We start from the raw sequence: 57,671 nt of genomic DNA, 5'->3' as shown, positions 1-57,671 counted from the left end.
AAGCTGCCAGAGCAACCGGCGGTGTAATATCGGCAACAATGCCGAAGTAGAATACGAACATATGCGCTGCCAGTACAGGCACATCCATCTGGATAAGAGCCGGTGCAGCAATGGTGGAAGTAATTACGTAGTTAGCGGTTGTAGGCACGCCCATGCCGAGGATAAGGGAAGTAAGCATGGTAAATACCATTGCCGGCATAAGGTGGCCGCCTGCAAGGTCGAGCAGTGCGGTTGCCATTTTAAGGCCAACGCCGGTTTTGGTTACAACGCCGATAATAATACCGGCGGTTGCGCAGGCAATAAGTACGCCCAAAATGCCTTTGGAACCGTTAATCATGCCGTTTACAAAATCTTTAAAGGTAATGCGGGTTGATTTGCGCAGGCAGGAGCTTACAATTGCAAGCACAATGCCTACCAGAGCCGCACGCATCGGAGTATAACCGTTGGTAAGGAAGTAAATGATAGCGATAAGAGGAATTACCAGATGGCCTCTTTCGATGAAAATAGATTTGTAGCTCGGCATTTCATCGCGGCTCATGCCTTTAAGGCCGAGCTTTTTGGCTTCAAAATGTACGCCAAGCCAAATGCCGGTAAAGTACAAAATAGCCGGAATAACGCCTGCTTTTACAACTTCCATGTAAGGAACGCCTACGAATTCAGCCATTAAAAAGGCTGCCGCGCCCATTACAGGAGGCATTAACTGGCCGCCGGTAGAAGCCGCAGCTTCAACGGCACCGGCAAAGTCTTTGCCGTAGCCTAATTTTTTCATCATCGGAATGGTGAACGAGCCGCTGCCTACTACGTTAGCAACAGAGCTGCCGGATACGGTTCCTTCCAAAGCACTGGAGATAACCGCTACTTTTGCCGGGCCGCCGGATGCCCAACCTGCAATGGCATTGGAAATATCAATAAAGAATTTGCCAAGACCGGTAGCTTCCAGATAAGCGCCGAACAAAATAAACAGATAAATAAAGGTTGAAGATACGCCCATCGGGGTACCGAAAATACCTTCTGTTGTGTAATACAGGTAGTTTACAAGTTCATGCAGGCCAAGGCCGCGGTGAGCAATAATGCCCGGCAGCATGCGCCCGAACAAACCGTACAGCACAAACAAAATGGCAATGGTAATCATCGGCCAGCCAACTACGCGGCGTGCGCCTTCAATTACAAGCAGCGTGCCAATCAGCGCTATAATATAGTCCGTTTCGTTGTTCATACCTGCACGCAGTACCAGATCGTGGTAAAACACAACTATGTACATCGAAACAGCAACGCCAACAACGGCAAAGCCAACGTCAATCCAGTTCATTTCCTTGCGCGACCAGGACTGGCGCATCGGGTAAAGCAAAAATACCAGTGCAAAACCAAAGGCCAGATGAATGGCTCTTTGCAGCTGCGCGTCTAAAATACCAAACGCCGCAGTATAAACCTGAAAAATACAGAAAATAATGCAGATTGCATTAATAATCGTATTCCAAACGCCCGTAAGTTCCCTCTTATCCGATTCTTTATCATATTTTCTTAAAATTTCTTCTGCGGAAAGCTGGGCCTTTTCAATATCGTCCATAATTTCTTTCTTTAAATCCATTACATCCACCTCTCACAAACAAATTTTATAAAAACAAACTCATTCCAGCCAGTAACGGTAACGCGGTTCTGCTTTTATGGTAAGCAGCGTGCCGTGCCCGAACATCTTACATAAATCATATACAGTTTCATTATGCAGTATTTTGGGGCTCGCCTGCACTGCGGGCCGCATTTTTATAATTTTATAAGGCCGGTTTAATGTAAGTTTAAAATGCCCGTCAGGCAGCGCTTCAAATTTCCCTTCAGAGGCCGAAAACGGAAAGCCGCACCCCTGCGACTGGTAAATGGTATGCGTTAAAACCATATCATCCGCGCCGTTAACGGTAAAATTATCGCGCCACAGCGTAAGCTCATAAGAATGCTTGAATTCCATCTGCCAGGTTTCTCCCGGTTCAACCGCAAAACATGCTTTTGCACCGCGCTCCGGCAGCATGGCAACTACAAGCTGCGAAGCATACCAGTAAAACAAACCTGCGGCGGCAATAACGCTGCATATAAAAACCGTATATAATTTAGATACACCCCGGTTACCGAGCACAAACGGTGACCGGGGCGTCTCTTTAAACCACATTGTTATTTTTCTTTAAAGAATTTTTCAGCGCCTGCATTTACAGGAATGGACATACCATCCATAGCGCTTTCTTTAGTGATTACATTTGCTGCGGAATGAGCTGCTTTAAGACGGTCGAGGTTGGTGTAGATAGCCTTGGTTACAGCATAACCGGTATCAGCATCCATCTTATCGGTTACAGCAAGCATGCAGCGTACTGCTACTGCGGAGCAGTCGGCAGCCTGTTTATTATAGGTGTTAGCCGGAATGTTAACTTTGGTGTAGAACGGATATTCTTTAATCAAAGCGTCAGCTTTATCAGTTGCAACCGGAAGCAGAACTACATTGTTCTGGGTAGCGATATCCTGAATTGCTGCGGTCGGATGGCCTGCGGTTACGAAAGCAACATCAACATTGCCGTCTTTCAGTGCGCTGGAAGCTTCAGCAAAGGAAAGGTACTGAACGTTAATATCATCGTAAGTAACACCATATGCTGCAAGAATCTGGCGTGCGTTTGCTTCGGTGCCGGAACCCGGTGCGCCTACTGCTACGCGTTTGCCCTTAACCTGGGAAAGGTCTGTAATGCCGGTTTCGGCAAGGGTTACAATCTGAATGGTTTCCGGATACAGAGTTGCCAGGCCATAAAGGTTGGTAACTTTTTTGTCTTTAAACATTTCAGTGCCGTTTACGGCATAATAAGCGTTATCGTTCTGAATGAAGGCGATATCAACCTGCCCCTGCTGCAGCATGTTAATGTTGGCAATGGATGCGCCGGTTGCCTGTGCAGAAGCGTTGCAGCCCGGAATATTCTTGTTAAGGATATCCGCAATTGCGCCGCCGAGCGGATAATAAGTACCGGCAGTGCCGCCTGTTGCGATATTAATGAATTTCTGCGTTGCGGCTTTACCGCCTGCCTGGTCTTCACCGCCGCCGCAGCCTGCGGCAAGTACAGCAAAGAGCATCATGGACATTAAAAAAGCCAATAGTTTTTTCATAGTTTTCCCCCCTGTAAATAGTGAACGAATATCCTTCTTGAATGTAAACAGGTATTACGCCACATTATTATGCTGTTAAATTCGCTTTTTTTTCACAAATTCCTGCAAAGCTGTTTTTATTTTTGGCATTTTATTGTTTGTATACAATATTCTTTTTAAATACATTTTAAAATTGCCTGTTTTATGTAAACTTTTGCAAAAAAACTGTAACTATGTTATCATTAATAAGTAAAAATATGTAAGCATTACAAACTTATAATAAAAGGATGTGTTATAAATGCAAAACAACAATGCTTATAATCTTCAGCTTGCCAAAACCCTTTTTGAAAACACTTATGCGGCAAGAGTATTAAACGACAACAAAGACGTTATCGGCAAGCTGCGTATTGTGCCCTGCCTGCCGCTTGACAGAAGCCTGCTTCCTGCCGACGCACCGCAGGTAAGCCCTTTTCTTCTGGTTATTGTAGACGACGCCGATATCAACAAAGACAACCTTATCGACTTTGAAGAACGTGTATCACTGGCACTTTTAAAACGCTTCTCCACCGAAACCGTTGCTTTCCAGCACTGCCAGTTCTACTATCCTTCCCCGGCCTTTATTTTTGAACAGCCCGGTGCAACCGACACTCCGCTGCCGCCGACCCCTGTAATGTAAACACAAACTTAACAAACAAAAAATTAAGCATCTGCTTTGGAGTTTTTCTTCCAAAACAGATGCTTTTTATTTTACATGTTTTAATTTTCGTATTTATTGCAGTACACACGCGGTATGCGCGGGCTTAACTGGCAGGAAATTTCATCAGGATGTGTATTGGCAAGTTTTGCAATGTCAATTACTGTAATTTCATCGTTGCCCTGCCTGCCGATAAGCACCACCTCGTCGCCAACCTTAACATCGGTTTCGCTGCCAAGGTCAATCATCAGCTGGTCCATGCACACGCGCCCTGCCACTTTATAACGCCTGCCGCCGATTAAAACTTCGCCGGTATTGGAAAGGCAGCGCGGATAACCGTCCGCATAGCCAATGGGAACAGTGCCAATCCAGGTATCTTCATTGCATTTATAAGTTGCGCCGTAGCCAACGGTATCGCCGGCCTTAATCTTGTGAATATGCACTACGCGGCTGAACAGCCCCAGCGCGCTTTCAAACCTGGGCAGCTTTGCCGCACGTTCCTGCGTTTCGGCGTGCCCTTCCGGCATATAGCCGTAAATAATCTGCCCCGGGCGCACAGCGTCGTAATAAGATTCCGGAAAATACAGCGTCGTTGAGCTGTTGGCGGCGGTAAAAACATATTTTTCAGGCTGCGGTATGCGCCTTACCATGCTTTCAAAGCGCTGCATCTGGCGTTTTACGTGCTCGTGGCTCTCGCCGTCAGCGCAGGCATAATGTGTAAAAAAGCCGTGCACGGTAATGTTGGCGTATTTTTTTATGCCCTCTAAAAATTCGGGCACTTCTTCCGCCTGCACGCCGATACGGTTCATGCCGCTGTCTACCGCTACCATTACGCTGGCGTTTTTGCCAAAACGTACCGCCGTTTCGTCAAGCTGCTGCAAATCTGTCGATTCGCACACCGGAATGATGGAATCCGTATTAAAGGCATCTTCGTATTCTTCAGGCATTAAAAGCCCCAAAAGGTAAATCGGGCACTTAAAGCCTGCCTCACGCAGCTGTTTTGCTTCGCTTGTTACGGCAACGGCAAGCGCCTCGTAACCTTCTTCCATGGCCATTGCTGCCACCTGCACAGCACCGTAGCCGTACGAATTTGCCTTAACAACAGCGACGGTTTCGGTATGTTTAGGCACCAAAGCGCGTATGGCACGCAGGTTATGGCGCAAAGCATCCAAATATATTTTTAAATACGTTGTTCTCATCAGCAGTAAAACCTTCCTGACTTTTCAGCCTGCAAAAAGGCCGTTTTTTTACTAAACTTATAATATTATAATACATTTTTAACAAAATTGCTGTATACAAATAAAAAAATTTTAAGGTTTTACACAAAATAAAAACTGCCCTGCAAAAATTGCAGGAACAGTTTAAAAACAAAAATTAAATATTTAACGCTTCGCCGCGGTGCCTGTTATAAATAAATGCCGCAATAAGTATCAAAATACAGCCGCCGATAACAAACAAGCTGTTCATCGGCAAAAAAGACGCAATCAGCCCGCCGATTAAGGGGCCAACCATAGAGCCGAACTGCTGAGCTGAAAACAGCATGCCAAATACGCGCCCGCGCTGCGTGCGTTCCGTTTTGTTTGCCAGAATTGCACTTATGGATGGCTGAATACCGGCAAAAAACAGCCCCACCGTAAAATTAAGCGCCGCAAACAAAAGTAAGGAAGAAGGCACCGACTGCATAATCATTACCACGCCCGCACAAACGGAAGAAAGTGCCAGCGACAGGTAAAAGCCCCTGTTCTGCCCGAAGCGTCCCCAAAACGGCGCCGTCATGGCACTGGCAATGCCCACCAGAGAAAATACCAGCCCGGCAACAAAAATAATATTATCCGTGCCGTGGTAAAGTTTTTCCACATACAGGCTGATAATCGGCTGAATTAAAAGTATTACCATCTGCACAATGCCGGAGCAGATAAGCGCTTCGCGGATAGGCGCATTTTTTAACAGCGCCGTTGCAGGTTCGTTGGCAGCTTCCTCTTTGGAAGCCTTGCTTCCCGGCGGTTCGGGAATATAGAACCAGAACACCAGCGTTATCATAAACAGCACCGCACCGCCCAGATAAAACGAAGTGCGCATGCCGAACATGGAAGCCAGCACGCCGCCTATCAACGGGCCGATTACATTGCCTGCCGTTAAGCCGGACTGCAGTATGCCAAGGCTCATACCTAATTTACCGACAGGTACCGAAGAAGTGGCAATGGCAAGGCACACCGACCACAGCCCGGCAGCAAAGCCCTGCAAAACGCGCACGCCAACCATTTGTTCCGGGCTTGTAACCATACCACCCAACAAGTATGATAACGCGAGCCCCAGGCCGCTGCGTATCGCCATGGGCTTTTTGCCGTGAGTATCGGCCATTTTACCCCATACCGGCGCCATAATGCCGCCGATTAAAAAGGTAACCGAAAATACCACGCCCGACCACATGGTAACCTCGCTCTGGCTTACGCCAAGCTCGCGCACCAGATACATCGGTAAAAACGGTATCAGCATTGTATAACTTGCCGACATAAAAACAACATTGGCAGTTAAAATTGCCAATATAATTTTCCAGTTTTTCAATATATAACCCCCTGCAAAAAGAAAAAGCCGCCGTTAAATACAAGCGGCGGCCTGCCAAACTTATTATTATTTATTGCCTACTTCGGCCTCTACCCTTGCCAGAATGAAGCACAAATCGGATAAACGGTTCAGTGCAATCAAAGCCTGCTGGTTAACCGGTTCTTCCTCAGCAAGGCGCAGTGCGCAGCGTTCTGCACGACGGGTAGTAGTACGTGCTATATCAAGCGCAGCCGCTCCCAAAGTATCGCCGGGAATTATAAAATGCCCCAGCGGCTCAAGCATTGCATCGTATTTATCAATGGTGCTTTCCAGCATTTTTACGTGTTCCTCTTTAATATAGGGCTCCGGCAGATTCATGCTTGCAATATCGGCCATCAGCGACATTAAAAGCTGCTGAACTTTTAATATAGTGCCTTTTACATCCTGCCTTGTTACCGTAGCACGGGCCAGGCCCAGTGCCGAAGTAATTTCATCTACCGTACCGTATGCTTCCACGCGCAAGCTGTGCTTGGAAACACGTTCACCGGTATAAAGGCCGGTAGTGCCTTTATCGCCAGTTCTTGTATAAACCGCTGCTTTAGTCATGCTGCCACCATCCTTCCGGAACAATCTCTCTTTTAATCTTAGTAAATTTCTTCGGGTTTGAAGAAGTTGTTAATTTCGCGTGCTGCGGATTCTTCGCTGTCGCTGCCATGAACAATGTTTTCACCGATAGACAGTGCGAAATCGCCGCGGATGGAACCGGGTACGGATTCCAGCGGGTTGGTAGCGCCCATCAGGCCGCGTACTGCTTTAATAGCGTTTTCGCCGGAAATTACCATAGCGGCAACCGGGCCGGAGGTGATGAAGTCAACCAGTTCGCCGAAGAAGGGTTTGCCTTCATGTTCAGCATAATGGAATTTAGCCTGAGCTTCGGTCATTTTAACAAGTTTCAAAGCGGAAACTTTGAGGCCGCGGCGTTCAAAACGGGAAATGATTTCACCGATAAGATTTTTTCTTACTCCATCAGGTTTTACAAGTACGAGAGTTTGCTGCATTAAAAATCGCTCCTATTCTTCTTAATTATAATTTTATACTAAATCGTTAAACGATTTTAGCCTTTTAAAAGTTCCTGGTATTTTTTACTGTCCAGTTTTTCAATCATTGCGGTAATAAGTTCCACTGCACCTTCATAATCGTCCAGATGAATAATGGACTGATGGCTGTGAATATAGCGCGTCGGTATGCTGAAGGTTAAGGTTAAAACACCGTCCCCGTGCAGATGAATACGTCCGCCGTCGGTAGCGCCGCCTTCGGAAATACTGATTTGCGTTGGTATTTTTAAATCTTTGGCAACCTTTGCCGCAAAATCACGCAGGGCAGTGTTCGGAATCATACCTGCATCAAAAATCGTAATGGCAATGCCTTCGCCTATTTTGGCAGGCGCAACATCATCTGCAACGCCCGGCGTGCCGCCTGCAACGCAGGTATCAATAACAAAGGCAACGTCCGGTTTTAAAAGGTTAACGCTGGTCTGCGCGCCGCGCAGGCCAACTTCTTCCTGCACGGTTGCCACGCCGTAAACAGTGTTGCCGTGTTTTTTGCCGGCCAGTTTATCCATAACGTCAGCCATTACAGCGCAGCCGATACGGTTATCCCAGGCTTTGCCAAGCAGTGTTTTACCGTCGGCCATAACTGCCATTTCGGCATACGGCGTAACCGGGCAGCCTTCAAAAACGCCAAATTTGCGTGCTTCTTTTTCATCCTTAACGCCGATATCAATATACATATCGCGTTTCTGCACTACTTTGGTGCGTTCCTCCGGCGTTAAAATGTGGGGCGGCTTGCTGCCGATAACACCCACCAAATCGCCTTTGCTGCCGTGTACGGTAACACGCTGGCCAAGCATAACCTGCTCCCACCAGCCGCCGAGGCAGACGAATTTTAAAAAGCCTTCTTTGGTAATATGCTTAACCATAAAACCAATTTCATCCATATGGCTTGCCAGCATAATTTTCGGCGCGTTTTCATCTGCCGAAGCATTGGTAAATACTACGCTTCCAAGTTTATCATAACTTACTTCCGCTTTGCCTGCAAGGCGTTCCTGCAAAAGTTCTTTCATTGGCGCTTCAAAGCCGGAAACGGCGTTTGTTTCCGAATATCTTTTAAGCCACGCCAGTTTGGTTTTTTTATCCATTTTAACGGCCTCCGTGTTTTCTCATTTCGGCAGCCTGTTCGCGCAGACGCGCTACACGTTCTTCAGTGCTGGGGTGAGTGCTGAACATTTGCTGCATGGTTTTTCTGCTGAACGGGCAAACTATAAACATATGCGCCGTAACTTCGGTTGCGCCCGGCATGGTGCGGCGCTGTGCATAAGCGTCAATTTTTAAAAGCGCGTCAGCCAGTGCGTCCGGGTCGCCGCTGAGTTCGCCGCCGCCTTCGTCAGCCATGTATTCACGGGAGCGGGATACAGCCATTTGAATTAAGGCCGCAGCAATAGGCGCCAGAATCATAATCAGCAGAGTAACGATAAAGTTGCCGCCGTTGTTGCCCTCGTCGTCGCTGTGGCCGCCGCCAAGGAACATGCCCCACTGGGCAATGGTTGTAATAATACCGGCCATGGTAGCCGCAATGGTGCTTATTAAAATATCGTTGTGCTTAACGTGGCTCAGTTCGTGGCCGAGCACACCGGCAATTTCGCGTTTGTCAAGCACGTCATACAGCGCTGTTGTTACTGCAACCGCAGCGTGTTCCGGGTTGCGGCCGGTAGCAAAAGCGTTAGGCACCGGGCTGTCGATAATATAAACCTTCGGCATCGGCAGGTTGCCGCGGCGGGCAAGCTCCTGCACCATTTTATATAATGCCGGCGCAGACTGTGCGTCAACTTCGCGCGCATTGTAATGCCTCAGCACCATTTTGTCGCTGTTCCAGTAAGCATAAAAGTTCATGATTACCGAAAAGCTGAGCATCACAATCATGCCCTGCAAACCGCCGAAATAATCGCCGATAAGCACTAAAAGCACGGTCAGTGCTGTCATTAAAAAAGCTGTTTTCATAATAATTTGTGTCCTCCTTCATTTCATAAAACAAAACACTGCAAAACATTTAAGGCAAAGCCCTATTAAATATTATAACAATTTTAAGATTAACTTTCAAATACCATATAAGCCATTAATGTAAAACTTCTGTGACAGGCACCAGTTTCAGCCCCGAAGCCTTAACCTCGTCTATAACCTGCTCCCAGGCGTTAACGGTATGCGGGCGCGCATGGCAAATGGCAATAGCGCTGCCGTATTTATCGGCAATGGCCGCAGCCTGCCAGATTTTTTTAATTATTTCGTCCTCGTTGGTGCTGTTGTCAAGGAAAATATTGTTGCGCCCTGTCGGTACGCCCATGCCTGCCGCCAGTTTATCGCCCAGCGATTTGGCATAGGTGTTGCTGTCTACAAAGAACAGCCCCTGGCGTTTAATTTCTTTTAAAACTGCGCGCATGGTGCGTTCATCGCTCGTTGCCTTACTGCCCTGATGGTTATTTACGCCGCTGATGCCCGGCAGGCTGTTAATCAGTTCGCCGGTAAGCTGCATAATGCGCTTGTCATCCATGCTGGTAAGCACCGTGCTTTTACCCTCGCTCATAGCCGAAGCGTTCATCGGCTCCATTGGCAGATGCAGCATAGCAACCTGGCCGCCGCCGTTAATTACATGCAGCGAATCGCTGCTGAAATCGCGGTACGGAATAATGGCAAAACTGAACGGCGCGCGCAAATTTACAAGGCGCTGCACCAGGTCTACATCATAGCCGCAGTCGTCAATTATTACGGCAAGCCTGCCGTGGTGGCTGCGTGTTGTGGTTTGCTCCTTTTTAATATCCTTATCAGGTTTATCCAAATTAAGGTTATGGTAAAAATAAACCGTATCCGTAACAAATTCTTTGGTGCCTTCACCGGCTTTAGTGCTGATGGCAATATCAAGCCTTACGGAATCCCAGTCGTTATAGGTTGTTTCTTCCATACGGACGGTTTTTAATTTGCTGCCTTCCAGCTTGCCAGCAAGCCAGTTTGCAGCGTCACGCAGCTGGGTATCGCGCGGAACGCCTATAGCCAGTTCACGCTTGTTCCAGATTACTTCTGCCCCGGAACGCTGTTTTTCCTTCTGGCTGCTGCGTCCGTTATCGGTAAGCTGCCAGTTGTCACGGGTCAGCAGAATATCGTCAACGGCCTTCTGCGCCGATTTTGATTCCTCCAGCAATTCTATCTGCGACGGACCTGTAATGCCCGTGTTTTCAACATCCTTTTCGGAACGTGAGGAAGCATAATAAATTCCCGCCGCTATGGCAGCGAGCAAAACCACTGCCAGCAAAAGAACGGTAAACCAGTTGGAAGATTTTTTGCTCCTGCCTCTTTTAGCCATAATGTCCTCCTTTAATCAGGCCCGCGGATGGGCTTTTGCGTAAATATCACGCAAGCGTTTATTTGTTAAATGCGTATAAATCTGCGTTGTGGAAATATCCGAATGCCCTAAAAGCTCCTGCACGCTGCGCAGGTCGGCACCGTTATCCAAAAGATGCGTGGCAAACGAATGGCGCAGAATATGCGGGGTAAGCGCTTTGTTGATGTTTGCTTTTCTGCCGTAGGCGCGGATAATCTGCCAGAAGCGCTGGCGCGTAAGTTCGTGCCCGCCGAAAGCCAGAAAAACTATGTTGGTGTTTCTGTCCTCATGCGTAAGTTTTGGGCGCACTTTTTCAAGGTACTGCTGCAAAAATTCCGCCGCAACAGAACCAAGCGGCACAATACGCTCTTTGCTGCCCTTGCCGAATGCAATGATATACTTCATGTTTAAATCAACGCGCTCCAGCGTAAGGTTAATAAGTTCGGAAACGCGCATGCCGGTAGCGTACAGCACTTCAAGCATCGTGCGGTCACGAAAACCCTCCGCTGTTGTTATATCGGGCTGGTTTAATAGGCGCACAACCTCGTCCTCGCTTAAAACGCGCGGCAGCTTAATGCCTTTGGTGCCTGCTTCAACAACTTCTGCCGGGTTAGCATCCATATAGCCTTCGGCAGTCATAAAGCGGTAAAACGCCTTAATGGCTGCCAGCTTGCGTGCAATGGTTGCCGCGGCAAGGCCTTTTTCCTTCAGCTGCGTCATATACCCGGTTATCTGCTCACGGCTTACATTAACCAGCGCATCGCTGTTTTTAAAGCCAAGCGTTTTGCAAAACAGGCGCAAATCACGCTCGTACGCCTGCCTGGTATTTGCCGAAAGGCCAAGCTCCACTGTTAAATATTCCAAAAAAAGCTGCATCCTGCCTGTCATAAAAATACCCTATATAAAGAAAAACAACGCCACAGCGCCGTTTTTCTTAGCTTTTTATTGTTGCTCACGTCTTTCCGGCTGCATAATTGTAATGTTTGCCGCCGGGGAAATTGTAGAAATGGCATGCTTATAAACAAGCTGCTGCTTGCCTTCGTTTTCTATAATAACGGTAAAATTATCAAACCCGCGTACCAGCCCCCTGATTTGGAAACCGTTCACAAGGTAAATAATTACGCCAAGGTTTTCCTTTCTGACATGGTTTAAAAAGCTGTCCTGCAAATTCATAGCCGGTTTTGCATTGTTCATGGTCATTTACAGCCCCTCCATAATTTTATTATTGTTATAATTTTAACCTATCTTAAACTTTTCTACAACTGTTTTAATCATTTCTGCCGTAACATTTTCGTAATTGGGTTCTGCGTCAAGGTTAAACCATTTTACATACGGCATTTTTTTATACCAGGTAAACTGCCTTTTGGCAAAATTGCGCGTTGCCTGCTTAATTTTGTCAACGGCGGTAGCCTTATCCCATTCGCCCTTTAAATACAGCACCGTCTGCCGGTAGCCGATAGCCTGCATGGACTGCGCCGTTTCCGGCACGCCTTCTTCAAGCAGGCGGCGCGTTTCTTCTATCAGCCCCTGCTCCAGCATAATATCCACGCGGCGGTTAATGCGCTCATACAGCACGCTGCGCTCCATGCGCAGGCCAAAAACAGCGGCGTCATAAACAAGTTCTTCGCTTTTGCTGTGCGAAAGGTCATCCCCGCTTTCGGCGGCTTCAATGGCGCGTATCACTCGGCGCGTGTTGTTAATATCTATTTTTCCGGCTTCTGCCGGTGCAGATTTTTCAAGCCTTGCATAAAGCGCGTCTTTGCCCTGCTCAGCCAAAAGCGCTTCAAGCTCCGCGCGCAGTGCGGAATCTTCACCTTTGGAGCTGAACTTGTAATCTTCAAGCAGCGCTTTAATATAAAGCCCCGTACCGCCAACTATAATGGGCAGTTTGCCGCGCGAGGTAATTTCATCAATCAAACGCTCTGCGCGTTCTTTAAAATCAACCACATTAAACGAGGCTTCCGGAGGCAGAATATCCACCATATGGTGCGGCACAAGCGCCAGTTCCTCCGTCGTTGGTTTGGCAGTGCCGATATCCATGCCGCGGTATACGAGCATTGAGTCGCCCGATATAATTTCGCCGTCCAGCGCCTGGGCGAGGGCTATGCCGCAGTGGCTTTTGCCCGTTGCCGTAGGGCCGAGAATAACGGCTATTTGCTTTTTCATAACTATCTCCTGATAATTCCGTATTTTACGCGGCTGTACCTGCCGCCCTGAATTTCCGTGCAGCCCAGGCTGCGCAGAAAACTTTCGCTGCGCTCTTTAATAACAACGCGCGGTGCAGCTTTCAGCGCCAGCTCTATTATCTCTGCGTTAACTTCCTTTTCGTAAGCCAGCGGCCGCAGCGGCTTCATGTTAGCCGAAGTTTTTACGCCGAAGCGGAACATCGGGTCAAAATAAACCGCGTCAAAACTGTCCGGCGACACATTCATCAAATAATCATCTGCCCTGGCATGTACAGCTTTTATTCTGCGCATGGCTGCGTCAACGTCTTGCCTGCCGGTTTCATAGCAGGCAAGCCCGCGCGCAACAACAAAAGCAAGCAGCGGCGATGCTTCCACGCCAACCACTTTGCCTGCTGCACCCACCGCGTAACTTGCCACAATGGCATCGCTGGCAAGCCCCAAAGTGCAGTCCAGCACCTTCATGCCCGGTTTTAAGGCCAACGCTTCTATTAAGTGGTCGCTTTCTCCCGCGGCAACGTGTTTTAAGCGCAAATCGGCCATGCTGGGGTGAAAAAAGAACCTGCCTTCTTCCGTAAACACCTGCGGGCCAAGCTTTGTTGCCACCAAAAGCGCGCTTACGTTATGTTTTTGGCACAGTTCTTCCAAACTGCCGCTGCGCCCGCGGCGCAGGTACGGCACGCCAAACCCCTGTGCCCAGACGCGCGCCTGCCACTGGAGCCCGCTGTTGCGCCCTGCCGTTACGGCAAATTTCTGCTGCATCATGTGCGTTTAAACATTTTATAAAGCTCTGCCGAGCTTATTTCTATCATACACGGGCGTCCGTGCGGGCAGGTAAACGGATGCTCCGTATTGCACAAATCAATAATCAGCTGGCGCATCTGGCGCATATTAAGCACCTCGCCTGCTTTTATCGCCGCCTTGCATGCCATCATGTGCAGCATGTTCTGGCGCAAATCGCTCGGGCTGATGTTTTTCATCTCGCTCAGCATTTTGGTTATCTCGCGGATAAAATCCTCCGCACCGTCCGCCTTTATATCGGCAGGCAGGCTGGAAACCCTTAAAAGCGCTTCACCGGCCGGTTCTATATCCACGCCGAGGCGCGAAAAATCTTCACGGTGCTTTTCGATAATTTCCGTATCGTGCGCGGTAACATCAATGTACAGCGGCATCAGCATGGTCTGCGCCGGTATGTTGTTGTGCGCGTTAACAAATTTATCGTACAAAATGCGCTCGTGCGCAGCATGCTGGTCAATTAAATACAGCGTGTCTTCGCTTTGGGCAATAATAAAGGTTTTGTCAACCTGCCCAATCGGCCAGATGCTTTCCGTTTCGTTATTAGTATCGGTAAAACCTATAACGTTAGCGCTAACTTCGTCCTGCTTTTTAAACTCCTCGCGCACTTCGTTAATGGTATAAACAGGCTCCTTTTTAGGCGGAGTGTATGTATATTCCACCTGTTTCCATACTTCGCTCTGCACGGGTTCAGGCTGCGGCTCATGTGCCGGAGCTGTTTTAAAAATATCTGCGTAAGCAGGCTTTGGCTGCTGCACCGGTGCCGGTTTCGGCACGCTCTGCTGTTTCGGCAGCGGCATACCGTCCGTAATAATGCCCTGCCCCACCGGCTTAAACACGGCAAGTTCGCTGTCCGGCAAAAGGTCAAGCGCCTGCTGAGGCTTGGCGCTCATTGGTTTTGTAAGTGCGTCTGTCAGCGCCTTATACATTGCTTTATAAATTACGCTGTCGTCGCTGAATTTTATTTCGCTTTTCTGCGGATGCACGTTAACGTCAATGGTGTGAGTATCAACCTCCACCATCAGCACAGCAAAGGGAAAACCGCTTTTCGGCACCTGCGACTGGTAAGCGTGGTCAATCGCCTTGCTTATCATGCGGTTGTTGATAATGCGGCCGTTAACCATAAAGGTCTGCCACTGGCGCGTGCCTTTTAACAAAGTAGGCTTACCGATATAGCCAGTAATTTTTACATCAGTGCCGGTAAAATCCACTTTTAAAAGTTCGTCACTAACTTTTTTGCCGTACAGGGCAGTAATGGCGTCAAACAAACTGCCGTTGCCGGGCGTGCTTAGCACCTCTTTATCGTTGCTTACAAGCTTAAAGCGCACATCCGGGCGCGAAAGCGCAAGCCGAGTTAAAAGTTCGTTAATATAGCGGCCTTCCGTTGCGTTGGTGCGCAAAAACTTACGGCGTGCCGGCACGTTAAAAAACAGGTTTTCCACAATAACCGTTGTGCCCGCCTGCCCGCCGGTCTGCTGGCATTCGCTCTGTTCGCCGCCGTCAATACGGATGCTCGTTGCAAATTCTTCGTCCGCCGGGCGCGTCAAAAGCTGAAAATTGCTTACGGACGCAATACTCGGCAAAGCCTCGCCGCGGAAGCCCAGTGTGTGCAGGCTCATTAAATCTTCCGCCGCGCGGATTTTGCTTGTTGCGTGGCGCAGCACCGCAAGTTTTGCATTGGCTTCCGTCATGCCGCTGCCGTCGTCCGCCACGCGGATATACTGCGTGCCGCCTTCAAAAATTGTAACATCTATCTTTCCGGCACCGGCGTCAAGGGCGTTTTCTACAAGTTCCTTAACTACCGAAGCCGGTTTTTCAACAACTTCACCGGCCGCAATCTGGTTGGCCGTGTTCTGGTCTAAAAGTTTTACTTCTGCGCTTACGGTCATAAAGCACCTCCTTCGCGCTTAGCCTCCTCCTGCAGTTTATATAATGTGTTCATAGCCTCAATGGGCGTCATGCTCATAACATCCATATTGGCAAGGCGCTGTTGCAAAGCGCTGCCAAACAGCGAGCCCATCATGCCGCTGTCCTGCGTCTGTGCCGGCTGCGCCTGTTTCGGCCCTTCGCTGTCGTATTCCTTTAAAAATTCGTTGGCGCGTTCAAGAACCTTCTTTGGCAGCCCCGCCAAGCGTGCAACATGTACGCCGTAGCTTTTATCGCTGCCGCCGCGCACAATGCGGCGCAAAAATACAATATCGTTGCCGCGTTCCTTAACCGCAACGCTGTAATTTTTTACGCCCTCCATAATGTTTTCCAGTTCAATAAGCTGATGGTAATGCGTGGCAAACAGCGTTTTGGCTTTAATTTTTTCGTGAATGTATTCCATAACGGCGCGGGCAATGCTCATACCGTCAAAAGTACTGGTGCCGCGGCCTACTTCGTCCAGAATAATAAGGCTGTTTCTGGTAGCGTATTTTAAAATCTGTGCCACCTCGTTCATTTCCACCATAAAGGTGCTTTGCCCCGTGGCAAGGTCGTCGCTTGCGCCTACGCGGGTAAAAATCTTATCTACCGGGCAAATGCTGGCTTGCCGCGCAGGAATAAAGCTGCCCATCTGCGTCATCAGCGTTAAAAGCGCAACCTGGCGCATATAGGTTGATTTGCCTGCCATGTTCGGCCCGGTAATAATAATCATGCGCTCGTCCGTACTGTTTAAGTTGGTATCGTTGGGCACAAAAATATCGCGCTCCAAAAGGCGCTCCACAACCGGGTGGCGCCCGTCAAGGATACGTATTTCACTGCGGTTGTTCAGTTCCGGCTTAATATAGTTGTATTTAAACGCCGCTTCTGCCAGCGAAGCCAGCACGTCGATATTGGCCAGCGCACGCGCGGTTTCCTGTATCTCCGGTATTTTGGCGCGTATCTGCTCGCGCAGATTGTTAAAAATATAATATTCAAGCTGTTCTATTTTTTCTTTGGCGCTTAAAATTTTGTTCTCAAAATCCTTCAGTTCCGGCACAATGTAGCGCTCGGCGTTAACAAGGGTCTGCTTGCGCACAAAATAATCCGGCACGGAAGCCGACTGACCCTTGCTGACTTCGATATAATAGCCGAAAACCTTGTTGTAACCTACTTTTAAAGTTTTAATGCCTGTTTCTTCTTTAATGCGCTGCTCAAAATTCTGCATCCATGTTTTGTTATCGCTGGCAATGCTGTGCAGCTCGTCCAGTTCCAAATCAAAGCCGGTGCGTATCATGCCGCCTTCACGGACGGAAAACGGCGGTTCATCCACAATCGCCGCTGCCAGAGTATCGTAAATTTCCTGATGCAAGTGGATGCCGGAGGCAAGATGCGCAAGCAGGCGGCTTGACGCATTGTTTAAAATCTCTTTTATGCCCGGCAGCACGGCAAGCGAGCTTCGCAGGGCTACCAAATCGCGGGCATTGGCGCTGCCTACTTCAATGCGGGAAATAATGCGTTCCAAATCGAAAACTTTTTTCATTTCTTCCGCAAGACCGGTACGCAGCTGCAAATTTTCCAAAAGCTCTTTCACTGCCTGCTGGCGTGCGTTTATCTGCGCCAAATCCAAAAGCGGGCACTCAATCCAGCTGCGGAGCTTGCGCGCGCCCATGCTGGTTACAGTAAAATCAAGCACATCCAGAAGCGTGCCGCGCTTAGTGCCGTCACGCATGTTTTTAACAAGCTCCAGATTACGTATAGCAGTGGCGTCAAGGTTCATAAATTTTTCCACTGCAATGCGCGTTAAGCGGTTTATATGCGTTAAATCCGCCTTAACAGTGCTGTGCAGATAGCGCAGCATATGCTCCGCCGCACTGTGTACAAGAGCGTCGCCACCGTATTCGCTATCAGCAAAATGCTGTTCAAAATAACCGGCATTTTCGTTTTCTTCCTGGTAAAAGGATATTGCACATTCCGGCAGCTTTGCCTTCAGCCATGCTTCCAGTTTTTCCCAGCCTTCAATGCCGCTGTATACCACAGCTTCCGCCGGCTGAATGCGGAACAGCTGCTCCTGTACCGCGCTCAGCATTTCGCTGCCTTCGCCGGTAAACCACTGGCACTCGCCGGTAGAAATATCTGCCGCTACAAGGCACAAACGCGCGCCGTCTTGCTGCAAAAACACCAGAAAACGGTTATGCTTGTCGTCCAAAAGCTGCTCGTTTAAAGCCGTGCCCGGCGTAATAATTTTTATAACCTTGCGTTCTACAATGCCTTTGGCAAGTTTGGGGTCTTCCACCTGCTCGCAAATGGCAATGCGGTAGCCTTTTTTTATCAGCTTGGCAATGTAGCCGTCAACACTGTGGTAAGGCACGCCGCACATGGGTATGCGTTCTTCAAGCCCTGCGGCACGCCCGGTTAAAGTAATATTCAGTTCGCGCGACGCCGTTAAGGCATCGTCAAAAAACATTTCGTAAAAATCGCCCAAACGGAAAAACAGCAGTTCATCCTGATGCTGGCGTTTAACCTCCAGATACTGCTGCACCATAGGCGTATAGTTTGCAGCCATTTTATTCTGCCTGTCCTTTCACAAGCCAAGTCTGCGCATTGCAGATTTTTACGTTAACCTTCTGCCCTGCTGTAAAAGTGCGCCCTTCCGTGGGCCACAGCACGAGTTTATTGGTGCGCGTCCTGCCGCTCCATACATTGGGGTTATTGGCGCTTGGCCCTTCGGCAAGCACCTCGTAGGTTTTGCCAACCATTTCTTCGTTGCGCTTCAGGCTGTTTTCGTTCTGCACGGCCATTAAACGGTTAAGGCGTGCTTTTTTAACGTCCAGCGGCACCTGACCTTCCATTTTGGCGGCAGGCGTACCGCTGCGCTTACTGTAAATAAAGGTGTAGGCAGCGTCAAAGCCAACCTCTTTTACAAGAGAAAGCGTTTCTTCAAAATCTTCTTCCGTTTCACCCGGGAAGCCCACAATTATATCGGTTGTAACAGCGGCGTCCGGCACATAGCGGCGAATCATTTTCACAAGTTCAAGGTACTGTTCGCGCGTGTAGCCGCGGTTCATCATTTTTAAAATGCGGCTGGAACCTGCCTGAAACGGCACATGGAAGTTTTCGCAGATGTGTTCACATTCCGCAACCGCCTGAATAACGTCCTCACCCATGTCGCGCGGATGGCTTGTCATATAGCGGATGCGCTCAACACCTGGCACATCGTTTACACGGCGCAGAAGTTTGGCAAACATGCCCTTTTCGCCAAAATCCTTGCCGTAGGAATTTACGTTCTGCCCAAGCAGGGTAAACTCTTTGTAGCCGTTAGCCACTGCCTGTTCAACTTCTTCCACAATGTTTTCAATGCTGCGGCTGCGCTCGCGCCCGCGCACATAAGGCACTATGCAGTAAGTGCAGAAATTGTTGCATCCGTACATAATTGGTATCCACGCCGAAAAACCGCTCTGGCGCACGCGGTTGCCTTCAAACTCGCTGTCAGCAATTATCATATCGTCATAAATGCGTCCGCCTTTGTCCGCCAGAAAATCTGTAAGAATTTTCTTAAAGCTGTTTACATGCGCAGTGCCTATTAATAAATCAATCTGCGGATGCTTTTTAATAAGCTTTTCGCCGTCTTTCTGCGCCATGCAGCCTGCCACGCAGATAACCTGCCCCGGATGGTTTTCCTTAACGCGCTTCAGTTCCCCGATTTTGCCCAAAATGCGTTTTTCCGCGCTTTCGCGCACGCAGCAGGTATTAACAACGATAATATCCGCATTATGGAAATCGTCCGCTTTGGCATAGCCCATTTCCTCCAGCTGCCCCGCATAGTGCTCGGCGTCGCTTTCGTTCATCTGGCACCCGTAATTGAGGATAAAATAAGTTTTTCCCTCAGCGGCATCAACAAAATTTTTATCTGAAATCATACTTACCTCCAAAAATCTCTAATAATAAATTATACCATAATTTAAACCTTTTCAGCAATTTTTGCAGTAAGCAACGGCTAATTTTACGCTGATTTTTATTTTAATTATAGCATACTTTGACTTTTGCGTTATGTTTGATATAATAATTATAGAAAAACAAACGGCTGCCGATAGACGGTCAGCCGCAAATAATGAAAAGTTGTTATAAGTAACGACCGTCAAAGTTTGCGAGGCTAATGGCGGCCGTTACTGTTTTTTAGCGTAGTCTTTTCCGAGGGCATAGCCAAGGGAAAATACTGTTATTGTATAACCTATAATGGTTAAAATATCAATAACTTCCACACTATCCCCTCCTGCATAGTATTTCCGTTTTACGGATTTCTATGTCAACGGAGGGTCACAGTCCCTCCGGGGAGGGCTAACCGCCTACCGTTATGGCAGCACATTTGCTTAGATAGTTTAACAGAAAAATATAATCCTGTAAAGATACTTTAAGCGCACCCGTTAACAGCGGATGCGCTTGTTGTTTTTATTATAAAATTTACCTGCCGTGCAGCCTGCGTTCTGCCTTTTCCGCATCATACGCAGCTTTCTGTTCAAAATAAAATTCGGGCGTCCAGCCTTTTTCCAGCATTCTTACAAGCAGTTTGCCGGTGTTGGCAGCATCGTCATAAGCAGTATGCCACAGACCTGCCGTGTCAACTTCCTGCTCCTCTGTTGCGCGTTTCAGCCCGGTTGTAAGCTCGTCGCCCTTCCACAGCTTGTATGCTTCGGCAAGGTCAAGGTAATCTTCATACTGAACCGGGTTTTCTATTTTATGGCGTTCGCAGCCGGTGTTTAAAACTTTGTAATCTTCCGTACCCCAGGCAACAAAATAAGTCTGCCCGGCTTCGTAAATTTCCGCCAGCTTCGCCACCATTTCCGGGTATTCAATGCCTTTTTTCATGTCTTTTTCGGTAATCATGCAAAAATCCATGCTGTCTTTTGCCTGTTTGGGGTAAAAATGCGGCTTTACAAAATTCTGTATTTTGCCGTCCTCTTTTAATTCAGCGCCAGTCAGCTTAACCGCACCAATTTCAATAATTTCCGAAAAAAATCCACGCGGCCGCCCAACCGGCTTGGTATATGTTGTAAACTCAAAATCCACCAGTAAAAAATCCTTCATTGTTACGCCTCTTTCATCAATTTATGTTAAAACGCTTAGTGCCTGTGCAGCAGCGCGCGTTCCACGCTCCAGTAAACCGCGTCCTGTCCAATCATATCGTATACGCCGCCGCGTTTAAGCATTTCCATTGCTTCATCCTGCAAACTGCAAAGGTAAATCTTTTTGCCGGCGTCCTTCATTTCCTGCACAATTTTGGCAAATTCCTGCACGCCGCTTATGTCAATATCCGGCACACCGCGCATTGAAAAATATACATAGCCGTAACGCTTTGCCTTTTTGGGTATCTCTTCAAGGCGTTCCGTATTGGCAAATACAATCGGCCCGTTAATGTAGCAAACCAGCCCGTCATCCGGCAAATCCTCAATTTCTTCGTGCAGGCGCTGCGGGTCAATTTCGTCGTAAGTAATACGCAGGTGCGAAAAACGCACAGCCTGCAAAACAAGCCCGATAATAACACCTATCATAATGGCGGTCGTCAGGTCAACAATAATCGTTGTCAGCATGGTAACAACAAATTTTAAAATAGCGCCTTTAAATTTGCCTTTTAAAATAAAATTAATCGTTACCCATTCGTTCATACGCCACGAAACCACCATCAAAACACCGGCCAGCGCCGCCAGCGGAATCTGGCTCATTACCGGCGCCAGCACAAACATGGCCAGCAAAATGCCAAGCGCGTGGAAAATGCCCGTCAGGCGCGTAACCGCACCGGATTTTATCGCCACGCTGGTACGCGCAATAGCCGCCGTTGCCGGAATGCCGCCAAAAAACGGCACTATGATGTTGCCAATGCCCTGCGCCAGAAGTTCACGGTTGCTGTCGAGCCTTGCGCCGGTCATACGCGAAGCAGTTGCGCCGCACAACAGGCTTTCAATCATCGCCAGCACCGCAATACTCACGGCAGGCGCCAAAAGCCCGATAACAGTACGGAAATCAAGCAGCGAAGCAAGCTCCAAGCGGTCATCCAAAATAAGCGTTGCCGGTATGTTGCCTACCACCGCCACATCAAGGTTCAGCGCAATATTGGCCGCCGTCGCCACAATAATGGCAAACAGCGAAGAAGGTATATACTTGCTGTACCGCATCGGAAACAGCAGCATCATCAGCATTACAAACAGGCCAATGCTCACCGCCGTCATATTCGGCTCAAAGCCAAGCTGCCAGTAACTTAAAAACTTCTCCGTTACGCTGCTGCCTTCGGAGGTAACGCCAAAAAAATTATCAATCTGCCCCATGGCAATAATAACGGCAATGCCGGAAGTAAAGCCGCTGATAACTGGCATCGGGATAAACGAAATAAGCTTGCCCAGATGCAGCACTCCTGCTATAACGAGGATAATGCCCGCAAGCACCGTAGCCACAAACACGCCCTGCAAACCGTACTGCGCAATAATGGACATCAATATCGCCGCCATAGCGCCCGTCGGCCCGGAAATTTGAAAATACGCCCCGCCCAGCGCGCTGATGATAACACCGGCAATAATTGCCGTTACAAGGCCCGATGCCGCCGTTGCGCCACTGCCAACACCAAAAGCCAGCGCCAGCGGAATAGCCACCGCCGTAACGGTAAGCCCGGCCATTAAATCCTGCATCAGCATCATTCTATCGTAATTGCGGAACTCTTTAATCAGGTCACGCTTAAACCTTTCCACCATCATTTTTACAGCAACCCCTTTGTTGTTAAATTAAAAACGCAATTTCATAAACAGCTTATGGCAATATTTTACCATAGCCGGAGCCGCCAAAACAGATGCCCAAAAAGAAAATTTACACGGTTTTGTTTTTACAGGCATTATTGCCCCTCAGCCATATAAACGCCTTTAAGCATTAAAAAATTTACCGGCAGCCAAAAATTTTTTAAATATTTTTTCGCCGCAGGTAAATTTTCGGTGTTAAAAATCCGTTTATGTGGGTGAGAATTTCTTTTCTTGTTCTCTTTTTTGTCTGTTTTTTCTCTTGTTCTTTTCTTTGCCGTATTACGTTCTTACCTTGTTCAGTATAAGTTAAAAGATTAGTATATATAATCTACCTTGTTCCCAATACTACTAACGTACGTAAGCAATAAAACCTAATGGGCTTGTTAAAAAGTAAGGAAGCAGAAAAAGCAGCAGTACGTTAGCAGCGTTTCTTGACAGTTTTATGCAAACAGGCACTATCTCCAAACTGAGATAGTGCCGTAAGCAGGGTTTTGCGCTAAACTTCATTTGCAGAATCATCCTGCAATAACTATGTAAAAGCACACAAAAACTCCCGTTAGTTTTGCGTGCCAACGGGAGTTTTGATAAAACAAAGCAAAAAAGCTTAAATTATAATTTTACTTACAGCACCAGCAGGCTCAAATCGCCAACGGCGTTAACTATGCCGCGTACTTCTTCAAGCATTGCCAGGCGGTTATTTTTAACGTTTTCGTCTTCGTCCATAACCATTACATTGTCAAAGAAGGTGTTAACAGGTTCAATAACCTTTTCACCTGCTTTTAAAACGGCAGCATAATCGTACAGTACAATTTCCGGAATAATTTCCTTGCTTACTGCTGCAACAACTTCATGCAGTTTGTTTTCGGATTCATCTTTAAACAGCGCGCCGCTGATTGCAACTTCTTTTTCGATTTTTTTGCACAGATTGCTTACGCGCACGGAAACCTGTACCAGAGGCTCAGCGTTGCCTGCTTCAACATAAGCAGCCAAAGCTTTGCAGCGTACTGCCAAATCTACCATATCGTCGTTGCGTTTATCGGCAAATACTGCATCGATAACGTCGTAACGGATACCCTGGTCCATCAAAAGGTTACGCAGGCGCTGTTTGAAGAATTCCATAATCTGCGGCACCAGTTTGCCGGTTTCTTCCGGTTTGATGTCCAACAGATACAAAGTACCGGCGATAATTTTAGCCAGTGAAATATGATAGTTTGCATCAAGCAGGATATTGATAACGCCAAGAGCCTGACGGCGCAGCGCATACGGGTCCTGAGAACCGGTAGGAGCAAGCCCGCGGCTGAAAGTAGCGCAGATGTTGTCGAGTTTGTCGCCGATGCCGACAATGCGGCCGATGGTTGTTGCCGGCAGTGCATCGCCTGCAAAACGCGGCAGATAGTGTTCAAAAATGCCGGTGGCAACTTCCGGTTTTTCGCCGTCCAGCAGCGCATATTCGCGGCCCATTACGCCCTGCAGTTCGGTAAATTCAATTACCATGCCGGTAACAAGGTCGGTTTTGCACAAAAGTGCGCAGCGGCGCAGTTCTTCTTCATCAACGGGGGTGTTAATGGCAAAGCGCAGCATTTCCGCCATTTTAACAAGGCGTTCGCTCTTGTCGTACATATTGCCCAGACCTTCCTGGAAGGAAACAGTTTTAAGTTTTTCCAGACGGTCTTCCAGTTTGATTGCACGGTCTTCGTTAAAGAAGAACTCGGCATCGCTCAAACGTGCGCGCAGTACGCGTTCATTGCCGTGGGTTACAATATCAAGGTGTTCGCTGCCGCCGTTGCGTACGGTAATAAATTTATTCAGCAGATTGCCGTCTTCGTCAAGCACAGGGAAATATCTCTGGTGCTCACGCATCGGGGTAATAATGCATTCTTTCGGCAGGCTCAGGAATTTTTCCTCAAACTTGCCGCACAAAGCGGTCGGCCACTCAACAAGGTAGTTTACTTCTTCAAGCAAATCTTCGTTAATCTCGGCTTCGCCGCCGTTCTGCGCAGCCAAATCCTTAATCTGCTGCAAAATCAGCGCACGGCGTTCATCCTGGTCAACCATTACAAAATTGTCGTACATAACTTTTTTGTAATCGCCGGCCGAAGGAATTTCCACAGCGCCTTTAACTCCTGCCAGAGCAGAATAAACTTTGTTGCCAACTTTGCTGAGCGCTGCGCTGAGTAAGCCCTGGCTTTCTGCCGCAGCTTTAAGCGACTGCTGCATAAAGCGGTGACCCATGCTGAATTTACCGCTTTTTACGCCGCAGATTTCAACAGGGATAATCTGGTCGCCAAAGAGTGCAACCATCCAGCGGATAGGACGTACAAAACGGAATTCGTAATCTGCCCAGCGCATGGTTTTCGGGAAACTTAAAGAAGTTAAAATGTCCATTAAAAGGCCCGGCAAAAGTTCAATAACGGGCTGACCTGCCAGATGTTTAACGGCATAAACGTAGTTGTCGCGTACAACAAGGTCTTTTACGTCAACGCCCTGGCCGCGCGCAAAACCCTGTGCAGCTTTGCTGGGTGCGCCGCTTACATAGGCAATTTTAACGGAAGGGCCTTTGGCTTCAACAACAACGTCAGCCTGTGTTTCGGCAACGCCGCCGGCAATAAAAGCCATACGGCGGGGAGTGCCGTAAACGGTAATATCTTCACAAGGAATACGCAGCTCCTGCATTTTAGCAGCTGCAAGTTCTTTTAACTGTTTTAAAATGCCGGGCATAAATTTAGCCGGTATTTCTTCGGTGCCAATTTCAAACAATAATTTTTCCATTATAAATTCTCCCCTTTCAGCATCGGGAAGCCGAGCTTCTCCCTTTGTTCAACATAAGCAGCGGCACACAGCCTTGCCATGGCGCGCACGCGGGCAATAAAGGCCGTTCTTTCGCTTACGCTGATTGCCCCGCGGGAATCGAGCAGGTTAAAGGTATGCGAGCATTTCAAAACATAGTCGTAAGCCGGGCGGATATAGCCTGCTTCGATTACGCGTTTCGCTTCTGCTTCGTACTTGTCAAACAAATCGAACAGTAAATCGGTATCGGCAATCTGGAAGTTGTAGTAGGACTGCTCAACTTCGTTGGTATGGAAAACATCACCGTAGGTAACGCCGTCAACCCACTGAATGTCGAATACGTTTTCCACGCCCTGAATGTACATGGCAAGGCGTTCCAAACCATAGGTAATTTCTACGCTGACGGGTTTAACGTCAATGCTGCCAACCTGCTGGAAATAGGTAAACTGGGTAATTTCCATGCCGTCCAGCCATACTTCCCAGCCAAGGCCCCAGGCGCCCAAAGTCGGGGATTCCCAGTTGTCCTCTACAAAGCGGATGTCGTGCTCATCCTGATGAATGCCGAGCTCGGCAAGGCTTTGCAGGTACAGCTCCTGAATATTATCCGGCGAAGGTTTAATAATAACCTGGAATTGATGATGCTGGAAAAGGCGGTTCGGGTTATCGCCGTAGCGTCCGTCCGCTGGGCGGCGGGAAGGCTCTACATAGGCCACGCGCCAGGGTTCAGGCCCAAGCACTCTTAAAAACGTGCGCGGGTTCATGGTACCTGCGCCTTTTTCAATATCGTAGGGCTGCGTTAAAATACATTTCTGTTCGCCCCAGAATTTTTGCAGCTTCAAAATAATTGTCTGAAAATCCATAATATCCCTCCTGTATTTGCGTTACAAAAACGAAAGCCCCCGTCTCTGTAACAATATTAGTTACAGGGACGGAGGCACAAATGCTTCCGCGGTTCCACCCTGCTTGGCTGCAATTTGCAGCCCGCCTCGATGTTTATATAATTTGGCTCCAAGACGCCTTCGCCGCTGTTGCCGGCTTACACCGCCCCGGCTCGCTGAATGTGCGGTTACTACTTCTTATCATTGCTTAACAGAAAATATACCAAATAACTGCTGTTTTGTCAATGCTTAAAAACCGGTCTGACTTAAAAAGCCGAGGCTTTTTAAAGGTTTGTCGGTCTGGAAAACGATAAAGCGCTGCAAAATTTTTTCAAGCTCCATCAAGGCGCCGCCGCGCACTTTAAAAGGCTGCGGGTTGTTAAAATCAAGCGTTAAAAGCTGCGCCATAAACTCCTGCGCTTCCGTACCGAACGGCAACTCTTCGCCACCGTGACAGTCATTGCACACAAGCCCGCCCTGCACCACGCTGAAATACGCATCGCCTTCTGCCGGTTTGCCGCAGTTTACGCAGCTCTGGCAATTTGGCAGAATGCCTGTTAAAAACAGCAGCTTTACTATGTAAGAAAGCGCCACCAGGCGCGGATTATGCTTTGTAAGCACGCTGCGCACAGCCAAAAGCAGTTCGTATATTTCTTCCTGCGGCTGATGTTCTTCAGTTAAGTTTTCCGTTACTTCCGCAATTAAAGCGGCATAAGCCATCTGCTTTAAATCAAACTGCAACGGGTAACTTATAAGTTCGCAGCTTTTTAAAGTGTCCAGCTTCTTGCCGGCAAAAAAGTTCATGTCAAGCACAGCAAACGGCTGCACCAGCCTGCCGCCGTTGGTACGTGCATACCGCGCTCCGTACGCCAGAAAACTTATTTTGCCGTGCCCGCGCGAAAAGCAGACTGCGTACTTATCCGCAGTCTGCCAGTTTTTAACCTTTAAAATTAGTGCTTCGTCGTTAAAACCTTTATCAGTCATTGCTATTCATCCGCATAAACAGGCATTTCCGGCTGCTTTGCCGCACGCACGCGCGTTACGCGGAAGCCTTCGGCACGCAGTACCTCAAAGCTCCAGCCGTCTACCTCAATTTTATCGCCGGGTTCAGGCTTGCGTTCCAGTAAGCCGAACACCAGCCCGCCGATGGTATCTTCTTCCGGCTCTTCAAATTTAATATGCAAAAGGTCGGTAATATCGTCAAGCAGCACCATGCCGTCAAACTCATAAGTGCCGTCGGCGCGGTGTACAACTTCTTCCTCCTTATCGGCGTCATGCTCGTCCTGAATGTCACCGACAATTTCCTCAAGCAAATCTTCCATGGTTACAAGCCCTGCCGTGCCGCCGTATTCATCGGCCACAACAACAAGCTGCACGCGTTTTTGCTGCATGGTCTGCAAAACCTTGCTTATATCCATGCTCTCCGGCACTACCATAATCGGGCTCATGCGCGAACGCATGTCAAAATTTTCCTTTTCGCTGTCTTTAATGTTAATAAGGCTGCGTACATGCACAACGCCTAGCACATGGTCCTTATCCTCATGCACCAGCGGGTAGCGTGTATGCCTTGTAGCCATCACTTTGGCAATGTTTTTTTCAAAACTGTCTTCAACGTACAGGCACACCATATCCTGACGCGGCACCATAACTTCACGCGCCACGCGGTCGGCAAAGTCAAAAACATTATCAAGCAGGCGGCTTTCCATATGGTCAAGCTTGCCGCCCTGTTCACTGGCGCTTACAATCATACGCAGTTCTTCCTCACTGCGCGAAATATCTTCCGTCGGTACCTTATCCATTTTTAATGCTTTAAGCACCGCCTTGGCTGCTTTATTAAAAAACACAACCAGCGGGTACATTAAATAATGGAAAAATATCAGCGGATAAGCTATTGCCATTGCCGCATGCTCCACATGCGCAAGGCTGATAACCCTCGGCACAAGCTCACCAAACACAACATGCACAAACACAATCAGCAAAAATGCGCATAAAACAACTACGCCATCGTCATACCAGTGCTCACCGATTAAGTCAAAGCCGTCAGCAATAATGCCTGCCAGAAGCGGGCCGCAGAACCAGCCCAAAATCAGCGATGACGCCGTTATGCCAAGCTGAACGGCGCTGATATAAGTATCACGCTTCTGCGTCATTTTAAGCACCAGCTCCGCACGGCTGTTGCCCTGTGCAATAAGTTCTTCAAGCCTTGCCGGGCGTATGCTTACCAAAGCGTATTCAGATACAACAAAAAATGCGTTTAAGCCTGTAATTAAAAGAGCGGCCAAAATTTTTAATAAATCCGCCACGTGACTGTCAATAAGTCATCTCTCCCCACATAAATAAATTAGCTGCTGTAGCCAAACTGTTTTAAGGCTTTGTCCTTGTTGCGCCAGTCGGGCTTAACTTTAACCCACAAATCCAAAAATACCTTGTCGCCCAAAAGCGCTTCAATGTCGCTGCGGGCTTCCAGGCCTATCTTTTTAAGCAGGCTGCCCTTGGCGCCTATAACAATGCCCTTCTGCGATTCGCGCTCCACAAAAATGGTAGCGCGGATATAAATATCGTTGTTGGTACGCACTTTAAATTCTTCAACCTCAACAGCAACGGAATGAGGAATTTCGTCGCGCGTATTTGTCAAAACTTTTTCGCGTATCATTTCAGCTGCAATTACGCGTTCCGGCTGGTCGGTTATCATGTCCTCATCATAATATGCAGGGCCTTCCGGCAGATGTTTGGTAATTTCATCAACCAGCGCTTTAAAATCAGTGTCCTGCAAGGCAGATACCGGCACCACGGCGGCAAAATTATAATCGTTTACGTAATTGGCAATAATTCCGAAAAGCTTTGATTTATCTTCAAGTTTATCAACTTTGTTGGCAACAAGTATTACCGTGGTTTTTACTTTTTTAAGCTGCTCGATAATGTAATCTTCGCCTGAGCCGCGTTTTTCGCTCACATCCACAACAAAAAGAATTACGTCTACCTCTTTTAACGTGCTTTCTGCCGCGCGCACCATGTACTGCCCAAGTTTGTGATGCGGTTTGTGAATGCCCGGCGTGTCGAGAAACATAATCTGCGCGTTATCAGTATTTAAAATGCACATAATTTTGTTGCGCGTTGTTTGCGGACGGTCGCTCATAATGGCAATTTTTTCGCCGATAAGCGCGTTTGTTAATGTGCTTTTGCCAACGTTAGGCCTTCCAACCATAGCGGCAAAGCCTGTGTAATGTTTGTTCTTTTCTATTTTATTTCTCTCCTTTGTTATTCATGCTTTCCTGCCCAAAACCGTAAGGCAGCAATTCTTCTGCCGACATGGTTTTGATTGCTTCCTTTAAATTGCCCATAACAACAATCGGTATGCCAAACTCGGCAATTACCTGCCGGCATGCTCCGCAGGGCGCTACCGGTTCGGGGCTGTCTGCCGCCACTGCCAGCATTTTAAACCTGCGCTCACCGGCGCCAACTGCCGCAAATATGGCGTTGCGCTCCGCGCAGCAGGTTAAGCCGTAACTGGCGTTTTCTATATTGCAGCCTGTATAAACCCTGCCGCTTTCGGCAAGCAGCGCTGCGCCTACGGCAAAGTGCGAATAAGGTGCATAGGCATTTTGGCGCGCTTTGCGCGCTATTTTCATCAGTTCTTTTGCGTCCATTATCTGCCGCCTTCTAAAAATTCCTCGCTCAGTTCAATCTCGCGCAGGGCTTCTTCTTCTTTGGCACGCATAATTACCTTGTCTTCTTCCGTCATGTGGTCATAACCGAGCAGATGCAAAAGCCCATGTACGGCAAGGTAAACCACTTCGCGCGTCAGCCCGTGCCCAAATTCTTCACCCTGGCGCTGCGCAGTTTCGGCAGAAATTATAATATCGCCCAAAAGATGTTCTTCCGGCGCGTCTAACAGTTCCGGCTCATCTTCGCCGCCTTCGTCAAGCGCAAAGCTTAAAACATCAGTCGGGCGATCAACATCCCTGTATTCACGGTTCAGGCGGTGTATTTCTTCGTCGTCAACAATGGTAATGTCAACTTCCGTCTGCTCTGTAAGCCCGTGCAGGCGTGCAGCAGCATTCAGCCCGGCAACAAGCCTGCTCTTTAAAGCATCATCTATTACTATTTTGTCCTGGTCATTTTCTAACGTTATCAGCATGTTTTTTCTCCCGTTTATGCTTTTCTTTTTCGTATTCTTCGTAAGCGCGGATAACGGCACCGACAATTTCGTGGCGCACAACATCCGTTTCGCCAAAATTTACCACGCCAATACCGGGAGTATTGCGCAAAATATAGGCGGCCTGCTTTAAACCGCTCTTTTTGCCGCCCGGCAGGTCTATCTGGGTAACGTCACCTGTTATAACCATTTTAGAGCCGAAGCCGAAACGGGTTAAAAACATCTTCATCTGCTCCGGCGTAGTATTCTGCGCCTCGTCCAAGATGATAAACGCTTCGTTCAGCGTGCGTCCGCGCATATACGCCAGCGGCGCAACCTCAATCGTGCCGCGGGTAATATATTTCTGAAAGGTTTCATTGCCAAGCATGTCATAAAGCGCATCATACAAAGGGCGCAGGTAAGGGTCAACTTTATCCTGCATATCGCCGGGCAAAAAGCCTAATTTTTCACCGGCTTCAACGGCAGGACGCGTTAAAATAATGCGCTCAACTTCTTTGTTTTTCAGCGCCTTAACCGCAAGCGCCACGGCCAGGTAAGTTTTGCCTGTACCGGCAGGCCCTATGCCAATGGTTATCGCATTACGGCGGATTGCATCAATATAATTCCACTGCCCCAGTGTTTTTGCCTTAACCTGTCTGCCGCGCCTTGTTACGATAATCGTATCGGCATACATGCGGTGCAGTGCGTCAAGCTGCGCTTCGGCAATCATGCGTATGCTGTAACGCACATCGTGCGTGGTAATGGCAGCACCCTGACGCTCCAAAAACAGCAGCTCCTTAAAAAGGTTCTCCAGCTGCTTAACTTCTTCTTCGCTGCCGCTGAAACTGATTACATTACCGCGCGCTACGATTTTAGCGTCATAACACTCCTGAATAACGCGCAAAAGTTCGTCATTACGCCCCAGAATGGCCAGCATCTCCTGCTGGTCCTGTACTTCAATCAAGCCTTCGCTTTGCATTAAAGTCAAGTCCGCGCTCCTTTCATTACTGCTTAATGGTTATTTTGTTAATTACAACATCTTTTAAAGGTTTATCGTTAGCATCGGTTGCCACTTTGCCAATGCGGTAAACAACTTCCATGCCTTTGGTTACTTTGCCAAACACGGCATGTTTGCCGTCAAGCCACGGGCAGTCGCGCAGCGTGATGAAAAACTGGCTGCCGCCGGTATCAGGGCCTGCGTTAGCCATGGAAAGTACGCCCGGCCCGTCGTGAAGCAGCTTGCTGTTGAACTCATCTTTAATGGTGTAGCCGGGGCCGCCCATACCGGTTCCCGTCGGGTCGCCGCCCTGAATCATGAAATTATCAATAACGCGGTGAAAAATTACGCCGTTGTAAAAACCTTTGTTGGCAAGGTCAATAAAATTTTTGCAGGTATTCGGCGCCAAATCGGTTGCCAGAGCCACTTCAAAATTGCCCATATTGGTTTCAAACACCGCCGTTGCCGGAGGCATTGCTTCTTTCTGCGGTTCGCTGCCGCAGGCACTTACAGCCACGCTGCACATAAGCATTATTAACAGTAACAGTTTTTTCAAAACCATTCCTCCCAAAATTTAAAAATAGTTATAAGTATATTATACCTCTTAAAAGACTCGCGCGTCAAAAATTACAGGCGCGAACGCAGCCAGCCGATAACTTCTTCCGCCGCTTTATTGCTGTGATTGGTAAAACTGTGGTCGGCGCCGTTTACAATAACCAGTTTCTTCGGCCGCCCTGCAAGAGCAAAGCTGCGCTGCGCCTGCTCTACATTCACCGTTTCATCCTCACTGCCGTGAATTACAAGCAGCGGGCGTTTCTGCCACGCTTTAAGCATTGCCTGCAAATCGTAATTATCAAGGTCACTTACAAAATCCGGCGTCAGCGTAATACTGCCGCGTTCATCCTCCAAATTAAGCGTTTCTCCGTTTTTTAAACGGTTGTAATTATCAGTGCCCAGTGCATTTTTAAAAGTAGCGTGCAAATCATTCGGCGTTGCCCATAAAGCAAGCCCGGCAATTTCACTGCGGCGCGAAGCAGTAACCAACGAAGCCGCTCCGCCCATGCTGCGCCCCAGTAAAAAAATACGCGGATTTTTATATTCTTTCATTGCAAAATCAAGCACAGAATTCAGTTCTTCAATCTGATGCGAAAGAATCTGGCTGCCGGTAAAATTAAAACGCAGAACGTTCACAAACAGCGACGCCATCTGTGAAAGATACGCCGCCCTGCCGCCACCTTCCATACTGCCGCGGAAACCGTGCGCCATTATTAAAAGGTTGTTCGGCGCCTCGTCATCCTGGCACGGCTGAAACTTAGCGTCCATATCGCCATACGGACCGCTGATTTTTAAAGGTTCATCAAATTTAACTTTCATTATACAATCCTTCTTTTATATGGTTATGCTTATATTATATCAAAACCAACAAAAAATATAAAACAATAAAATATTAAAAATAGTTTACAAACCCGGCACTTTAAATATTATTTTACTTAAAATTAAAAACTATTGACAAAAACAACCTGCCATGGTATTATTACTATTGTTCCGTGACACCACGGACATAAAAAACGTGCCGAAGTGGCGGAATTGGCAGACGCACTTGACTCAAAATCAAGCGTGGTTACCCCACGTGCCGGTTCGAGTCCGGCCTTCGGCACCAAAATGAAATTTACGCTTCTGAACTTATTTCAGAAGCGTTTTTGTTTGTATAACGAAAACAGGACAGCCTAATCAGCCGTCCTGTTTTTCTGTTTATTTTTGTTTTTTCCGGCATTTATAATCTTTTTCAATATCGCGCTTCCATTCTGCGCCGTTCGGTGCCCCTGCACTCATTGTTTTAATAAATTTGCACACCCCTTCAAAATTAAGGTTAATGCCCTCGCCGTCATTATTAAAATCAACCGCGCGCTCTTTTTCAATACCAAAACCGGCTGCCGTTGCTACTGCATCTATATTGGCACCAAAGAACAAAAACTCCCAGCCGGCTTCTTTCTGTGCTTCAATAAGCTGTTTTACCTGCGATGCCGTATAATGTTTGCTGGCATTTTCCAAACCATCCGTAGTAATTACAACCAATGTATGTTCCGGCACATCTTCGTCACGGATATATTTATGAATGCCTTTTATATGCTCAACAGTTTTGCCAACCGCATCCAAAAGTGCCGTGCAGCCGCCAACATAATATTCTTTCTCTGTTAAAGCTTCCACATTTTCCGCTTTTAGCCTGTCATGAAGCGTTTCCGTTTCATGGCTAAAAAGTACTGTTGTTACAAGCACTTCACCGCCGCTTTCTTTCTGCTTTTTAAGCATAGAATTAAATCCGCCCACCGTGTCTTTTTCAAGGCCGCTCATAGAACCGCTTTTGTCAAGAATAAATACCAATTCCGTTAAATTCTTTTTCATAATCTTTTACCTCCAAAATATAAATAAGCTGCAAGCACTTTATTTTGCTTACAGCTTTATTGTAAAAGATTTTCATTTTTAAAAGGTCGCCTTTCAAGCGACATTTGCGCCGCCAAGCAAAAGCTGGTCAAACTTATACAAAGACAAATTTATTTCGCAAATATCATAAATACCGCGGCTTATATAATACTCAACAATAATATCGAAAGGCTGCGACGGCGACAGAGCAAAACCGGCCTTTTCCAACAGTTCTTCCGTTTCGTCTAGCGTAAGCTTAAGCGCTACTGCAAAAGCAACAGCAGTCTGCTTTTTCGGCTTGTAATTTTTGTCGCCGCGTATTTTGCTGAACAACCGCCTGTCCACATTTGCAGCCCTGTAACATTCTGCGTCCGTCATACCGTTTTCGTCTATCTTGCGCAGCAGCATTTGTGAAAAACTTTCGTCTGCATAAGCCAGGCAGCGCTCAAGTTCTTCATCACGCATGTTCTTGTTAAAAACAGCTGCGGCAGGAGCATTGCAAAATTTTAACAAACTTAATTTTTCTAACGGAATTTCAAAATCATCTTTGCCTAAAAACAGCGAAACTTCTTTTAAAATTTCTGCTTCCGTGCGCCGAGGTTTTGCTTCAAAAAGCGCAATATAAACGCTGATATCATTATGCAGAAGAAATTCACCAACAGTTTTTACCGCAACAGCCAAAGCCTCATCTTTAGGGTAACCATATGCACCGGCAGATATCAGCGGAAACGCTACCGATTCGCAGTTATTGGCCACAGCAAGTTTCAGTGCCTCACGGTAGCACGATTGCAGTAATTCCTTTTCTTTACTTTTGCCGCCGCGCCAAACCGGGCCTACTGTATGAATTACATACTTTGCAGGCAAATTATACCCGCCGGTTATCTTGGCTTCACCGGTACGGCAGCCGTTAAGCCTGCGGCATTCTTCCAACAGTCCTCTGCCTGCTGCGCGGTGTATGGCACCGTCTACACCGCCGCCACCCAAAAGGCTGTTATTGGCAGCGTTAACAATAGCGTCTACTTTTAACGTAGTTATATCTGCTTTTATAATTTGTAACGGCATTTTGCGTCCTCCCGTAAAACATTATAATTTTATTTTACACCAGCAACGCTTTTTGCGCAAAAATCAGGCTGTTAAATTAAAAAGTAATTCCTTTTAACTGCAAAGCCTTGAACAACGCCGCAAACATCAGCCCATAACAAATAATAGAACAAACTTCATCCTTAGTAAACTGCATTACAATTCCCCCCACAACAAATTTATCACAGAAGCATTTTGCGGCAAGCTATGTACAATAGCCAGTAAAATATTAACTATAACCATCAATATAACAACTGCCTGTAATCGCTTGTGCGGATAAAAATATTCAACAAAAACATAAGCTAAAGAACTGCACAGCCAGGCACCTAAAGCATACCCCATATTATCACCGCCTTAATTTTTATAACAACTACAAAACCGGAGCTGCGCATTTACAACTCCGGCTTTTTTATTTAATCTTCATTCAAGCTGCGCAGCTTGTTTTGTGCAATAGCAAAATCCATACCGGCAGCAGCCTTTAAAAATTTACGCGCCCAGTCAATATCCTCTTTCTCTAAAATACAGCCAAAATCGTATAAACCTTTAGCGTCACCTGCTTTTTGCAGTTTATCCAAAAGTGCTGTCAAAACATCATCGGAATAACCGCTTTTTACTTCATAATCATCATCGTTTTCGGCAATAACATTATCATAAAAGCCTTTTACCAAAAGCCCGCCAATAAAACTGCCTACTGCCCATACAACCGGAAATGCCATAATAAATTACCTCTCTTTCTTTTACAAATCTTATTCTTTCACTATCATCAGCAAAAACCTTACCGCCTTCGCTGTACTTATATTATAAAAAACGAGATAGCCAAATTTTGGCTATCTCGTAGCAATAATATATTTACATTCTAAAATTTATTCAATATAACTTAAGGAAATAACCCTTTAAAAATGCTTCCTAACGTATTTACCGCACTATTACTTGTACTACTTAACATACCTTCTAGCTGAGTTTTTGCTCTTTCATTACCATTATCCGCTGATTTTTTATACCATTCAACAGCCTTATACCAATCTGCCTCGACTCCACTGCCGGCGAAATAACAGACACCAATATTATACTGAGCATCACTATCATTTTGATCTGCTGCTTTCATATACCATTCTAATGCTTTTTGATAATCTTGTTCAACCCCATCGCCAAAAGCATAGCACTAGCCCAATTGATTTTGTGCTGGTGCATACTCCTGCTCATCAGCATAACCATGTCCCTGATTGCCATGCAAACGTTCCAACTCGGTATTGTGGGCAGCCGAATTAAAATTTGCATTAGTATTACCTAATGATGTTTTGATATTAGTATTTCTTTTTGATTTTAAATCAAGTTTCATATCTATCATCTTATAATTAATTAAAATGAATATCCAAAACGAGCTAATTGCTCTCTAACTTCATCTTCTTGCTTTTGTAAATCATTACTCATTGTTCTTTCTATAAACTCCGAAAAAATATTCTGCATTTTTTTACTATCGTTTATAAGACGCCATAAGGTTACGCCAATTCCACCAATATCAATTTTTTTATAATCGTCAGTTAAGCCAACATAACCAACGTTTATAATTGATGATAAAGTATTAGAATACATTAAAATTTTTCTTGTTCGTGCTTCATAAAGCTTGTTATCGTCCAAATTTGGATTAAACCACAATCTGTGAAAATACCAAATAATCAAATTAATAAGCATAGAGAGTGCCGCACCTTTAGTTACACTCCAGCTATCTATACGTATATTTGTTCCCATTAAATATTTAGAAATTTCTGGGCTTAGTATATTTAAATATGGTAATGGTAAACCTTGCTTAGTAAAGAAATCACTTCCCATATGAATTGCTTGTTTAAAAAATGAAACAGCTAAAATTTTACGATTATCCTCTACCATATCCATTGTCCAGTTTAAAATTTTTGATATATGAGTTTTCTCATTTATCTTATGCTCTACTACTTTATAAGATGGATACCATTCAGCAATAAGCTTTTTAAAATCTGTATCTAATATAAATTCACCATTTTCATAATTTAAAATACCGTTATTCACTGTTAATGTATTCGTTGCAATATTTGCAGTCCCAACTACCCACCCAGCTATTAAATCATGACCTAAAGTTTTATATCTATGAGTTGCTCCAGATAAACCAGTAGAAAAATCATCACCATATTTTGCTTTAAACCATTCAGAACGTTGTATTGCATCATATGGAACAGATAAATCCCCCAATAATTGACTTAATGTAGCGGGCATATATTTTTCTATAAATTCATCTGCCGAACTAGCCTGTTCCAATTTTAAAGCTTCATTTGACAAAACTGACCAACGTAATACTTGTAATGCAGAACAAAAAACAAGTATCTTTAAATCTAAATCAGTTAACGCAGTTTTAAACTTAAATTCTTGAACTAACTTATCATACTTATCCATATGCAATTGCGTTGCTATTTCTATTTCCGTTTTATCCATTAATAAAATCTCATCTAAAGATTTATTATTATCCCCTAAATCAAAAGGTCCTCTCTTTGCTGGTTTTTGAATCACAATAACATCCTCCAAAATTATTTCCTGCTTTCAAGATATTGTTTCCACTGCTGCTCATAAAAAATTTTCTCGTTTTCACTTGGATATTCTTTGCAAGCAAAAAATATGGCTCTAATTCTTTCATCCAGTTCCTTTAAATCCTTATAATTCATCTCATTTAAATACAACTTTTTTATTTCTTCAAAATTAGGTCTTGTTTTATATACTTTTAATACTTCATCTTTAACATATTCTTCTTGAAAATATAAATTTCCAAGGACCTCCTGTGTTGCTTTCTCATCATTTTCAGACCATAAGCCATCTAAATTACCAATGTATAATGCTATTGCAAAAGCTCCAGCTACTTTAATGACATGCTGTTTCGTAGATTTATTAAATTTTTTTGCAGTATCAACATTACCTTCTCTATATCCATTTTTATATCCACTCTCATGCCCATCTCGATACCCTTTTTCAAATCCCTTCTTCTTTCCTAACACATATCCAACACTTGTGCATACTACTGTACCAACTAATATGCCAATGACTGACTTAGCATTAGTCATTTTTGTAACCCCCAATACATTATCTTAATTTTCTACAAATCTTTTATTAAGACTTTAAGCAATTTTCACGATATAACTTTTATTTTGCATTATAATTTAAATTATTTTGATTTTATTGTATTCATATTATTCCACTACCTCCACCATATCGCCTTGGCTGCGCAGCCACATATTAATACCCTTACCAAATACTTCGGCGCTGATTAAATAGCCGCTACCGTCATACTGTAATATTTTAGCCGTTGGTAATCTGTCTAAAACAGCTTCTACCGAAGGTCCCTTGTACCAGAACTTTATTTTTTGCAGTTTGCCACCGTACATAAACTGCACGCGCTTACGGAACTCGCCTTCTTCAAATCTATTTTGGTATGGCACGTTAAAATGCCTCTCAGTTACGGCGTATTCTTTTATGCGGTCTATCCTGTAAATTGTTGGAAATGGGTCGTTTTCTACTTCAAATTTTACTTTTTCGCTCTGTTCATCTTCATTTATAAACCCTACAATGTAAAAATAAAACTCGGAGAACATTATGCCTACAGGCTTGAGTACACGGCTTACATCATCACCACTCTGGCGCATATAGGTTATTTTAATTTCTTTATGTTCCCTTATTGCCGCAGATAAATTCCACATTTTTTCAAGAATTTCTTTTTTGTGCCTTGGTTCTACGTAATGATATTTTTCATTAGCAATCAAATCCGTTACTTGCCGTCTGTTATACGGCGGCACGCAGCAGCTTATAAGTTTTTCCAGTATCGGGAATAATTCAACCTTGGTCAGCGAGCGGCTTTCAAGCAAAACTTTCAGCACGGCAAAAGTTTCTTCGTTAGTTAGTAAATTACGCAGCGGAGGCACAAGACGGTAGGCATTAAGCTTTCTGTCGTAGATAAGTTCCTGAACTACGCCGGTAGTTTCGCTTCTGTCAGCAAAAAAAGACCGCAAATCCTCTATGTCACGCTGTATTGAACGCAGTGAGCAGTTATATTTTACTGCTTCGCACGCTTTATACAATGGCTTGCCTTCAGCAAGCTGCGCATACATAGCAAGCAGGCGGTCTTTAGCTATTTTTAAGTCTTTTTGTTCCGTAGTCATAATAATTACCTTCCGCAGACAGTTTTATATATTATATATTACAAAACTATCTGGCCAGCATGTGGCTATGTGTAATTTATTTTTATCAAGAACTGCTTTAATTTTAAAGCAGAAGTACAGATTTTATATAATTCTATAAATTACAGCAAATTACCTTCTTTAAACATAATTAAATATTTTCGCTGCTGCTTAAAAGTAAATTTACATCTATATCAAGCCCTACGGCAATCGAAAGCAGCGTTTCGAGTGAATAGCTTTTACCGTTATTGCCTCGTTCTATCTGGCCTAAATATGTTGTACTGATACCGATTTTACCTGCAAGCTGCCCCTGAGTATAGCCGCGCATTTTTCTGTAATATGCAATTTTTAAACCTATCATTTTATATCGCATTGCAAACACGGCTATCCTCACACTCCCTATATTTTATTTTCTCATATTTTTAATTTTTTATTTTGCACTTATAGACTGTATTTTTAGGTATATAGTTTGTGTTGGAGTTTTGTTAAGTTAAACAAAAGGCAGCCTGCTATGAAGCTGCCTTAAAATACGATAAATTTAATTTTTCCAGTCCGGCGCTTCCCGTACATTTACTTGGTAAAGTTTGCCATCCACAAAGCCAAAGCTGTATATCTGCCCGTTGGGCATTAAGTAATTAAGCCAATCGGGCTGCGCCGAAAGTTGGTAGTAAGGCTGCATTTTTTTTGCAACAGTATTCATACTGTCACCAATTTTAATACCGTTGCTTAAACTGCCTGTAAAACTTTCAATTACACTTACACTATCCTGCACCTGGTAATTAAAATACGGCATAAAATCAACCACTACACCGTTGGCAAACACGTTGGTAATATGAATTGTGCCCTCGCCTTTTTGTAATTGAAGCGGTGCTTTGCTGTAAAATTCATCTTCTGTAGAGTTAAAGTTTAAACCGTCAAAATTAAGGTTTGGCGTTGCATTTTTATAATGCTTTTTGATGATACCGAGGTTTTCGTGCATTGTTTTTAAATCCTGCTGCACCCGGTCTAACGGTTTGTATACGTCTTTCAGCGCGTTATTTTTCCACAGCAATTCTTTAAATTGCGGGTGTATCAGCAAATATTCCGGCACGTCCTGCTCTCTGCCGTTTTTCCATGTTAAGGTGGTTGTGCCTATTTGCAGCACGTCGCCGTTGTAGGCATAGCCAGGCAGCTCGCTGCCATCGGCGCCATTAGGCAGATATAAAACGCCAAGGCAGTTTCTAAAGTTAGGAAAGGTTTCAAAAAATAGCCGCTGCGTTCCATAAAGTACATAGCCACCGTCGAGAGGCTGATCGACCCATGCGTAAATATTTCTAACTTCGCGTGGGTTTAAATTATCGGCGTTAATGCCTTTGTTTGCAGGCAGGTAATCTTCAATATCTGCTTTGGTTTCATTAACCATTTTTTCTAATGTTGACTGTATATAAGCGTATTTTACCAGCGCTATAAACGGCGACATATATTCATCTCTGCCGCCTGCTTCAATGTGCAGGTTGGCGTTTTTATCGTTGTTTACGGCTTCGTACAGCGTTTGTAAAAATTGCCTGTTATCATTGCCGCCCACTTCTTTTAATGTAATTTCAAAAGCTGCGTCGGCAATATTATAAGCAACCTGCGGTTTATCTGCGTCCGGCGCGTTACGGTAAAGTTCAAAAACCGGCGCCATGTTGCCTGTTTTAATAGCTTCGGCAACTATTTTTTCTGTATCGTCGTGCATAAACCAATAAACGGCGCCGCCTATTGCCGCCACAATCACGGCAACTACTGCAATTAAAGAAAATGGCGATGTTTTTGACGTTTTATCTTCCGGCTCGGCATTGCCGTTATCAACGCTATCGCCGCTGGGCAGGCTGTTTTGATTTGCGTCAGCCTGTGCCGCCCATTCGCCAAATTCATAACGGCAGTGCTGGCAAAACTTGCTGCCGTAATCTACTAATCCGCCGCAGCTTGGGCAGATGTATTTTGGTTCGTCCATGTTTTAACACCCCATTATCAATATTTGCCTGCAAGCGGGTCCGGTCCGTATTTATTGGGACCGGTTGTACCTTTAGCAAACACCAGTTTAAATGCAGGTATAATTAAAAGTGTTGCAAAAATGTATAAGCCCGATTTATCAAGGTCATGGCATCTTCTGATATTAATAGTAAGGCTTGAATAAAACATCACTGTACAAATAATTAAACACAAAACTACTGTTATTAAATAACCCGTCAAATCTCCCTCAAGCATTGAGTTGGCACCTATAATTCCCAGCATAAATGAAATTACCGAAGCAACTACACCTAAAGATAAATTTCTTAAAAAGGCAGCTTTTCTGTTTAACCTGCCTTTGGTAGAAAAGTATTTTTCAAAAAATGATTCTTCTTTTACAACAGCAGCATTATTATTTACCGGCGCAGAAGAATAAGCATTACCCCAATTTCCCAAAGCATTGCCGCAATGCGGACAAAACCTTGTTCCGTAATCAATTAACCCGCTGCAGTTTGGGCATACATATTTTTGTTCAGCCATAATAAACAACTCCTTTAATTATAAAATCATTTATTTCCGGATAAAAAAGTTTTAAAAGCAAATACAATTATTGCTAATGGTATTGTAAACATACCTAAAAAAGCAGCTAAAACAATTTCCCTAATGATATAATAGCCTGTATTAAAATAAATTACCCCAACTTGTCCAAGCAGAGTTCGCCTTAAATACTGATTGGCATTATACCCCAGTAAAATATACACAACTATTAACAAACCATCCATTTTAACATTCCTCCTGTAATAAAATTTTATATTATGTGTTTAAAACTATTGTTTAACTTTACACAACACTATCACTAATCAGTGCCGCTGCGTCAATCTCCAGCTTTTCTGCAATCAGTAAAAGCACCTGCAAGCTTGGCATTTGCTTTCCGCATTCTATTTTGCTTAAATACTGTGAGGTTATGCCTACTTTTCCTGCAAGTTCTGTTTGCCCAATCTTTTTAAGCTGCCTGTAAAATTTTATTTTGGCACCGATTTTAATATACCGCTCGCGTTCATCGCCCATTTAATCACCAACCTGTCGCTATATAAATAATTATGACATTTATATAAAAATGCTTCTTGCACTTATGGTTTTAAATTTAGCTTTAATAGTTTATGCAAAGGCGCCTGCAATTTTATTTTTAGTACTTTACAGTTCTTATTTTAAACTAAATTAAATTTTAATCGGTGTCCCATCAGGACACAAAAATAGCGCAGACCGTAAATCTGCGCTAAAATTTTAGTTTATTTTTATATTATAGTTCTTCGTTATAGGTATTATATTATCGCCGCTTACTGTAACTTCAGCTGCCGGCTCACTGCCGGTTTGATAATAATCAGCTATTGCGCCTGTCAGCGGAAACTCAAAATAATCACCGGCAGGTATTGTGCCTGCAAGTAAAATTGTTACTTCATCGGCATAGCCTGCAGCATTTTTTGTAAGCCGCCAGTTAATCGTTCTGCCACCCCACGCTTTTGCTGTAAAATTATTTCCGGCTGCACAAATACCGGTAAACTTTATTTTCACTGTCGGGTTTTCCATTGCCTGGCCGCTGTTATTTTGCACTGTAAAAACAGGATATTTTTCCGGCTGTAATAACGTTAGCCCTTGCTGAGCACCTTGTTTACGTGCCGTTTCGTTAAGCGGATTTGTATTTACCGCAAACACTAAATTATTGGCGTTCAGCGTTATGCTGTTTGTTGCTGCGCGTTGACTTTTTTCTTGTGGCAAAGCAGTTTTCGGCTTTTGCACCGGCTGCTCAATCTCTGTTTTTTGTTCTCTTGGTTTTTCCTGCGGCATATCTTTAGGTTGTACTTTTTCTTCAGCCTTTTGTTCTGCGCCAGGCGGTATAGCTTCTTGTTGCACATGCCGGTTAAACAAAAAATATATTCCGCTGCACGCAATAATTATTGCTAAAATTATGAAAATAAATTTCTTTTTGCCACTATTATTTTTAAGCAGCAGCTTTTTTAATTCTGCGGCAGAAGCTATGCGTTTTTGCGGGTCGAAGGCAGTACAGCCTGCAATTATTTTGCAAAACTTTGCATTATGAGAACTTCCGCAAAGAATTTCCATAGTTTTTCCCAAAGCATAAATATCACTGCGCGCGTCCGTAGTTGTAAAACCATATTGTTCCGGCGGAGCAAAACCAGGCGTGCCTAAAATAACAGTATCATGTTCTTTAGTGTTGCCTTCAGCTTTTGCAGCCCCAAAATCAATCAGCCAAACACTGCTGCCCTGCACAATTATGTTGCCAGGTTTAATATCGCGGTGCAATATGCCATATCCGTGAAGTACGATCAGTGCCTCGCAAATCTGCAAAGCAATATTACGAACCTGCTCTGCTGTAAATTTTTTGCCTTGTTCAAGCTCTGCCGCTAAAGTTTCACCGCTGATAAATTCTTCTATTACATAAGTTTTGCCATATGCTTCCGAACAATAATAAATTTCAGGTATATGCGCGCATTTTATCTGCACCAGCTTTTTATACGGCAAACCGGTACGTGCAATAATTTTGCGGATATAAACTGCACCCGTAGTATCTGCCACCAGTTCTGTCCGGCCATTTGCATTTTCTTTCAATACCGATATTCTTTTAAAATTAGTTTCAATAAATTCAGCTGTAATACTCATTTTACTCCGACCATAAATTTGTTGTATAATATTATAGCATAGAATTTTTCAGAGGTGTATTATGGAAAAATCAACCGAAGATTTACAGTCTGAACTTACGCAAGTACAATCATATGACGAATTTTACGATAAAAATACATCCGAAATTAAGTTCCCTTCAGCTGTTGATTATTTAAATTATTTGCTTGATTTAAAAGGCATAACAAATAAAGCCGATTTTATAAAAAAGACAAACCTTGAAAGGACCTACGTCTATCATATTTTAAATGGAAACAAAAATCCGGGGCGCGACAAACTTATTATTTTGGCACTTGCCGCTCAAGCCAATATTACCGAAACGCAAAATTTGCTAAAATACGCCGGCGAACGGCCGCTTTATGTACGCGACAGACGCGACGGACTTATTTTTTACGCTATTGAACACGGTAAAGATTTAGATGCAGTAAACATTTTACTTGATGAAAACAATTTGGAAATATTGAAATGATAAAGAAAACGCATTCTCAAAGCCTTAAAACTTTAAGAATGCGTTTTTAGTGTTTTCTTATTCAGCATTTTCCAGCAGCATACGTATGCCGTTAAACATTTCTTCCTGCTGCGGCAAAATTATTTTTTCACGTTCGGACGTTACCTGCTCAAACACTGGCTGCATTATTTCACGGGCAAAACTATACCTGTAATCACTGGCATACATATCTTTCAGCAAACCGCCATCAATTGTATCTTTTAATATATCGGCAATTTTTTCTGCCTCTTTCTGGCTTATAAGAAATTCGCCTGCCATATCTTTAAAAACATCTTCAATAATTTCAACCATTTCTTTGGCATCGTCTTCAATAAATTCATCCAGCACGGCTGAAGAAACACTGTTAGCGGCTGAACCGCCGACAAATGAACCTATCAGCCCGCCGACAAAACCTCCTACGGCAGTGCCTATTACCGGAACTACAGAACCAAGTGCCGCGCCAGCAGAAGCACCTCCAACCCAACCTGCCGTACCGCCTGCAACCGTGGCCGTAGTATTTGTAATATTTTTAAAAAGCTGAGCTGCAGAAATTCTGCCGCGGAAAATATTTATGATATCAACACTCGAAAGCACAACAACAGAAGCTGCCGCCGTTACTACATTGCCGCGCAGCAATTTGGACGCACTTTTCATAGCTGCCGCACCGTAAATATTTTTTCCTGTCCGCAGCGCGTTAACCAGCATTTGTGATGCTTTTGGACCCATCAAATTTACAATAGCATCACTGCTGGCCTTAAAAGCACCATTTAAAACTGATTTTTGCAGCTGGCTTGTAACTACTGCTGTTAAAAATGCCGTGCCGCCTACTTTTAAACCTGCTGCTGCCGCAGATTCCAAAGCAACATCAACATCTTCGCCGCGCCACAACGATATTGCAAATGTCAGCCCGGCGCTAAGTCCAAAGCTGTATGCGGCAATAACAGCACCATTGGCAGCGTCAAACGTAATGGATTCCACCGTACCGGCTTTAGCAATATTTTTAGCCTGCTCATAGGTAAAATTACCTTTGCGCACAATTTCTTTAGCTTTGGCCGGGTCTGTAACGCCAGGCACCTGCCCTTTTTTTATACGCTCTGCCATTGCTTTAACGGCATCATCATATTTATCAAGCGGAACCTCTATCTGCATTGGGCTGCCGTCAGCATTAAAATAACGGAAACGGTCATTTTCAAAGCATTCTTTTATACATTTAGCACCTGTTTTGCAGTATTTAGACTGAATATTTACACCGTCCACAATCCTGTCCGCACCATTTTTTGCATTATTATCTCCGGCAATCACGGAATCCTTTCTGTGCAAAATATCATACAGATGATTGGCTCGTTCGGCAGCAAAACCATGTCCGCGCGGTGTACTGAATTTATCTATACCGTAATTGGTTGCGGCATTACTTATGTTGCCATAGACATTAGCGGCCGCTTCCGCACCAACGGATTTCTTTTGTTTTTTATCTTCCGTAACCATAATGCCTCCAGTATTTTAAATAATCATTAACAGGATATCTTTATTATAACTCTTTTGATAAATTAATTAAACATAATAAAACAGCCTGCACGGTATATCCATGCAGGCTTAAATTTTAATTTTTGTTATGATATTTGGCATCCAATCCGCCGCTGAACCATCTGCCATTTAAAATATTTTTTATAATGTAGTTTTTGCTGTCAGCATTAAGGCTGTTGTCTGCTTCAAGTTCTTTTAAAATTCCCTCATAGCTGGTATCATTGCTTCGCTGATAAACTTTTGCCTGCTTGCCGTCAGCATCAAAAACAGTTTCTGCACGGTTTTGCGGCGTCCATGCCTCCCATTTTTCAAGCAGTAAGGCGTTGTTGGGGTCGCCGGTACGGATAAATGCTGCCAGCGATGCTATAAAAATATCACTTAACTCCTGCGGGCCGGGTTTAGCAAAAACATCGGTGCCAGCCGTATACGGATAAGGCTGGTCTGTTAAGAACGGCAAAAAGATGCCATGCGTAGCGCCGGTTTTAACTGCATAAGTTTCTCCAACCACTGCCGGGTCATGCCCAAAATCAAACATGCAGACATATATCGGAGCTTTGTAGTTGGCATAAATATCTTCTGCCGATTCCTGCCCGTTAAAGAAACCGTAAAATTTACTGCCGTATTTATTTGCAAACACAAATTCTTCCGTAGTAAGTTTATCTTTCAACACTTTATCCATATGGTTTTTAAAATATGGGTCACGCGCCAAAAATGAAGTAAATTCATCGCTGCTTGCCAGCATTAAAAGAGGCACACTGTTAAATTTTTCGGCTGCAAAACCTTCTTTGGGCAATACTTTGCCGTCACCATATAAATGCGGAAATGATTTCATTCTGATAAGTGCACCAGCCATTACAGGAGCAAGCCGTTCTCCGGGCAGCTTCATCAAATAACTGCGTACTTCATCGCTGCCCTGCATCAGCCATTCTGCTGCATCTTTTTCATCGGCACAAATACCATCGGCAACAACAAGAGGTGCAAGTTTACCGGCAATAATCTCTTGGCTTTCTGCAAAATCAGCAACCGTCAGCCCTCCGCTGAAGGAAATTGCTTTATCAAACTTATCTTTAAACAGCGGCGAAATAAGCATTGCCATTACATCGCGCCCGCCGGCAGAAAAGCCGGAAACAGTGATATTATTGGCATCACCGCCGAATTTATCAATATTTTTCTTAATCCACTCCAGTGCATATGCCTGGTCAATAAGCCCATAGTTGCCGCTGTCATTAAGCGCGTTACCGTTTGCCAGCGCAGGCAAATTATTAAAGCCAAGCAAGCCTAAACGATATTGTACAGAAACATAAACTGCATTAGCTTCTTTGGCAAACTTCTCGCCCATCCATAAACGGCCGTTGCTGGTTTGGTTATTGCCGCCATGAATAAACACCAGTACCGGCAGATTCTTCTCGCCTGTATCAGGGCGGTAAACATCAAGCGTTAAAACGCCCTCCTGCCCTATTACATTTTTGCCGTTAAATTGCAAATTGGCAGGAGCATATTGCGAACAATCTTTAACACCGGTATATTTTTCTGCTTTCTGCGGCAATGCCCAACGTTTTTCTCCATTTGCCTGCTGTGCATAAGGTATGCCAAACCATTTTACAACATTGTATTTTTCGTCATATACACCTTGTACAATGCCTTTGCTTGTTTTTACCTGCGCAGAAAATTCTGCGGCAAATGCACTATTGGCTAATAACACCAAAATTATTAATAAAACTTTAAAAATTTTCATCATACCCCTCCGCTCACAAATTATTTATAATTACACCTCAAATAATTCCGTATCATAATATTTGCAGCTTTTCATTTTCCGTTCTGTTACAACATCCTGCGGCGACAATTTGCCAAACAGCAACGGGCTTGTTTTATCGTGCGCGGCACAATTTATTTTTACCATACCGGCATTATAATTGGCATAACAATACAAGCAGCCGCCGGGGCAGGTATTGTAAGCACCTATATCTATGCTGGCAACGCAACAGCACTCCGGCCGCTGATTTTTATCTTTGCCTGCTTTCAGTTTAAAACCGCCGATATTTTCTATTAAGTCCTTGTCTATACATGCTGATGCCGTAATGCCAAGCGGCGTAAAATCTTCCGTTTCGGCGCAGGTTTGCAGTTTTAATCCGTATTTGTCAGCAATTTTGGCAAGGCGTGCGGCAAAAGCATAAATTTCTTCGCTGCTGTAACTAACGGCACTCAGTTTTTGTGCGTTGCGTTTTGTATTGCGGTACTCATCCATAAAGCTGATAACACAGCGTTCCGTGCTGCCGCTTAACTCTGCCGCCAACGCTTCAAAGCACTCTAAATGATATTCCGCGCTGTACCTGCTGCTGAAAAATATAGGGTCATACCGCCAAATAACGCGCTGTCTGCCGGTTTTTGCCGCCAATTCTTTAAATGCAGGCAGCAAAACCTGCTTTTTATCGGGCAGGCCCGGTTCTATGTCTTTTTCGTAACCTGTTAAAGTAAACTGAAAATAATATGGATACTCCGCCAGTTCATCAAGGCGCTTCATCAGCGGCAGCGGATTTTTCGTCCAAAATACAAAAGCATCCACTACCTCCGGCGATAAAGCTACTTTACTTACACTATGCACATTCATGGGGTTGCGCACCAGCACATAACCGGCACGCAGGCGGTTATAAAACCACTCTGCATAAAATGCCGGTATGTCTGTTCTGCGGCTTACGCTGATAATCATGCTGCATTAAATATGTTTAACCGAATTAAAAATTCCTTTATTGGCTTCAACGGCACTGCTGCCGCCAACAACACAAATATAATTGCCGCTCAATGTATCGCGGACAGCCTGAGCGAGGCTGCGTAAATCATCATTGGTTAAATTTAGTATTTCATCGCGTGTTTTCTGGCGCATTTCCTGCGGCACGCCTTTAATATGGGCAAGCGCTGTCTGCGAAAGGCGCATGGAATTTGTTAAAGGCACGTCTGCCGCACTGATGGTACCGATAATATACTTGGTAAGCTCACGTTCGGGCAAATCAAGCTGTTCCAGCCAGCCCGGCAAACCGCGGTAGGCCTCCAGCGATTCTGCGAGTTTCGGGTCGCGGTAAGAGGCAAAATACATGCTGCCGTTGCGGTCAAATACGGCAGATGCGCCGTAAGCGCCGCCCTGAATACGTATCTTGGTCCATAAATATTCATAGCGCAAAATCGTTTCCAAAACTTTCATTGAACCGGTAAATTTATGGCCAGCTTTGCGGAAATCGCCGCCGGCTGCAACATACTGAACTTTACCAGGCGTCATAATGCCTTCGTTAAGCCCCGGTGCGGCAAGCGGTTTTACGGCACTGCCTGCTGCTTCAGACTGCGGCAGCAAAGCTGCAAATTCTTTTGCCATTGCCAAAACCTGCGCTTTATCTTCTTCTTCGCAGCTGTAAGCAAGCAAATATTTGCTGTTTTCAAAAAATACACCTAAAAGGCTGCTTAATTTTTGCAGGGTTTCACCGGCACGTTCATCAAAATGCTCGGTTAAATCTTTTAAAAATTCATAGTAGGAATAATAATCCTGCTCATTAACCCTTGCCGCCGGAGAATAATACGAATTTAAGCGTGCGCATGCCACGGTCTGCCCACGGCTGAAGAAGTTGCTGTCCCAGTCGCTTTTAACCTCCGCCAATACTTCACGCAGGCGCTTAACGCTGTCAAAACTGCTTTCAAGCGCAATGGCACGCAGAATATCAAACATATGGGTTAAATTATGTACAAGAGCTTTGGCTGTAACCGTAAATTTAACAGTGTAGTCATTTACGCTTTCTGCCGCGGAATAAGCGTGTACCTGAAAGGTTACGCCGCCGGTATATTTAATTCCCAGCGTGGAAAGCTGCTGATAAGTATATTTACCGGCGTCAACCTTGCCCAGCATATCGCTCAGCAGGTAGCAATAAGGCAGCAGGCTGCCGTCAATGCCGCTCATATCAAAATACCAGTTTAAATAAGCTATTTTGTTTGTAAAAGCAGGCACATACAAAAATTCATTGCTGCCCTCTGTTGTAAGTTCGCCTTCAAGTTTTTCCGCTTCGCGGCGTATATCACTTCTTTCAAGCAGGGGAATGCTTGAAAGAGCCTCCTGGCTGTCGGGCGCTGCCTGGCGTTCATGCAGAATGCGGCAATGTTCAACGGCTTCTTCAATTTCTTTTTCGCTCATACCGGCTTTTATCTGCTGCATTTTTTCTGCAAGTTCTGCCTGCTCTGCTTCTTCCATGCCTTTTTTAGGCATCAGCGTAAGCAAAACCTTGTGGGTATTATCAAGCAGATAATTTTCAATTAACTGTTCATAATAATTTGTTTTTATGCCTTCGCGCAGCTCTGCCAGCAGTTTATTATAACGCAGTCCGTCTAAAGGGTCACCATGATAAAGCCAGGTATCCATAACGCCAATGCCGTAAATAAGCCCTTTAGGATAAGCGCCGAAATCTGCCTCGCGCAGTTTAAATTCCAGCATGTTAAGGCAGGCTTCCAAAAGTTCTTTATCTAAGCCTTCAATGGTAAGTTTTTGCAGGGTGCGGTAAACAATGCTGATAAATTCATCACGCTTATCTTCTTCCGAACCGGAAACTTTAACCGCAAAAACAGGCTGGCGCAAACTGCCGGTATATTGCCCGTAAGCATCCGTACAAATGCCGCTTTCCAGCAGAGCAAGGCGCAGCGGCGCACTGTTGCCTTCCAAAAGCACTGTTTCCAAAAGGCGCAGCGCCAGCGAAGTTTTAGCGTCGCGCGCATCGCCGCACACAATATCAAGTTCATGGTAGGTTTTAGCCGCCAGGTCTTCATCTGCCCCGGCAGGATAAAAGGCTTTTACCTCTTTTGTTTTGGCAAACGGCTGCTGTAAGGGAATGGCTGAATTAACGCTGCCGCTTTTTTCAAAAGCCGATAAATACTCACCGTCAAGATATTCCAGCGTTTTTTCAATATCCATATCGCCGTACAGATAAATAAAGGAGTTTTCCGGGCTGTAATAAGTACGGTGGAAGTTTTCAAACGCTTCCTGCGTAAGCTGCGGTATTGCTGCCGGGTAGCCGCCGGATTCGTAGCGGTACGGGCTGTCAGGGAACAAAGCACGCATAACTTCGTTTTCGGCAATGGCATCTGCCGAAGAATATACTCCCTTCATTTCGTTGTAAACAACGCCATTATATGCAAGCTCGCCTTCTTTACCGGCAATTTCGTAGTGCCAGCCTTCCTGCATAAGCGTATAGGGGTTTTCATAAATCAGCGGATAAAATACCGCGTCCAGATATACATCCATTAAGTTTTTAAAATCTTTATCATTGCGGCTGGCAACCGGATACATTGTTTTATCCGGATATGTCATTGCATTTAAAAACGTATTCATGGAGCCTTTAACAAGTTCTACAAAAGGCTCTTTTAAATGATATTTGCGCGAACCGCACAGCGAAGAATGTTCCAGAATATGCGGCACGCCGGTATCATCATAAGGCGGCGTGCGGAAACTGATGGAAAACACTTTGTTATCGTCGCTGTTGCCAAGATATAAAAGCCTTGCGCCGCTTTTTTCATGTTCCATTAAATATGCTTCGCTCTGTACTTCTTCAACGTATTCAGCATGCTTTACAATAAAGCCGCTGTAAACTTTATTAACTTCAAGTTTCATAAATTTACCTCCAACTTGCAACACTATTTTTATTTTATCACATCTTTACAATGCAGACGAAAAATCTTAATGCCAACTTGCAAAAATTTTGCAAATTTTATATAATGGCATCATAACAAATCAATTTAATATATTATTGATGTCATAAATAAAGGAGTTGTTATTATGGAACCGGCGCGTTTCAGCCTGCGCATTCACCCAATTATAATGAAAAAAATGAAAGTAATTGCCGAAAACAACGGCCGCAGCGTCAACAAGGAAATTGAGCAGATTTTAAAATGGGTTGTTGACGACTACGAAAACCAAAAAGGCAAAATTAAAATTGATGATTAAAACAAGCAGTTACAAAAATACGCAGAAACCAATTAAGGCTTCTGCGTATTTTTTAATCCATTTTTAAAATTGCCATAAAGGCTTCCTGCGGCAGTTCCACGCTGCCAACCTGCTTCATGCGTTTTTTGCCTTCTTTTTGTTTTTCAAGAAGTTTGCGCTTGCGGCTTATATCGCCGCCATAGCATTTTGCCAAAACATCCTTGCGCAAAGCTCGCACGTTTTCGCGGGCAATAATTTTGTTGCCAATAGCAGCCTGCACAGGTATTTCAAACATCTGGCGCGGAATTAAGCTGCGCAGCTTTTCAACAAGCTGCCTACCGCGCACCGTGGCTTTTTCACGGTGTACAATAGCACTCAAGGCGTCAACCGGGTCACCGTTCAGCAAAATATCAACCTTCACCAAATCGGAAGCACGGTAACCGGCAAGTTCATAATCAAGCGAAGCATATCCGCGCGTTGCCGATTTCAAGCGGTCAAAATAGTCAAAAATAATTTCACTAAGCGGCAGCGCATAATGAATCATAACACGGGTTTCGTCAAGGTATGTCATGTTTTCATATTCGCCGCGCTTTTCCTGCGACAGTTCCATAACAGCGCCTACATAATCTTTCGGCACAATAATGGTAGCATTTACATAAGGTTCTTCAACATGGTCTATAACCGTCGGGTCGGGAAAGTTAGACGGGTTGTCAACCAGCTCCACATCGCCGTTAGTGCGGAACACTTCATAAATTACGTTAGGTGCCGTAGTAATAAGTGCTAAATTATATTCGCGCTCCAAACGCTCTTTAATAACATCCATATGCAAAAGGCCCAAAAAGCCGCAGCGGAAGCCAAAGCCCAAAGCGACGGAAGTTTCCGGCTCAAACACCAGTGAAGCATCATTAAGCTGCAATTTTTCCAGCGCGTCGCGCAGATTGTCGTAATCGGAATTTTCTACCGGATAGAGGCCGCAGTAAACCATCGGCGTGGCCTTGCGGTAACCGGGCAGAGCTTCATCTGCGGGATTGTTGGCGTCGGTAATGGTATCGCCAACGCGCGCATCCTTAACGTTTTTAATAGCGGCTGCCAAAAATCCTACCTGTCCGGCATCAAGCTCATCAACAATTACCGGGTTAGGCTTAAACACGCCTACTTCCGTTACTTCAAATTCAGCTCCGGTTGCCATCATGCGTATTTTCATGCCTTTTCTTACGCGGCCGTCTATTACGCGGAAATAAAGCACAACACCTTTATAAGCATCAAATTTGGAATCGAACACCAGTGCTTTTAAAGGCTTTTGCGCGTCGCCTTTGGGAGCTGGAATCTTTGCTACAATCGCTTCCAAAACGTCTTCTATGCCTATGCCGGTTTTAGCGCTTGTAAGCACGGCTTCGGATGCGTCAATGCCGATAACATCTTCAATCTCATGCTTTACACGTTCAGGGTCTGCACTCGGCAGGTCAATTTTATTAATAACGGGAATAATTTCCAAATCATTATCCAAAGCCAGGTAAACATTAGCAAGAGTCTGCGCTTCAATGCCCTGCGTAGCATCAATAACCAGCAGTGCGCCTTCACAGGCAGCCAGCGCGCGCGATACTTCATAAGTAAAATCGACATGGCCCGGAGTATCAATAAAATTAAGCATATACTCCTGCCCGTCGCGTGCCGTATAAATGCTGCGCACAGCCTGCGCTTTAATGGTAATGCCGCGTTCACGCTCCAAATCCATAGAGTCAAGAATTTGTTCTTCCATTTCGCGCTTGGTTAATGTGCCGGTATATTCAATCAAACGGTCGGCCAGAGTAGATTTACCATGGTCGATATGGGCAATAATAGAAAAATTGCGTATATGTTGCTGATCCATTGCGTTCTCCTTATAAAAAACTTATCTGACTTATTATTATATCATTTATAGCGCAGTGCCTGCAAGTACATGAACTTTACGCCGTCCTGTAAAAAATATTGCTGCCGCAAGATTTATAATAAAAAATCCTTGCGCAGTGCCTTACTTTGTGGTAAAATTACTTGGTAAAGGTAATTGATGGTAGGAGGTGAATTCGTTGCCGAACATTAAATCTTCCATTCGTAGCGTAAAAACTGATGCAGAACGCCGTGCAAAAAATGCACCTGTAAAGGCTGCTATCCGTAACATTGCCCGTAAAGTAGTTGCTTTAACCGAAACCGGTACTCAAGAAGATGCAAAAGCTACTTATGTAACTGCATCCGGTTTAATTGATAAAGCAGCACGTAAAGGTATTATCCACAAAAACGCTGCAAACCGCAGAAAATCCAGACTTGCAAAAAAAGTCAATGCTATGGAGTAATTTCTCCGTATATTAAAGCCTGCAAAAGCTTGCAGGCTTTATTTTTTTACCCTATCCGCGTTTTATAATGCTTTCGCCAAACTTGTTTTTTAAAAAATCAACGGCCATATTGCGTTTTTTTATTTTTTCGTTTTCGTTAAAATTCAAAACCGGCGCTGCGTCTTCACTTTCTAAATGCGAAATGCTTACGCCAAGCAGCCGCACGCCTTCCGTAAATCTTACCTGCTGCATAAGTTTTAGTGCCAACGCATAAATTTCTTCATCGTATGCTACCGGCAGTTCTGATGTTATGCTGCGGGTAATTATTTTAAAAGAGCTGAATTTAACTTTTAAAGTTACCGTATACCCGATTAATTTGCGCTTTCTCAACCGCCAGCCGGTTTCGCCGCATAAATCGCGCACAGCCTTTTTCAAATCTGCTTCTTCATACAAATCTTTATCATAAGTATGTTCTTTGCCTATTGACTTGGCTTCTGTTTCGTTTACAACCGGCCTGTTATCTATGCCGCATGCCAGGTTATGTACAGCCTGCGCATTAATGCCGAATACTTTTTGCAGAATGCTTATATCAGCAGCGGCGATTTTGCCGATTGTATCAATACCGTACTGCCAAAGCATTGCTTCTGCCGATTTGCCAATGCCAAAAATTTTACGCACCGGCATAGGCGCAATAAAGGCAGCCGCTGTTTCATGTTTTATTAATACCAATCCGTCCGGTTTGTCCAAATCGGAGGCAAGTTTTGCCAAAAATTTATTGGGTGCAATGCCAACGGAAGCATGCAAGCCTGTTTGCTCGTAAATTTTGTTTTTTACAGCTTTGCCCAATGCCACAACATCAGGGTACAAACCTTCCATACCGGTTACATCCAAAAATGCCTCATCAACAGAAAGCTGCTCCACCAACGGCGAAAAGCTGCGGAAAATTTCCATTATTCCGTCAGAAATTTCTTTATAACGGCGCATCCTCCCCTGAATGTAAATGCCCTGCGGGCACAGGCGCTTGGCCATATGCATCGGCATGGCAGAATGCACGCCAAACTTACGCGCCTCGTAAGAGCATGTAGAAACTACGCCTCTTCCGCTTAAACCGCCTACAATTACCGGCAGCCCCTTCAGGCTCGGATTATCAAGTTGTTCTACCGATGCAAAAAAAGCATCCATATCGACATGCATTATCCAGCGCAGCATTTTATCACTCCAACAGTTTTATATAAATATAATAACACATATGTTCGCTTTTTGCCATATTTTTAGCAGTATAAGCACCGTTAAATAAAAAACAGCATCTCTGCCTGAACTGACAGAAATGCTGTCTTTTTATTTTAGTTTAATGAAAATACTACTTGCACACGTGCGTTTAATTTAATCTTGCCGGGAGAAAGTTTCGTTGCCACCCCATCTTCGGCAAGGTTAGTAGTGCTTCTTAATTTATTGGCACCATAAGCAACAATAGTGCCGCCGTCGAAACTGTTAATATCTGCGCTGAGCATATTGCCAAGTGTGCGGCTGCCTGCATTTGCTACAACAGCGGCCTTGTCGCGGGCATTTTCAACTGCCGTTGCAAGCAGCTGGCGCTGAATAATATTTTGCGTGCTTAACGCATAAGTTATATTGCTGATATTTGTTGCCCCGGCTTCGACCACGTTATCGATAACCTGAGAAAGTTTATCCAAATCTTTAACCGTTACTTTTATGGAAGAATCAAGAACGTATTTATCGGCAGTGCGCACGCCGTTGCGGTCTACCTTATATTCCTGATAAAGATAATAGCTTGTGTTTTGCAAATCATTATCGGTAATGGTCAGCCCCAAAAGTGCTCTGCGGATTTGTGAAGCAATTTGTGCTTCCTGAGTTCTGGCAGTTTCCGCATCATCTGCCCGTACGTTAATGCCAACATCAATATAAGCCATATCCGGCGCAACTTCCTGTTCTGCCATGCCGCTTACGGCAATGGTATTAGGATCCGCGGCAGCAGCCAGATTTGTACCGGCTACACTAAATACCAGTAGCGCTGCTGCAAGTACCGATGTAAATTTTTTCATATTAACACCTCCATTATTTGCTTACATTATAGAAGCCAAATATGTTTTAATTGTGTTATTTTACGTCTAAATTTACTTTGCCCAATACTTTTGCTGCCTCGCTGTCATCGCAGACATTCTTTTGCGGGCTGGCAGCAGCATATTTTTTCAAAAGCATATTAACAATGTTATAATCTACCATGCTGCCCGGGCCATCCATGCACCCTCTGTCACAAGCCATGCCTTCAAAATATTCACAATCCAATTTGCCATCTTCAAGCTGCTTAACTTCAGTTAAACAACGTTCAAGCCCGCTGGCATAATGAGTTTTTAAGTTTTTACCTTCATCGCCAAGAGCATTAACAACTGCACTTTTTACGCCGCAGGTAACCGGGAAAGAAATACCATAAAGCGATGCTTCCGAATTAAACTCGTCCACCTGCATTTTATCAGCTTCAATATCTGCACCGGCAAGCAGGCAGGACATTTCTTCGAAAGTCATAGCATAATCAATGGCATCTAAATTTGCATACGCTTCTGCTTTTTTAGCTATGCACGGGCCAATAAATACCGTTACAGCCTCTGGATTAAGTTCTTTTACATAGCGCCCGCAAGCAACCATGGGTGAAACAGTCTGAGAAATTTTACTTTCTGCGGCAGGAACATGTTTTTTAATCATATTTACAAAAGAAGGGCAGCAGGAACTCGTCATATATTTTTGTTCCGACGGAACTTTTTCCATAAGTTCCTTTGCTTCGCGGCAAGCTGTTAAATCGGCACCAATGGCAACTTCCTTAACGGCAGCAAAACCGGCTTTCATTAAAGCAGCCACTACCTGCGCAGGAGTAACCTTTAAGCCAAGCTGGCCTACAAAAGATGGTGCCAGCAAAGCATAAACCTGTTTGCCTGCTTTAATTTCTTTTATTACCTGCACGATAGCACTGCGCTCATCAATAGCGCCAAACGGGCAGGCGCTGCGGCAGGCTCCGCACTGTACGCATTTGTTAAAATCTATTTTTGCTTTTCTGTCGGCACCGGCAGTAATTGCACCCAAAACGCAGGAACGTTCACACGGGCGGCTTACTTCAATAATAGCGCCAAACGGACAGGATTTTTTACAAATACCACATTCAACACATTTAGTTTTGTCTATATACGCTCTGTTTTGGTAAATAGAAATCGCCTTGCGCGGGCATTTATTAATACATTTATGTGCTACACAATGGCGGCAGGCATCAGTAACTAAAAATTTATCAATAGGGCACTGGTCACAAGCTTCAGGCAAAACATCAATAACAGGCAGAGTTCTGTCCAAAGGTTCAGCCAAAGCCTTTTTGCTGGCATCGACAATATTTATTCCCGTTTGCAAACCTAAAGCCATATCAATACGGTTTTTTAAAACGGCACGTTCTTTATGTACGCAGCAACGGACACGCGGCGTATCTTCGGTAACCGTATTATATAAAATGTCATAAACGTGTTCAGGTAAATTTCCGCTCCACGTAAATTTGGCAATGCCGGTTAAAACTGCTCTCCTGAATTTGGTTACTTCTGTTAATTCCATATTCCGCACCTCAACCAAAAAGTAATCTATCATCATTGTAATAGATAAGCAGAATAAAGGCAAATAAAATATCGTGAGGAAGGCGGAAAATAATTTCAATAAAAGATGAAAAGACTAAAAATAGAAAAGCTTAATAAACCAAAAAAGACAAAAAATAAAAAACATAGTAAGACACAACAAAATAAGGCATACCTTTT

56 protein-coding genes, 1 tRNA gene and 1 pseudogene (1 of these 58 running past the window's edge) are annotated in these 57,671 nt (G+C 44.9%); 5 read left to right on the top strand and 53 right to left on the bottom strand.

Going from position 1 to position 57,671, the window contains the following annotated elements; genetic code table 11:
• The 3 genes in view from M3079_RS07220 to M3079_RS07210 are tightly spaced (at most 39 nt apart) and all read right to left on the bottom strand, a layout consistent with a single transcriptional unit that may run on beyond the window.
• Positions 1-1,588, bottom strand: partial view of a TRAP transporter permease gene (locus M3079_RS07220; protein ID WP_249078320.1) — the 5' portion only. Its footprint begins 350 nt before the window's first position; the window shows 1,588 of its 1,938 coding nt (coding positions 1-1,588); its start codon is at positions 1,586-1,588; the stop codon falls past the left edge of the window.
• A gap of 39 nt (positions 1,589-1,627) precedes the next feature.
• Complete coding sequence (locus M3079_RS07215) at positions 1,628-2,158, bottom strand: DUF1850 domain-containing protein (RefSeq protein ID WP_249078318.1); 531 nt, start codon at positions 2,156-2,158, stop codon at positions 1,628-1,630.
• A gap of 2 nt (positions 2,159-2,160) precedes the next feature.
• Positions 2,161-3,132, bottom strand: coding sequence for a TAXI family TRAP transporter solute-binding subunit (locus tag M3079_RS07210; RefSeq protein ID WP_249078316.1), 972 nt, complete (start codon positions 3,130-3,132; stop codon positions 2,161-2,163).
• A gap of 277 nt (positions 3,133-3,409) precedes the next feature.
• On the opposite strand from M3079_RS07210, the gene M3079_RS07205 reads away from it, so the two are divergent.
• On the top strand, positions 3,410-3,787 hold the full coding sequence (locus tag M3079_RS07205; RefSeq protein ID WP_021716294.1) for a hypothetical protein: 378 nt from the start codon (positions 3,410-3,412) through the stop codon (positions 3,785-3,787).
• A gap of 80 nt (positions 3,788-3,867) precedes the next feature.
• On the opposite strand, the gene alr is transcribed toward M3079_RS07205, so the two are convergent.
• From alr to M3079_RS07075, 26 genes are all read right to left on the bottom strand, one after another.
• On the bottom strand, positions 3,868-5,004 hold the full coding sequence (gene alr, locus M3079_RS07200; protein ID WP_249078314.1) for an alanine racemase: 1,137 nt from the start codon (positions 5,002-5,004) through the stop codon (positions 3,868-3,870).
• Between the two features lie 175 nt (positions 5,005-5,179).
• Positions 5,180-6,319 (bottom strand): MFS transporter, encoded by a 1,140-nt coding sequence (locus M3079_RS07195; protein WP_349293361.1) that lies wholly within the window; start codon positions 6,317-6,319, stop codon positions 5,180-5,182.
• Between the two features lie 117 nt (positions 6,320-6,436).
• Complete coding sequence (locus tag M3079_RS07190; protein WP_021716297.1) at positions 6,437-6,955, bottom strand: cob(I)yrinic acid a,c-diamide adenosyltransferase; 519 nt, start codon at positions 6,953-6,955, stop codon at positions 6,437-6,439.
• Positions 6,956-6,993: 38 nt separating this feature from the next.
• Entirely contained in the window at positions 6,994-7,407 is a 414-nt protein-coding gene (gene ndk / locus M3079_RS07185; RefSeq protein WP_021716298.1) for a nucleoside-diphosphate kinase, read from the bottom strand.
• A gap of 56 nt (positions 7,408-7,463) precedes the next feature.
• The gene (locus M3079_RS07180) at positions 7,464-8,546 is read right to left on the bottom strand and encodes a M42 family metallopeptidase (protein ID WP_249078311.1); all 1,083 of its coding nucleotides are present in this window, start codon (positions 8,544-8,546) and stop codon (positions 7,464-7,466) included.
• Position 8,547: 1 nt separating this feature from the next.
• On the bottom strand, positions 8,548-9,405 hold the full coding sequence (gene htpX, locus M3079_RS07175; protein WP_249078310.1) for a zinc metalloprotease HtpX: 858 nt from the start codon (positions 9,403-9,405) through the stop codon (positions 8,548-8,550).
• Positions 9,406-9,520: 115 nt separating this feature from the next.
• Positions 9,521-10,759 carry a divergent polysaccharide deacetylase family protein gene (locus tag M3079_RS07170; protein WP_249078308.1) on the bottom strand — a complete coding sequence of 413 codons (1,239 nt, stop codon included), beginning with the start codon at positions 10,757-10,759 and terminating at the stop codon, positions 9,521-9,523.
• 15 nt (positions 10,760-10,774) lie between these two features.
• The gene (xerD, locus tag M3079_RS07165) at positions 10,775-11,665 is read right to left on the bottom strand and encodes a site-specific tyrosine recombinase XerD (protein WP_349293359.1); all 891 of its coding nucleotides are present in this window, start codon (positions 11,663-11,665) and stop codon (positions 10,775-10,777) included.
• 54 nt (positions 11,666-11,719) lie between these two features.
• On the bottom strand, positions 11,720-11,971 hold the full coding sequence (gene hfq / locus M3079_RS07160) for an RNA chaperone Hfq (RefSeq protein ID WP_044896903.1): 252 nt from the start codon (positions 11,969-11,971) through the stop codon (positions 11,720-11,722).
• A gap of 42 nt (positions 11,972-12,013) precedes the next feature.
• On the bottom strand, positions 12,014-12,943 hold the full coding sequence (gene miaA / locus M3079_RS07155; RefSeq protein ID WP_249078304.1) for a tRNA (adenosine(37)-N6)-dimethylallyltransferase MiaA: 930 nt from the start codon (positions 12,941-12,943) through the stop codon (positions 12,014-12,016).
• 2 nt (positions 12,944-12,945) lie between these two features.
• Positions 12,946-13,725, bottom strand: coding sequence for a class I SAM-dependent methyltransferase (locus tag M3079_RS07150; RefSeq protein ID WP_249078302.1), 780 nt, complete (start codon positions 13,723-13,725; stop codon positions 12,946-12,948).
• Positions 13,722-15,644, bottom strand: a complete 1,923-nt coding sequence (gene mutL, locus M3079_RS07145; protein ID WP_249078300.1) for a DNA mismatch repair endonuclease MutL — start codon at positions 15,642-15,644, stop codon at positions 13,722-13,724. Before mutL ends, M3079_RS07150 begins: the two co-directional genes overlap by 4 nt.
• On the bottom strand, positions 15,641-18,223 hold the full coding sequence (mutS, locus tag M3079_RS07140) for a DNA mismatch repair protein MutS (protein WP_249078299.1): 2,583 nt from the start codon (positions 18,221-18,223) through the stop codon (positions 15,641-15,643). The genes mutL and mutS overlap by 4 nt, the downstream gene beginning before the upstream one ends.
• A gap of 1 nt (position 18,224) precedes the next feature.
• A complete protein-coding gene (miaB, locus tag M3079_RS07135) occupies positions 18,225-19,577 on the bottom strand; it encodes a tRNA (N6-isopentenyl adenosine(37)-C2)-methylthiotransferase MiaB (protein WP_249078296.1) in 1,353 nt (450 codons plus the stop codon).
• Between the two features lie 541 nt (positions 19,578-20,118).
• On the bottom strand, positions 20,119-20,742 hold the full coding sequence (locus M3079_RS07130) for an exonuclease domain-containing protein (RefSeq protein ID WP_249078294.1): 624 nt from the start codon (positions 20,740-20,742) through the stop codon (positions 20,119-20,121).
• 35 nt (positions 20,743-20,777) lie between these two features.
• Positions 20,778-22,400, bottom strand: a complete 1,623-nt coding sequence (locus M3079_RS07125) for a SulP family inorganic anion transporter (RefSeq protein WP_249078292.1) — start codon at positions 22,398-22,400, stop codon at positions 20,778-20,780.
• 660 nt (positions 22,401-23,060) lie between these two features.
• Positions 23,061-25,208, bottom strand: a complete 2,148-nt coding sequence (gene glyS / locus M3079_RS07120) for a glycine--tRNA ligase subunit beta (protein WP_249078291.1) — start codon at positions 25,206-25,208, stop codon at positions 23,061-23,063.
• Entirely contained in the window at positions 25,208-26,086 is an 879-nt protein-coding gene (glyQ, locus tag M3079_RS07115; protein WP_021716168.1) for a glycine--tRNA ligase subunit alpha, read from the bottom strand. Before glyQ ends, glyS begins: the two co-directional genes overlap by 1 nt.
• A 267-nt stretch (positions 26,087-26,353) precedes the next feature.
• A complete protein-coding gene (gene recO / locus M3079_RS07110) occupies positions 26,354-27,088 on the bottom strand; it encodes a DNA repair protein RecO (protein WP_249078288.1) in 735 nt (244 codons plus the stop codon).
• A gap of 2 nt (positions 27,089-27,090) precedes the next feature.
• Complete coding sequence (locus M3079_RS07105) at positions 27,091-28,386, bottom strand: hemolysin family protein (protein ID WP_249078286.1); 1,296 nt, start codon at positions 28,384-28,386, stop codon at positions 27,091-27,093.
• 59 nt (positions 28,387-28,445) lie between these two features.
• On the bottom strand, positions 28,446-29,345 hold the full coding sequence (era, locus tag M3079_RS07100) for a GTPase Era (RefSeq protein ID WP_349293360.1): 900 nt from the start codon (positions 29,343-29,345) through the stop codon (positions 28,446-28,448).
• A 1-nt stretch (position 29,346) separates the two neighbouring features.
• Positions 29,347-29,751 carry a cytidine deaminase gene (locus M3079_RS07095; protein ID WP_249078282.1) on the bottom strand — a complete coding sequence of 135 codons (405 nt, stop codon included), beginning with the start codon at positions 29,749-29,751 and terminating at the stop codon, positions 29,347-29,349.
• Entirely contained in the window at positions 29,751-30,242 is a 492-nt protein-coding gene (gene ybeY, locus M3079_RS07090) for an rRNA maturation RNase YbeY (RefSeq protein ID WP_249078280.1), read from the bottom strand. Before ybeY ends, M3079_RS07095 begins: the two co-directional genes overlap by 1 nt.
• Positions 30,220-31,218 (bottom strand): PhoH family protein, encoded by a 999-nt coding sequence (locus tag M3079_RS07085; protein WP_044896861.1) that lies wholly within the window; start codon positions 31,216-31,218, stop codon positions 30,220-30,222. The genes ybeY and M3079_RS07085 overlap by 23 nt, the downstream gene beginning before the upstream one ends.
• 25 nt (positions 31,219-31,243) lie before the next feature.
• Positions 31,244-31,798 (bottom strand): peptidylprolyl isomerase, encoded by a 555-nt coding sequence (locus M3079_RS07080; protein ID WP_349293358.1) that lies wholly within the window; start codon positions 31,796-31,798, stop codon positions 31,244-31,246.
• 65 nt (positions 31,799-31,863) lie between these two features.
• Entirely contained in the window at positions 31,864-32,610 is a 747-nt protein-coding gene (locus M3079_RS07075; RefSeq protein WP_249078276.1) for a YqiA/YcfP family alpha/beta fold hydrolase, read from the bottom strand.
• Between the two features lie 198 nt (positions 32,611-32,808).
• Between M3079_RS07075 and M3079_RS07070 the strand changes: the two genes are divergently transcribed.
• Positions 32,809-32,896: transfer RNA gene (locus M3079_RS07070), tRNA-Leu, on the top strand.
• A gap of 92 nt (positions 32,897-32,988) precedes the next feature.
• On the opposite strand, the gene M3079_RS07065 is transcribed toward M3079_RS07070, so the two are convergent.
• The 16 genes and pseudogenes from M3079_RS07065 to M3079_RS06995 all read right to left on the bottom strand — a co-directional run bounded on the left by M3079_RS07065 (position 32,989) and on the right by M3079_RS06995 (position 43,580).
• Positions 32,989-33,639, bottom strand: a complete 651-nt coding sequence (locus M3079_RS07065) for a vWA domain-containing protein (RefSeq protein ID WP_249078274.1) — start codon at positions 33,637-33,639, stop codon at positions 32,989-32,991.
• A 93-nt stretch (positions 33,640-33,732) separates the two neighbouring features.
• On the bottom strand, positions 33,733-34,719 hold the full coding sequence (locus M3079_RS07060; protein WP_249078272.1) for an O-acetyl-ADP-ribose deacetylase: 987 nt from the start codon (positions 34,717-34,719) through the stop codon (positions 33,733-33,735).
• Between the two features lie 174 nt (positions 34,720-34,893).
• Positions 34,894-35,079, bottom strand: coding sequence for a hypothetical protein (locus tag M3079_RS07055; RefSeq protein ID WP_249078269.1), 186 nt, complete (start codon positions 35,077-35,079; stop codon positions 34,894-34,896).
• A gap of 71 nt (positions 35,080-35,150) precedes the next feature.
• Positions 35,151-35,453, bottom strand: a complete 303-nt coding sequence (locus M3079_RS07050) for a hypothetical protein (RefSeq protein WP_249078267.1) — start codon at positions 35,451-35,453, stop codon at positions 35,151-35,153.
• Positions 35,454-35,614: 161 nt separating this feature from the next.
• Positions 35,615-35,842 carry a hypothetical protein gene (locus M3079_RS07045; protein ID WP_249078264.1) on the bottom strand — a complete coding sequence of 76 codons (228 nt, stop codon included), beginning with the start codon at positions 35,840-35,842 and terminating at the stop codon, positions 35,615-35,617.
• Positions 35,831-35,887 (bottom strand): annotated as a pseudogene (locus M3079_RS09415) (hypothetical protein); the annotation flags it as partial. The gene M3079_RS07045 and the pseudogene M3079_RS09415, both read right to left, overlap by 12 nt.
• Positions 35,888-35,899: 12 nt before the next feature.
• Entirely contained in the window at positions 35,900-36,076 is a 177-nt protein-coding gene (locus M3079_RS07040; protein ID WP_249078262.1) for a hypothetical protein, read from the bottom strand.
• A 20-nt stretch (positions 36,077-36,096) separates the two neighbouring features.
• Entirely contained in the window at positions 36,097-37,290 is a 1,194-nt protein-coding gene (locus tag M3079_RS07035) for a hypothetical protein (RefSeq protein ID WP_249078260.1), read from the bottom strand.
• A gap of 2 nt (positions 37,291-37,292) precedes the next feature.
• Positions 37,293-37,820, bottom strand: coding sequence for a hypothetical protein (locus M3079_RS07030; protein ID WP_249078258.1), 528 nt, complete (start codon positions 37,818-37,820; stop codon positions 37,293-37,295).
• A 126-nt stretch (positions 37,821-37,946) separates the two neighbouring features.
• Positions 37,947-38,912, bottom strand: a complete 966-nt coding sequence (locus tag M3079_RS07025) for a WYL domain-containing protein (protein WP_249078257.1) — start codon at positions 38,910-38,912, stop codon at positions 37,947-37,949.
• Positions 38,913-39,081: 169 nt separating this feature from the next.
• Complete coding sequence (locus M3079_RS07020) at positions 39,082-39,303, bottom strand: helix-turn-helix transcriptional regulator (protein ID WP_044896862.1); 222 nt, start codon at positions 39,301-39,303, stop codon at positions 39,082-39,084.
• Positions 39,304-39,468: 165 nt separating this feature from the next.
• A complete protein-coding gene (locus M3079_RS07015) occupies positions 39,469-40,905 on the bottom strand; it encodes a hypothetical protein (RefSeq protein ID WP_249078254.1) in 1,437 nt (478 codons plus the stop codon).
• Positions 40,906-40,922: 17 nt separating this feature from the next.
• Complete coding sequence (locus tag M3079_RS07010) at positions 40,923-41,441, bottom strand: zinc-ribbon domain-containing protein (protein ID WP_249078253.1); 519 nt, start codon at positions 41,439-41,441, stop codon at positions 40,923-40,925.
• Positions 41,442-41,467: 26 nt separating this feature from the next.
• Positions 41,468-41,683 carry a hypothetical protein gene (locus M3079_RS07005; protein WP_249078251.1) on the bottom strand — a complete coding sequence of 72 codons (216 nt, stop codon included), beginning with the start codon at positions 41,681-41,683 and terminating at the stop codon, positions 41,468-41,470.
• 58 nt (positions 41,684-41,741) lie between these two features.
• On the bottom strand, positions 41,742-41,969 hold the full coding sequence (locus tag M3079_RS07000; protein WP_021716190.1) for a helix-turn-helix transcriptional regulator: 228 nt from the start codon (positions 41,967-41,969) through the stop codon (positions 41,742-41,744).
• Between the two features lie 216 nt (positions 41,970-42,185).
• A complete protein-coding gene (locus M3079_RS06995) occupies positions 42,186-43,580 on the bottom strand; it encodes a serine/threonine protein kinase (protein WP_249078249.1) in 1,395 nt (464 codons plus the stop codon).
• Positions 43,581-43,641: 61 nt separating this feature from the next.
• Here M3079_RS06995 and M3079_RS06990 point away from each other — a divergent pair, with 61 nt between their 5' ends.
• Positions 43,642-44,067, top strand: a complete 426-nt coding sequence (locus tag M3079_RS06990; RefSeq protein WP_249078247.1) for a hypothetical protein — start codon at positions 43,642-43,644, stop codon at positions 44,065-44,067.
• 57 nt (positions 44,068-44,124) lie between these two features.
• Here M3079_RS06990 and M3079_RS06985 read toward each other — a convergent pair whose 3' ends face one another.
• The 4 genes from M3079_RS06985 to M3079_RS06970 form a co-directional block, all read right to left on the bottom strand.
• Positions 44,125-45,570: a hypothetical protein gene (locus tag M3079_RS06985; RefSeq protein WP_249078245.1), complete on the bottom strand. Its 1,446-nt coding sequence runs from the start codon at positions 45,568-45,570 to the stop codon at positions 44,125-44,127.
• Between the two features lie 115 nt (positions 45,571-45,685).
• The gene (locus tag M3079_RS06980) at positions 45,686-47,347 is read right to left on the bottom strand and encodes a carboxylesterase family protein (RefSeq protein ID WP_249078243.1); all 1,662 of its coding nucleotides are present in this window, start codon (positions 47,345-47,347) and stop codon (positions 45,686-45,688) included.
• Positions 47,348-47,374: 27 nt separating this feature from the next.
• Positions 47,375-48,316 (bottom strand): DUF1848 domain-containing protein, encoded by a 942-nt coding sequence (locus tag M3079_RS06975; RefSeq protein ID WP_249078242.1) that lies wholly within the window; start codon positions 48,314-48,316, stop codon positions 47,375-47,377.
• Between the two features lie 6 nt (positions 48,317-48,322).
• Positions 48,323-51,247, bottom strand: a complete 2,925-nt coding sequence (locus tag M3079_RS06970) for an insulinase family protein (RefSeq protein ID WP_249078240.1) — start codon at positions 51,245-51,247, stop codon at positions 48,323-48,325.
• Positions 51,248-51,412: 165 nt separating this feature from the next.
• Between M3079_RS06970 and M3079_RS06965 the strand changes: the two genes are divergently transcribed.
• On the top strand, positions 51,413-51,580 hold the full coding sequence (locus tag M3079_RS06965) for an Arc family DNA-binding protein (protein ID WP_249078238.1): 168 nt from the start codon (positions 51,413-51,415) through the stop codon (positions 51,578-51,580).
• Between the two features lie 52 nt (positions 51,581-51,632).
• On the opposite strand, the gene lepA is transcribed toward M3079_RS06965, so the two are convergent.
• Positions 51,633-53,429 carry a translation elongation factor 4 gene (gene lepA, locus M3079_RS06960; protein WP_249078236.1) on the bottom strand — a complete coding sequence of 599 codons (1,797 nt, stop codon included), beginning with the start codon at positions 53,427-53,429 and terminating at the stop codon, positions 51,633-51,635.
• Positions 53,430-53,625: 196 nt separating this feature from the next.
• Here lepA and rpsT point away from each other — a divergent pair, with 196 nt between their 5' ends.
• Positions 53,626-53,889: a 30S ribosomal protein S20 gene (rpsT, locus tag M3079_RS06955; RefSeq protein ID WP_021716199.1), complete on the top strand. Its 264-nt coding sequence runs from the start codon at positions 53,626-53,628 to the stop codon at positions 53,887-53,889.
• A gap of 51 nt (positions 53,890-53,940) precedes the next feature.
• Here the strand turns inward: rpsT and M3079_RS06950 are convergent, their stop codons facing one another.
• From M3079_RS06950 to M3079_RS06940, 3 genes are all read right to left on the bottom strand, one after another.
• Positions 53,941-55,077 (bottom strand): DNA polymerase IV, encoded by a 1,137-nt coding sequence (locus M3079_RS06950; RefSeq protein ID WP_249078232.1) that lies wholly within the window; start codon positions 55,075-55,077, stop codon positions 53,941-53,943.
• A 134-nt stretch (positions 55,078-55,211) separates the two neighbouring features.
• Positions 55,212-55,931, bottom strand: coding sequence for an SIMPL domain-containing protein (locus M3079_RS06945; protein WP_249078230.1), 720 nt, complete (start codon positions 55,929-55,931; stop codon positions 55,212-55,214).
• Positions 55,932-55,986: 55 nt separating this feature from the next.
• Positions 55,987-57,474 (bottom strand): monomeric [FeFe] hydrogenase, encoded by a 1,488-nt coding sequence (locus tag M3079_RS06940; RefSeq protein ID WP_249078228.1) that lies wholly within the window; start codon positions 57,472-57,474, stop codon positions 55,987-55,989.
• Positions 57,475-57,671 lie beyond the last annotated feature (197 nt).

Source organism: Phascolarctobacterium sp. ET69 (genome assembly GCF_023336935.1).
In the GTDB taxonomy this organism is placed as follows: domain Bacteria; phylum Bacillota; class Negativicutes; order Acidaminococcales; family Acidaminococcaceae; genus Fusicatenibacter_A; species Fusicatenibacter_A intestinipullorum.
Note: the sequence above shows the minus strand (reverse complement) of the source record. Positions and strands in the feature narration are given on the sequence as shown.

Bases quoted from the DNA above. Each gene is read 5' to 3' on its own strand.
- M3079_RS06965 (WP_249078238.1), top strand. From the start codon at position 51,413: ATGGAACCGGCGCGTTTCAGCCTGCGCATTCACCCAATTATAATGAAA.
- glyS (WP_249078291.1), bottom strand. From the start codon at position 25,208: ATGGAAAAATTATTGTTTGAAATTGGCACCGAAGAAATACCGGCTAAA.
- M3079_RS06980 (WP_249078243.1), bottom strand. From the start codon at position 47,347: ATGATGAAAATTTTTAAAGTTTTATTAATAATTTTGGTGTTATTAGCC.
- recO (WP_249078288.1), bottom strand. From the start codon at position 27,088: ATGACTGATAAAGGTTTTAACGACGAAGCACTAATTTTAAAGGTTAAA.
- M3079_RS06970 (WP_249078240.1), bottom strand. From the start codon at position 51,247: ATGAAACTTGAAGTTAATAAAGTTTACAGCGGCTTTATTGTAAAGCAT.
- M3079_RS07055 (WP_249078269.1), bottom strand. From the start codon at position 35,079: ATGGGGTATGCTTTAGGTGCCTGGCTGTGCAGTTCTTTAGCTTATGTT.
- M3079_RS07040 (WP_249078262.1), bottom strand. From the start codon at position 36,076: ATGAAACTTGATTTAAAATCAAAAAGAAATACTAATATCAAAACATCA.
- M3079_RS07190 (WP_021716297.1), bottom strand. From the start codon at position 6,955: ATGACTAAAGCAGCGGTTTATACAAGAACTGGCGATAAAGGCACTACC.
- xerD (WP_349293359.1), bottom strand. From the start codon at position 11,665: ATGACAGGCAGGATGCAGCTTTTTTTGGAATATTTAACAGTGGAGCTT.
- M3079_RS06940 (WP_249078228.1), bottom strand. From the start codon at position 57,474: ATGGAATTAACAGAAGTAACCAAATTCAGGAGAGCAGTTTTAACCGGC.
- alr (WP_249078314.1), bottom strand. From the start codon at position 5,004: ATGAGAACAACGTATTTAAAAATATATTTGGATGCTTTGCGCCATAAC.
- M3079_RS07130 (WP_249078294.1), bottom strand. From the start codon at position 20,742: ATGAAGGATTTTTTACTGGTGGATTTTGAGTTTACAACATATACCAAG.
- M3079_RS07010 (WP_249078253.1), bottom strand. From the start codon at position 41,441: ATGGCTGAACAAAAATATGTATGCCCAAACTGCAGCGGGTTAATTGAT.
- M3079_RS06950 (WP_249078232.1), bottom strand. From the start codon at position 55,077: ATGCTGCGCTGGATAATGCATGTCGATATGGATGCTTTTTTTGCATCG.
- ndk (WP_021716298.1), bottom strand. From the start codon at position 7,407: ATGCAGCAAACTCTCGTACTTGTAAAACCTGATGGAGTAAGAAAAAAT.
- M3079_RS07205 (WP_021716294.1), top strand. From the start codon at position 3,410: ATGCAAAACAACAATGCTTATAATCTTCAGCTTGCCAAAACCCTTTTT.
- M3079_RS06990 (WP_249078247.1), top strand. From the start codon at position 43,642: ATGGAAAAATCAACCGAAGATTTACAGTCTGAACTTACGCAAGTACAA.
- M3079_RS07215 (WP_249078318.1), bottom strand. From the start codon at position 2,158: ATGTGGTTTAAAGAGACGCCCCGGTCACCGTTTGTGCTCGGTAACCGG.
- M3079_RS07065 (WP_249078274.1), bottom strand. From the start codon at position 33,639: ATGAAAAAGAATTTAACGGAATTGGTATTTATTCTTGACAAAAGCGGT.
- M3079_RS07060 (WP_249078272.1), bottom strand. From the start codon at position 34,719: ATGCCGTTACAAATTATAAAAGCAGATATAACTACGTTAAAAGTAGAC.
- M3079_RS07095 (WP_249078282.1), bottom strand. From the start codon at position 29,751: ATGGACGCAAAAGAACTGATGAAAATAGCGCGCAAAGCGCGCCAAAAT.
- M3079_RS07005 (WP_249078251.1), bottom strand. From the start codon at position 41,683: ATGGATGGTTTGTTAATAGTTGTGTATATTTTACTGGGGTATAATGCC.
- M3079_RS07210 (WP_249078316.1), bottom strand. From the start codon at position 3,132: ATGAAAAAACTATTGGCTTTTTTAATGTCCATGATGCTCTTTGCTGTA.
- M3079_RS06975 (WP_249078242.1), bottom strand. From the start codon at position 48,316: ATGATTATCAGCGTAAGCCGCAGAACAGACATACCGGCATTTTATGCA.
- hfq (WP_044896903.1), bottom strand. From the start codon at position 11,971: ATGAACAATGCAAAACCGGCTATGAATTTGCAGGACAGCTTTTTAAAC.
- lepA (WP_249078236.1), bottom strand. From the start codon at position 53,429: ATGGATCAGCAACATATACGCAATTTTTCTATTATTGCCCATATCGAC.
- M3079_RS06985 (WP_249078245.1), bottom strand. From the start codon at position 45,570: ATGGTTACGGAAGATAAAAAACAAAAGAAATCCGTTGGTGCGGAAGCG.
- M3079_RS07075 (WP_249078276.1), bottom strand. From the start codon at position 32,610: ATGAAAGTTAAATTTGATGAACCTTTAAAAATCAGCGGTCCGTATGGC.
- M3079_RS07125 (WP_249078292.1), bottom strand. From the start codon at position 22,400: ATGATGGTGGAAAGGTTTAAGCGTGACCTGATTAAAGAGTTCCGCAAT.
- M3079_RS07150 (WP_249078302.1), bottom strand. From the start codon at position 13,725: ATGATGCAGCAGAAATTTGCCGTAACGGCAGGGCGCAACAGCGGGCTC.
- M3079_RS07085 (WP_044896861.1), bottom strand. From the start codon at position 31,218: ATGCAAAGCGAAGGCTTGATTGAAGTACAGGACCAGCAGGAGATGCTG.
- M3079_RS07195 (WP_349293361.1), bottom strand. From the start codon at position 6,319: ATGTCGGCAAGTTATACAATGCTGATACCGTTTTTACCGATGTATCTG.
- htpX (WP_249078310.1), bottom strand. From the start codon at position 9,405: ATGAAAACAGCTTTTTTAATGACAGCACTGACCGTGCTTTTAGTGCTT.
- M3079_RS06945 (WP_249078230.1), bottom strand. From the start codon at position 55,931: ATGAAAAAATTTACATCGGTACTTGCAGCAGCGCTACTGGTATTTAGT.
- M3079_RS07180 (WP_249078311.1), bottom strand. From the start codon at position 8,546: ATGGATAAAAAAACCAAACTGGCGTGGCTTAAAAGATATTCGGAAACA.
- M3079_RS07020 (WP_044896862.1), bottom strand. From the start codon at position 39,303: ATGCGATATAAAATGATAGGTTTAAAAATTGCATATTACAGAAAAATG.
- miaB (WP_249078296.1), bottom strand. From the start codon at position 19,577: ATGATTTCAGATAAAAATTTTGTTGATGCCGCTGAGGGAAAAACTTAT.
- M3079_RS07000 (WP_021716190.1), bottom strand. From the start codon at position 41,969: ATGGGCGATGAACGCGAGCGGTATATTAAAATCGGTGCCAAAATAAAA.
- M3079_RS06995 (WP_249078249.1), bottom strand. From the start codon at position 43,580: ATGAGTATTACAGCTGAATTTATTGAAACTAATTTTAAAAGAATATCG.
- M3079_RS07045 (WP_249078264.1), bottom strand. From the start codon at position 35,842: ATGAAAGCAGCAGATCAAAATGATAGTGATGCTCAGTATAATATTGGT.
- M3079_RS07030 (WP_249078258.1), bottom strand. From the start codon at position 37,820: ATGACTAATGCTAAGTCAGTCATTGGCATATTAGTTGGTACAGTAGTA.
- ybeY (WP_249078280.1), bottom strand. From the start codon at position 30,242: ATGCTGATAACGTTAGAAAATGACCAGGACAAAATAGTAATAGATGAT.
- miaA (WP_249078304.1), bottom strand. From the start codon at position 12,943: ATGAAAAAGCAAATAGCCGTTATTCTCGGCCCTACGGCAACGGGCAAA.
- M3079_RS07050 (WP_249078267.1), bottom strand. From the start codon at position 35,453: ATGGCATTTCCGGTTGTATGGGCAGTAGGCAGTTTTATTGGCGGGCTT.
- M3079_RS07025 (WP_249078257.1), bottom strand. From the start codon at position 38,912: ATGACTACGGAACAAAAAGACTTAAAAATAGCTAAAGACCGCCTGCTT.
- M3079_RS07015 (WP_249078254.1), bottom strand. From the start codon at position 40,905: ATGGACGAACCAAAATACATCTGCCCAAGCTGCGGCGGATTAGTAGAT.
- M3079_RS07170 (WP_249078308.1), bottom strand. From the start codon at position 10,759: ATGGCTAAAAGAGGCAGGAGCAAAAAATCTTCCAACTGGTTTACCGTT.
- M3079_RS07080 (WP_349293358.1), bottom strand. From the start codon at position 31,798: ATGGTTTTGAAAAAACTGTTACTGTTAATAATGCTTATGTGCAGCGTG.
- mutS (WP_249078299.1), bottom strand. From the start codon at position 18,223: ATGGCTGCAAACTATACGCCTATGGTGCAGCAGTATCTGGAGGTTAAA.
- mutL (WP_249078300.1), bottom strand. From the start codon at position 15,644: ATGACCGTAAGCGCAGAAGTAAAACTTTTAGACCAGAACACGGCCAAC.
- glyQ (WP_021716168.1), bottom strand. From the start codon at position 26,086: ATGGATTTTCAGACAATTATTTTGAAGCTGCAAAAATTCTGGGGCGAA.